Source organism: Plantactinospora sp. B6F1 (assembly GCF_040120695.1).
GTDB lineage: Bacteria > Actinomycetota > Actinomycetes > Mycobacteriales > Micromonosporaceae > Plantactinospora.
In genome coordinates this window covers 1-57,671 of sequence record NZ_JBEEAC010000027.1, presented here as the reverse complement: position 1 = coordinate 57,671, position 57,671 = coordinate 1, and the positions used below count along the sequence as shown (strand labels likewise).

Annotated in this window: 39 protein-coding genes (1 of these 39 running past the window's edge); 13 read left to right on the top strand and 26 right to left on the bottom strand. The window is 72.4% G+C overall.

What is annotated here, in order from left to right; all coding sequences use genetic code 11:
• From ABNF97_RS26420 to ABNF97_RS26380, 9 genes are all read right to left on the bottom strand, one after another.
• Positions 1–51 carry the 5' portion of an ABC transporter permease gene (locus ABNF97_RS26420; RefSeq protein WP_349340165.1) on the bottom strand. The gene continues 807 nt to the left of window position 1, outside the view, so 51 of the gene's 858 nt are visible here — the first part of the coding sequence; its start codon is at positions 49–51; its stop codon lies beyond the left edge, outside the window.
• Positions 51–995 (bottom strand): ABC transporter permease, encoded by a 945-nt coding sequence (locus ABNF97_RS26415; RefSeq protein ID WP_349340164.1) that lies wholly within the window; start codon positions 993–995, stop codon positions 51–53. Before ABNF97_RS26415 ends, ABNF97_RS26420 begins: the two co-directional genes overlap by 1 nt.
• Entirely contained in the window at positions 992–2,086 is a 1,095-nt protein-coding gene (locus ABNF97_RS26410; RefSeq protein WP_130463273.1) for an ATP-binding cassette domain-containing protein, read from the bottom strand. The genes ABNF97_RS26415 and ABNF97_RS26410 overlap by 4 nt, the downstream gene beginning before the upstream one ends.
• Before the next feature lie 116 nt (positions 2,087–2,202).
• On the bottom strand, positions 2,203–3,417 hold the full coding sequence (locus ABNF97_RS26405; protein WP_349340163.1) for an ABC transporter substrate-binding protein: 1,215 nt from the start codon (positions 3,415–3,417) through the stop codon (positions 2,203–2,205).
• 135 nt (positions 3,418–3,552) lie between these two features.
• Positions 3,553–6,708, bottom strand: a complete 3,156-nt coding sequence (locus ABNF97_RS26400; RefSeq protein WP_349340162.1) for a glycosyl hydrolase 115 family protein — start codon at positions 6,706–6,708, stop codon at positions 3,553–3,555.
• 264 nt (positions 6,709–6,972) lie between these two features.
• A complete protein-coding gene (locus tag ABNF97_RS26395) occupies positions 6,973–8,634 on the bottom strand; it encodes an extracellular solute-binding protein (protein ID WP_349340161.1) in 1,662 nt (553 codons plus the stop codon).
• 48 nt (positions 8,635–8,682) lie between these two features.
• Positions 8,683–9,579: a carbohydrate ABC transporter permease gene (locus ABNF97_RS26390; RefSeq protein ID WP_349340160.1), complete on the bottom strand. Its 897-nt coding sequence runs from the start codon at positions 9,577–9,579 to the stop codon at positions 8,683–8,685.
• Positions 9,576–10,484, bottom strand: coding sequence for an ABC transporter permease subunit (locus ABNF97_RS26385; protein ID WP_207230540.1), 909 nt, complete (start codon positions 10,482–10,484; stop codon positions 9,576–9,578). The genes ABNF97_RS26390 and ABNF97_RS26385 overlap by 4 nt, the downstream gene beginning before the upstream one ends.
• A gap of 284 nt (positions 10,485–10,768) precedes the next feature.
• A complete protein-coding gene (locus ABNF97_RS26380; RefSeq protein WP_349340159.1) occupies positions 10,769–11,557 on the bottom strand; it encodes an SDR family NAD(P)-dependent oxidoreductase in 789 nt (262 codons plus the stop codon).
• A gap of 238 nt (positions 11,558–11,795) precedes the next feature.
• Between ABNF97_RS26380 and ABNF97_RS26375 the strand changes: the two genes are divergently transcribed.
• Both ABNF97_RS26375 and ABNF97_RS26370 read left to right on the top strand, forming a co-directional pair.
• On the top strand, positions 11,796–12,629 hold the full coding sequence (locus ABNF97_RS26375) for an AraC family transcriptional regulator (RefSeq protein ID WP_349340158.1): 834 nt from the start codon (positions 11,796–11,798) through the stop codon (positions 12,627–12,629).
• Between the two features lie 273 nt (positions 12,630–12,902).
• The gene (locus ABNF97_RS26370; protein ID WP_349340178.1) at positions 12,903–13,799 is read left to right on the top strand and encodes an alpha/beta hydrolase; all 897 of its coding nucleotides are present in this window, start codon (positions 12,903–12,905) and stop codon (positions 13,797–13,799) included.
• Between the two features lie 75 nt (positions 13,800–13,874).
• On the opposite strand, the gene ABNF97_RS26365 is transcribed toward ABNF97_RS26370, so the two are convergent.
• Positions 13,875–14,834, bottom strand: a complete 960-nt coding sequence (locus ABNF97_RS26365) for a methionyl-tRNA formyltransferase (RefSeq protein WP_349340157.1) — start codon at positions 14,832–14,834, stop codon at positions 13,875–13,877.
• Positions 14,835–15,076: 242 nt separating this feature from the next.
• Between ABNF97_RS26365 and ABNF97_RS26360 the strand changes: the two genes are divergently transcribed.
• On the top strand, positions 15,077–16,429 hold the full coding sequence (locus ABNF97_RS26360; RefSeq protein ID WP_349340156.1) for a lysine N(6)-hydroxylase/L-ornithine N(5)-oxygenase family protein: 1,353 nt from the start codon (positions 15,077–15,079) through the stop codon (positions 16,427–16,429).
• A 39-nt stretch (positions 16,430–16,468) separates the two neighbouring features.
• Here the strand turns inward: ABNF97_RS26360 and ABNF97_RS26355 are convergent, their stop codons facing one another.
• Positions 16,469–16,900: a CU044_2847 family protein gene (locus ABNF97_RS26355; RefSeq protein WP_349340155.1), complete on the bottom strand. Its 432-nt coding sequence runs from the start codon at positions 16,898–16,900 to the stop codon at positions 16,469–16,471.
• Positions 16,901–17,069: 169 nt separating this feature from the next.
• Between ABNF97_RS26355 and ABNF97_RS26350 the strand changes: the two genes are divergently transcribed.
• A complete protein-coding gene (locus ABNF97_RS26350) occupies positions 17,070–17,411 on the top strand; it encodes a DivIVA domain-containing protein (protein WP_349340154.1) in 342 nt (113 codons plus the stop codon).
• A gap of 271 nt (positions 17,412–17,682) precedes the next feature.
• Complete coding sequence (locus ABNF97_RS26345; protein WP_130463263.1) at positions 17,683–17,994, top strand: hypothetical protein; 312 nt, start codon at positions 17,683–17,685, stop codon at positions 17,992–17,994.
• 150 nt (positions 17,995–18,144) lie between these two features.
• Here the strand turns inward: ABNF97_RS26345 and ABNF97_RS26340 are convergent, their stop codons facing one another.
• From ABNF97_RS26340 to ABNF97_RS26330, 3 genes are read right to left on the bottom strand one after another with little or no spacing between them, the layout of a single operon-like run.
• Positions 18,145–19,026, bottom strand: coding sequence for an ABC transporter ATP-binding protein (locus tag ABNF97_RS26340; RefSeq protein WP_349340153.1), 882 nt, complete (start codon positions 19,024–19,026; stop codon positions 18,145–18,147).
• Between the two features lie 2 nt (positions 19,027–19,028).
• Positions 19,029–20,093 (bottom strand): iron chelate uptake ABC transporter family permease subunit, encoded by a 1,065-nt coding sequence (locus tag ABNF97_RS26335; RefSeq protein WP_130463261.1) that lies wholly within the window; start codon positions 20,091–20,093, stop codon positions 19,029–19,031.
• A gap of 5 nt (positions 20,094–20,098) precedes the next feature.
• Positions 20,099–21,169, bottom strand: coding sequence for a FecCD family ABC transporter permease (locus ABNF97_RS26330; protein WP_349340152.1), 1,071 nt, complete (start codon positions 21,167–21,169; stop codon positions 20,099–20,101).
• Between the two features lie 297 nt (positions 21,170–21,466).
• Between ABNF97_RS26330 and ABNF97_RS26325 the strand changes: the two genes are divergently transcribed.
• From ABNF97_RS26325 to ABNF97_RS26315, 3 genes are all read left to right on the top strand, one after another.
• Positions 21,467–22,492, top strand: a complete 1,026-nt coding sequence (locus ABNF97_RS26325; RefSeq protein ID WP_349340151.1) for an iron-siderophore ABC transporter substrate-binding protein — start codon at positions 21,467–21,469, stop codon at positions 22,490–22,492.
• A 136-nt stretch (positions 22,493–22,628) separates the two neighbouring features.
• Positions 22,629–38,783, top strand: coding sequence for a non-ribosomal peptide synthetase (locus tag ABNF97_RS26320; RefSeq protein WP_349340150.1), 16,155 nt, complete (start codon positions 22,629–22,631; stop codon positions 38,781–38,783).
• Positions 38,780–39,022, top strand: a complete 243-nt coding sequence (locus ABNF97_RS26315; protein ID WP_349340149.1) for an MbtH family protein — start codon at positions 38,780–38,782, stop codon at positions 39,020–39,022. The genes ABNF97_RS26320 and ABNF97_RS26315 overlap by 4 nt, the downstream gene beginning before the upstream one ends.
• A 51-nt stretch (positions 39,023–39,073) precedes the next feature.
• Here the strand turns inward: ABNF97_RS26315 and ABNF97_RS26310 are convergent, their stop codons facing one another.
• Complete coding sequence (locus ABNF97_RS26310; protein WP_349340148.1) at positions 39,074–39,361, bottom strand: hypothetical protein; 288 nt, start codon at positions 39,359–39,361, stop codon at positions 39,074–39,076.
• Positions 39,362–39,753: 392 nt separating this feature from the next.
• Here ABNF97_RS26310 and ABNF97_RS26305 point away from each other — a divergent pair, with 392 nt between their 5' ends.
• Complete coding sequence (locus tag ABNF97_RS26305) at positions 39,754–40,596, top strand: helix-turn-helix domain-containing protein (RefSeq protein WP_349340147.1); 843 nt, start codon at positions 39,754–39,756, stop codon at positions 40,594–40,596.
• A 10-nt stretch (positions 40,597–40,606) separates the two neighbouring features.
• Positions 40,607–40,777: a DUF397 domain-containing protein gene (locus ABNF97_RS26300; RefSeq protein WP_349340146.1), complete on the top strand. Its 171-nt coding sequence runs from the start codon at positions 40,607–40,609 to the stop codon at positions 40,775–40,777.
• Between the two features lie 78 nt (positions 40,778–40,855).
• Here ABNF97_RS26300 and arfA read toward each other — a convergent pair whose 3' ends face one another.
• The 9 genes from arfA to ABNF97_RS26255 form a co-directional block, all read right to left on the bottom strand.
• A complete protein-coding gene (gene arfA / locus ABNF97_RS26295) occupies positions 40,856–42,364 on the bottom strand; it encodes an arabinosylfuranosidase ArfA (RefSeq protein WP_349340145.1) in 1,509 nt (502 codons plus the stop codon).
• A 32-nt stretch (positions 42,365–42,396) separates the two neighbouring features.
• A complete protein-coding gene (locus ABNF97_RS26290) occupies positions 42,397–43,296 on the bottom strand; it encodes an ABC transporter permease subunit (protein WP_130463256.1) in 900 nt (299 codons plus the stop codon).
• 2 nt (positions 43,297–43,298) lie between these two features.
• The gene (locus tag ABNF97_RS26285; protein ID WP_130463255.1) at positions 43,299–44,243 is read right to left on the bottom strand and encodes an ABC transporter permease subunit; all 945 of its coding nucleotides are present in this window, start codon (positions 44,241–44,243) and stop codon (positions 43,299–43,301) included.
• Positions 44,244–44,268: 25 nt separating this feature from the next.
• The gene (locus ABNF97_RS26280) at positions 44,269–45,627 is read right to left on the bottom strand and encodes an extracellular solute-binding protein (RefSeq protein WP_130463254.1); all 1,359 of its coding nucleotides are present in this window, start codon (positions 45,625–45,627) and stop codon (positions 44,269–44,271) included.
• A gap of 336 nt (positions 45,628–45,963) precedes the next feature.
• Positions 45,964–47,814 (bottom strand): ABC transporter ATP-binding protein, encoded by a 1,851-nt coding sequence (locus tag ABNF97_RS26275; protein WP_349340144.1) that lies wholly within the window; start codon positions 47,812–47,814, stop codon positions 45,964–45,966.
• On the bottom strand, positions 47,811–49,505 hold the full coding sequence (locus tag ABNF97_RS26270) for an ABC transporter ATP-binding protein (protein WP_349340143.1): 1,695 nt from the start codon (positions 49,503–49,505) through the stop codon (positions 47,811–47,813). Before ABNF97_RS26270 ends, ABNF97_RS26275 begins: the two co-directional genes overlap by 4 nt.
• A gap of 40 nt (positions 49,506–49,545) precedes the next feature.
• Positions 49,546–50,112: a hypothetical protein gene (locus ABNF97_RS26265; RefSeq protein ID WP_349340142.1), complete on the bottom strand. Its 567-nt coding sequence runs from the start codon at positions 50,110–50,112 to the stop codon at positions 49,546–49,548.
• A 130-nt stretch (positions 50,113–50,242) separates the two neighbouring features.
• Complete coding sequence (locus tag ABNF97_RS26260) at positions 50,243–50,599, bottom strand: hypothetical protein (RefSeq protein ID WP_130463252.1); 357 nt, start codon at positions 50,597–50,599, stop codon at positions 50,243–50,245.
• 96 nt (positions 50,600–50,695) lie between these two features.
• Positions 50,696–51,679, bottom strand: a complete 984-nt coding sequence (locus ABNF97_RS26255) for an LLM class flavin-dependent oxidoreductase (RefSeq protein WP_349340141.1) — start codon at positions 51,677–51,679, stop codon at positions 50,696–50,698.
• 320 nt (positions 51,680–51,999) lie between these two features.
• On the opposite strand from ABNF97_RS26255, the gene ABNF97_RS26250 reads away from it, so the two are divergent.
• On the top strand, positions 52,000–53,043 hold the full coding sequence (locus ABNF97_RS26250; protein WP_130463250.1) for a substrate-binding domain-containing protein: 1,044 nt from the start codon (positions 52,000–52,002) through the stop codon (positions 53,041–53,043).
• A 105-nt stretch (positions 53,044–53,148) separates the two neighbouring features.
• Here the strand turns inward: ABNF97_RS26250 and ABNF97_RS26245 are convergent, their stop codons facing one another.
• Complete coding sequence (locus ABNF97_RS26245) at positions 53,149–54,324, bottom strand: low temperature requirement protein A (protein ID WP_349340140.1); 1,176 nt, start codon at positions 54,322–54,324, stop codon at positions 53,149–53,151.
• A gap of 302 nt (positions 54,325–54,626) precedes the next feature.
• Here ABNF97_RS26245 and ABNF97_RS26240 point away from each other — a divergent pair, with 302 nt between their 5' ends.
• Positions 54,627–54,794 carry a hypothetical protein gene (locus tag ABNF97_RS26240; RefSeq protein WP_165436734.1) on the top strand — a complete coding sequence of 56 codons (168 nt, stop codon included), beginning with the start codon at positions 54,627–54,629 and terminating at the stop codon, positions 54,792–54,794.
• A gap of 48 nt (positions 54,795–54,842) precedes the next feature.
• Here ABNF97_RS26240 and ABNF97_RS26235 read toward each other — a convergent pair whose 3' ends face one another.
• Positions 54,843–55,967, bottom strand: coding sequence for an acetate/propionate family kinase (locus ABNF97_RS26235; RefSeq protein WP_349340139.1), 1,125 nt, complete (start codon positions 55,965–55,967; stop codon positions 54,843–54,845).
• Positions 55,968–56,297: 330 nt separating this feature from the next.
• Between ABNF97_RS26235 and ABNF97_RS26230 the strand changes: the two genes are divergently transcribed.
• Complete coding sequence (locus ABNF97_RS26230; protein ID WP_349340138.1) at positions 56,298–57,599, top strand: hypothetical protein; 1,302 nt, start codon at positions 56,298–56,300, stop codon at positions 57,597–57,599.
• The last annotated feature ends 72 nt before the right edge of the window (positions 57,600–57,671 follow it).

Below are 57,671 nucleotides of genomic sequence, written 5' to 3'. Positions count from 1 at the left end.
CCGGGCGACCAGGCGGCGCCGGCGAGGCGCCGGGATCGTCACCGAGCCCATCAGCCCTTCCCTGCCGCCGTCGATCCGGTGTAGAGCAGGGTCCGCCAGCCGAGCACGGCCGCGATCACCAGCAGCTCGACCAGCCCCATCAGCATCGCGATGGCGGCGGCCAGCGGATAGTCGTACCGGACGTACGCGGCCTCGTAAGCGGCGATCGAGATCACCCTGGTGGTACCGGCCGGATCACCGACCAGGATCGCCGACGGGAAGACGCTGAACGCCAGCACGAAGGTGAGGCAGAACGTGGTGGCCAGCCCGGGTGCCAGCAGCGGCAGGGTGATCCGGCGGAACCGCTGCCACCAACCGGCGCCGAGGGTGGCGGCGGCCCGCTCCAGGGTCGGGTCGATGCCCGACAGGTACGACAGCACCAGCAGGAAGGCGAACGGGAAGCCGGTGATGACGATGGAGAAGAACACGCCCCAGTAGTTGTTGGTCAGCCGGACCGGTTCGTCGGCCAGCCCGACGCCCAGCAGGATCCGGTTGAACCATCCGGTGGGGCCGAGGAAGTTGAGCAGCCCCTGCGCGGTGAGCACCGTGCCGAGGGTGATCGGCACCACCAGGACGGTGGTGAGCAGCCGCTTTCCCCGGAACCGCCCCCGCATCCGGTACGCGATCGGCACCGACGCGGCGACGTTGAGCAGGGCCGCCGGCAGGGCCAGCTTCAGCGTCGTCCAGATGGTGTCCCGCTGGTACGGATCGGAGAAGAACTCCTGGTACGCCGCGAACGGACCGCCCTCGGTCGGCTGGAACGACAACCCGGCGCCGTATCCGAAGGGATAGATGAAGAGCACCAGGACGAAGAGCGCGGCCGGGACGAGCAGCAGGAGCTGCTTGTCGATGCCACGCTCGGCCAGCCGGTGCCGCAACGCCACCCGGGTCCCGCCCGGCGGACGCGGCTCGGCCGGCCGCTCGCCGGCCCGGGGTGGACTCGCGGTGGCGCTCACCGGGAGCCTCCGGCGGCCGGTCCGTCCAGCGGGAAGACCAGCAGCCGGGCCGGATCCACCCCGATCCCGATCGGGTCGCCCGGCACCGGACGCTGGTCGGTACGGAGGTTGAACTGCACCCCCTCGGCGGTACGTGCCTCGACCGCCACCTCCCGCCCCTGGTATTCGACCACCTCCACGACGGCCGGTACACCGTCGGTCGGCCCGGTTATCCGCAGGTCCTCCGGGCGCACCCCGGCGACCACCTCGGCACCGGGCGGCACCGGCCCGACCGGGGTGCCGGCCAGCCGCAGGCCCTGGCCGGTCACCACCACCTCGTCCGGGCCGCCGCCCCGCTCGGCCCGCAACCGCAGCAGGTTGCGGTAGCCCATGAAGTCGGCGACGTGCCAGTTCGCCGGTCGGGTGTGCAACTCCTCCGGGGTGCCGACCTGCTGCACCCGGCCCTCGCGGAGCACCACCAACCGGTCGGCCAGGGAGAGCGCCTCCTCCTGGTCGTGGGTGACGTAGACCGTCGTCAGCCCGAGCGACTGGTGCAGCCGGCGGATCTCGGTACGCATCTCCAGCCGCAGCTTCGCGTCCAGGTTGGACAGCGGCTCGTCCATCAGGACCAGCACGGGCTCCAGCACCACCGCCCGGGCGATGGCGACCCGCTGCTGTTGTCCGCCGGAGAGCTGCCCGGGCAGCTTGCCGGCGTGCTCCTCCAGCCGGACCAGCCGGATGGCCTCCTCGGTGCGCCGCCGGATCTCGGCCCGGGGCAACCGGCGCATCTGGAGGCCGAACGCGACGTTGCGGCGTACCGACATGTGCGGGAAGAGGGCGTAGTTCTGGAACACCATGCCGAAGCCGCGCTTCTCGGCCGGTACGGTGTCGAGCCGGCTCTGGTCGGCCCAGATGCTGCCCCGGGTCAGCGGGAGCAGACCGGCGAGGCAGTTCAGCGCGGTGGACTTGCCGCAGCCGGAGGGGCCGAGCAGGGCGATGAACTCTCCGCGCCGGACCGTCAGGTGCAGGTCGGTCAGCGCGTCCTGGCCGGCGAAGCTCCGCGTCACGCCGTCCAGCCGCAACTCGACGAAGCTCCTCGCACTCGCACTCACTGGTACGTCTTCCGTTCGTGACTGCGGGGCTCGCAGACCCGGCTCACTCCTCGCACTCACTGGTACGTCTTCCGTTCGTGACTGCGGGGCTCGCAGACCCGGCTCACTCCTCGCACTCACTTGCGCACCTTGGCGCCGCCGATCTCGCGGTCCCACCGGCTGAACGCCTCGACCAGTGCCTTGGCGTCCAGCGGCACCTCCAGCGGGTTGTTCGCGATCAGTTGCTCGTACTCCGGGCGGCCGTACCTCTCGATCGCGTCCCGGCTGGCCTGCGGCGCCATCGACAGCGGCACGTCCCTGATCGCCGGGCCCGGGTAGAAGTAGCCCTGGTCGTACGCCTTGGCCTGCTGCTCCGGCGTCAGCATGTGGTTCAGCAGGGCCAGGATGGCGGCCTGCTTGTCCGTCGAGACCCCCTTGGGCACGACCGCGTAGTGCGCGTCGGTGACCCAGTGGAAGCCGTCCAGCGTGCCGATCCTGGCCTCCTCGGGCACGGTGCCCAGCACCCTCGGATTGATGTCCCAGCCGGTGGTCGTGACGATGATCTTCGCCGACCCGTTGGCCAGGTTCTTCATCGTCTCGCCGGTTCCGGACGGGTAGAGCCGGACGTACTTGTTCAGCTCGGCCAGGTAGGCCCAGGTCTTCGCCCAGCCGTTGACCGGGTCCTTCGGGTTCGAGTCGCCGAGCAGGTACGGCAATCCCATCAGGAAGGTGCGGCCGGGGCCGGAGTTGGACGGGCGGGCGTACTGCACCGCGCCGGGATTGGCCCTGGCGTAGTCGAGCAGCCCCTGGGCCGTGGTCGGCGGGTTCGGCACCTTCGACGGCAGGTATTCGATCAGCGGCCCGGACGGGTAGTAGGTGATCGTCACCCCGTGGTCGCCGGCGAGTTCCTGCATCGCCGCCGCGCCCGGCAGGTAGTTCGCCATCCCCGGCAGCCGGTCGGCGTGGGTGGGCAGCAGCGGAGTCCAGAGGTCCTGGTCGATGCCGGCGGCGAGCCCGTCCACCCCGGTCAGCACCAGGTCGATCTCGACCCGGTTGGCGTCCTGCTGCGCCTTGACCTTGCCGACCAGTTCCGGCGAGGGCGACTTCGAGTACGTCACCCTGGAGACCGTGTCGGAGTTCTTCGCGACGAAGTCGTCGATCATCGACTGGGTGAGTTGCAGGTTGCCGGCGACGTCGAGGATGTTCAGTACGACCGGCGAGCCGGGTTTGTCCGGCACCGCACCCCCGGTCGGGCCGGGCCCGGCGGCCTCCGGCGCACCGCAGGCGGCGGCGACCAGACTCAGCGCGGTCAGGGCGGTGGCGGCGAACCGTGGGCGTTGGCTTCGGCGCATGGGCATCCCTCTCTGGGTTCGAGCGCGTCCGTCGTGCCGTCGGAGTTGAAAAGTTTCAATATGTCGGCCGGTTCACCCCGACCCGTCCGGGCCGGGGTGAACACCGATGGCGCGGCCTCGCGACCGCCCGCGGTCTCAGCGGCCGGTCCGCCGGCTCTCCGGCGGACCGAGATAGCTGTACGGCAGCTCGGCGGTCTCCACCACCAGGTGCTGCACCACCACGGTCGGGTCGACCATCCAGAACTTCAGGGTGTGCACCCCCGGCCCGTCGACGGGGTGCGTGGTCGTGGTGACGTTGACGTTCTGCGAGGTGTTCCGCTCCCACTGCCGGTTCATCGAGGTGTCGTTCGCGCCGGTGGCGGTGGTGACGTTGACGACCTGCGGAGCGGCGCCGTCGATCGAGACGGCGTAGCGCAGCCCCTCGGTCGGCAGCACGTTGTTGCGCGGCGACAGGTACGCCGACACCTTCACCGGGCCGGCCGAGGTCAGCGTCAGCTCGTACTCCAGGCGCGGGCTGCTGTCGCCGGGTGTCCGGCTGGCCGCGGTGACCGGGAACGGCGTCAGCCCGTCGCCGGTACGGCCGAGGTCCGGAATCCGCTTCCAGTGCACCCCGCCGCCGTGCACCGCCCGGGTGTAGTGCCCGGCCGGGATCGACACGTAACCGTTCGCCTCGACGTGCCCCCTCGGGCGCAGACCCCGCGGATTGTCCACCCTGGCCCGCACCACGACGCTCTCGCCGCCCGGGCCGGTGACCGTGATCGGCACCGTCGTGTCGCCGTGCGGCGCGTGCCGCCAGTCGACCCGGACCTCGATCCGGACCTGGTCGGTGACCCGGCCCGCCGTCCGGCTGAGCCTCAACCAGGGCGCGCCGGCCCGGACCGTGTAGTCGAACGGCACCGAACCCCGGTTGAAGATCTCCAGGTACTGCCCCGGCTGGCTCTGGTACGGGCTGAACGTCGGCAGCACCGCCGGTCCGGACTCGGCCGGCCAGTACTTCTCCGAGCCGTCGATCGCGACGCCCAACTCGGCGGTGGCCGGCAGCTCGATCCGGCGCAGGTGCGGGTAGAAGGCGTCCGGCAGCGCCTGGTGGTTGAGCTCGGGCTGCTGCCACGGCGCGTTCGGGCCGTACCGCTCGACGTCGCCGTACCCGATCTTGGGTTGGGTCTGGAAGCCCCGCCACTTCCCGCCGGCCAGCGTGTTGTTGTAGTAGTCGGACATCGCCTGGTCGGTGTCGAAGTACCGCTGCGCGAGGTCGGCCATCGCGTTGGTGGCGGCCCGGCCCTGCGCGGCGTAGAGCAGGTTGGTGAACTGCGCCTCACGCAGCGCGTAGAGGTTCGCCGTCGCCGCCACCTGGTAGTGGACGAGCTGGTAGTAGGCGTCGTCGTAGCTGTCCGGAAGCCGCGCCCGGACCCGCCCGGCCCGGTCGGCCAGCTCGGCCCACTCCCGCACCACCCGGCGCATCTCCTGGTAGGCGGTCAGGCTGTACGGGTTGTCGTCGGTGTAGACCACCGCCGAGGAGTCGGTCGCCGGGTCCTTCGCCGGGTCCAGGGTGATCCGGCGGTTCAACAGCTCCGGCTTGCGCCGCGCCTGGAGCCGGCCGTACTCGTGCAGGATCTCGCCGATCTCGGCGGCGTACCGGTCGGGGAAGTTCTGCGCCGCGTACGCCCGCTGCCAGTCGTCGAGCCGCTCGATCGGGATGGCGTCCGGATCCCAGGCGTAGTCGAGGAAGAGCTGGAGCGGCAGCTCCTCGTTCTTCATGTCGCCGACGTTGACCACCCAGAGCCGGTCCACTCCGTAGCGGTAGCTCAGGTGGAGCTGCTCCCAGGTACTGGCCAGGTTGATCGTGTCGACCCACTTGTAGTTGCGGCCGCCGCCGACGTAGTCGAAGTGGTAATACATGCCGTACCCGCCGGGGCGGGCCGGCAGGCTCTGGTCCGGCAGCCTCCGCAGGTTGCCCCAGTTGTCGTCGCAGAAGACCACGGTGACGTCGTCCGGCGGGCGCATGCCCCGGTCCCAGTAGCGCTGCACCTCCTTGTAGAGCGTGAAGACCTGCGGGATGTCGGGGAGTTCGCGGCCGCTTTCCTCGGCGAGGATCTGCCGCTGGGCGGCGATGATGCTCTCCATCAGCTCGATGCCGTCGCCGTCGGGCAGGCTCACGTCGCCGTTGCCGCGCATGCCGAGCGTGACCACGCCCTCGAAGTCCTGCTCCGTCATCCGCTCGATGCCGTCCCGCCAGTACTCCTGCAGCGCCGCCGAGTTGCGCCGGAAACTCCACTCGCCGTTGCCGCCGTACGGGTCCGTGCCGCCCCGGGCGTGCCGGTTCCACTCCTCGATGCCGCGCATCATCGGCGCCTCGTGCGAGGTGCCCATCACCACGCCGTACTCCTTCGCGGTGGCGTGGTTGGCCGGGTCGTCCTCGGCGAAGGCGCGGCCCCAGACCGCCGGCCAGAGGTAGTTCGCCTTCAGCCGGAGCATGGTCTCGAAGACCTTGGCGTAGAAGTGCCGGTTGAGGCCGCCCTGATAGCCGGGAGCCAGCCCGGGGCCGAAGAAGTTCGGCGCCCAGGTGCCCAGCGCCGGGTTCTCGTCGTTGATGAAGAAGCCCCGGTACTTCACCGCCGGGGTGCCCTGGCTGTGCCGGCCCGGCAGCAGGTGCAACTCGGCGCTGTGTCGGGCCGGCACGTCGTCCCACCAGTACCAGGGCGAGACGCCGATCTGCTTCGACACCTCGTACGTCCCGAAGATGGTGCCGCGCTGGTCGCTGCCGGCGATCACGAAGGCACGGCGGACCCCGGGCAACGGGTTGGCGACGATCTGCTGGACCGAGGTCTCCCACCGGCCGGCGACGCCGCGTACGTCGAGCTTCCGGGCGGCGATCAGCCCGTCGATCAGCGGGCTCTTCCCGATGGTGCCGACCAGCACGACCTCGCCGCGTCCCGGGACCCGGTCGGTGTGTAGCGCCGGGCGTACCCCGGTGACCCGCTCGACGTCGCCGCGCAGGTCACCGACGGCGCGGACCACGCCGGGGTGGTCGCTGGCGCTGACCACCAGCGTCGCGGCCCGACCGCGTTCGACCAGCGGCAGGCTGCCCGGCTTCGACCGGGGGGAGACGAAGCCCGCCCGATCCTGCCTGGCTTCGCCGCCGTGCCCACCGGCCGTGGCCGAGGAGGGGCCGAGGGCGGGTGCGGCCGCCACGGCGAGGGTGAGCGACAGCAGCGTTCGCCAGGCCTTCGGGCTGGTGCGTCGGCCGTGGACGGAAGCCGGTGGGTCGGGGGGACTGGTGAACCTGCTCATTTCGCGCTCCGGACCGTAAGAGGGTGGGCATGACCGGGTGCCTGCGAAACTCGTCGGAACCGTTCCGGAAAGGAAATCTAGACAGCCATCGATATCCGGTCAAGAGCGCGCGATCCGGAGGCGGGAGACCACCGTGCCGGCCCGCCCGCCTACCGCCCGGGCCGGGGCGGGTCAGTGGACCTTTTTCAACCTCCCCTTGCGGTCCGTCGGAGCGCGAGGTCGGACGCGGTGTGTGAGCGCCGCGCGGTTCAGGTTGAAGAAGGTTCAGTCGCTGCTGTTGGCGATCGCCTCCTCGAACTCGGCCCGGACCCGGTCGCCGCCGGTGCTCCGCCACTGCTTGAGCACCTCGCCCCAGGCCGAGACCGGCTTGCGCCCGCTGAGGATGTCCATCTGGGCGTCGTTGACGATGGTGCCGAGCTGGCCGGAGCGCCGGGACCAGGTGTCGGAGAAGAGCCCGAGGGTGGGATCCTTCACCGCCGTCGGAATGATCGACTTCTGGTACTCGTACGACTTGCGGGTCGCCTCCGCCGCACCGGGCACGAAGATCACGTCGGGCGCGTCCACGATGTAGCGGATCCCGAGCACCGTCTGGGTCACCCCGGCCTGGGTCAGCTCCGGCCCGCCCTGCCGCATCCGGTAGTGCACCCCGGCGACGCCGTACCGGCGCAGCAGCCACTCCTCGGTGCCGAACGGCGCGGCCAGCCAGTTGCAGACCCTCAGCAGTGCCCGGATCCGGCCCTCGTTGGCCTTCCTGAACGCGGTGAAGTTGTTGGTCGCCTGCGCCTGCCAGGTGGCCGCGAACCCGCCACCGCCGTGCCGGGGCGGCCGCATCCCGCCGATGTCGAAGTCCGGCCCGGCGATGTTCTCCGCGAAGAACTGCGGCCACGCGGTGTACCGGTCCGCGATCATCAGGGCGCTGCCCGCGTTGAACCACTTCTTCGTCGGCGCGTTGTTGCTGAAGCTGTCCGGATGCACCACGCCGTCCTTGACCAGCCGGGCGGTGTCGGCGAGCGCCTGGCCGAACTCCTCCCGCTCGTACGCGCTGACCAGCTGGCCGCCCTCCAGCTTCCACCGCCACGGGTTGCCGAGCATCTGCCGGACGAAGTCCAGCGGAGCCTGGGCCAGCGCCCAGCGGTTCGCCCGGGCGTCGGTGACCTGGCGGCAGAGGTCCCGGAACTCGGCGAAGCTGCCCGGCTGGGGGTCGGCGTCGAGCTGCGTGAACAGGTCGTCGCGGCGCATCATCAGGGTGCCGCCGATGCCCCGGGGCACCGGCAGGCCGTAGATGCCGCCGTTGTAGCGGCAGTCCCGCCAGGCGTCGGTCGGCAGGTTCGCCAGGAACGGGTACTCCCGCACCGCGTCGCCGCTCAGGTACGGGCTGAGATCCTGGCACTTGGCGGCGAGCCAGGCCGGCAGGTTCGCCGTACCGGCGGGTAGGCCGTTCGGGGTGTACAGCGCCGGCACGATGATGTCCGGCAGGTCGTCCCCGGCGACCAGGGTGGCGAACTTGGTCGGCATGTCGGCGTTGGGCACGATGGTCAACCGCAGGTTGACGCCGAGCCGGCGGTTCATCTCCTGCCAGAACGGGTTCTGCCCGACCGCCGGCGGTACCGGCGAGTTGGTCAGGACGAAGGCGGAGAGCTCACCGCCGTCGCCGGGCGGGCCGTCGGTGGCCCGCACCGGCGGCTCGGGGTAGCTCAGGAAGGCGTCCAGCAGCCCTTGCCGGTTGCCCTTCAGATCCGGGCTGACCCCGGTGTACGGGAGGTAGCTCGGCAGCGTGGCCGAGTTGCTCGCCCGGTTCCGGTCGTCGCCCGCGGGGGCGCCGCCGTCGCCGCAGCCGGCGAGCAGGGCAGGGGTGGCGATCAAGGCGGCACTGCCGAGCGCACCGGTCAGAAACTGTCGGCGGCCGATCGGCGGATCACTGGTCATCGAGGCTCCATGAGGCGCTGCGGGATTCGGGGGAGGAGGAGCGATTTTTCAGCCCTTGACCGCGCCGATCAGGACGCCCTTCGTGAAGTGTCGCTGCACGAAGGGATAGACGACGAGGACGGGGACGACGGAGAGCACCAGGATGGCCATCTGGATCGCCTCCTGGGGCGGCAGTGCCGCGCCGGCCGAGCCGAGCTGGTCGACGCCGAGCTGGGTCTGGTTGACCACATACGTCCGCAGCACGAGCGGCAAAGGCCACTTCGCGGTGTCGTTCAGGTAGAGCAGGGCGTTGAAGAACGCGTTCCAGTACGCCACCGCGTAGAACAACCCGATGACCGCGAGTACCGCTCTGCTCAGCGGCAGGACGATCCGGAACAGCACGGCGACGTCACCGGCACCGTCGATCCGGGCGCTGTCGATCACCTCCTGGGGCAGGTCCATGAAGAACGCCCGCAGGATGATCACGTTGAACGCGTTGACCGCTACCGGCAGGATCAGCGCCCAGTAGCTGTCGAGCAGCCCGAGGCTCTTCACCACCAGGTAGCTCGGGATGATTCCCGGGGCGAAGAGCAGGGCGAAGAGCACCACCATCAGCAGCGGGCGGTGCGCCACCGACCGGGGGCGGCTCAGTCCGTACGCCAGCAGGATGGTGGTGGCCATGCTCAACGCCGTACCGGCGAGGGTGACGAAGAGGCTGACCAGGGTCGCCCGGGTCACCACGCCACCGGAGAGGATCGCGGCGTACGCGGCGAAGCTGACCTCGTCGGGGACGAGCACGAAGCCGCCGTCCCGGGTGATCTGCTCGCGCGTGGCGAGGCTGGTGGAGACGATCCCGAGGAAGGGTACGACCACCGCCGCGCAGCAGACCGCCAGGATCAGGCCCTTCAACGCGCGTACCGGTCTCGACGCGACGGTGACGCCCGCGATGGTCGGTCGGTTCGTCATCGCCGGTAGACCCCCTGCGCTCCGAAGCGGTGCGCGAGTCGGTTGGCGCCGAGCACCAGCAGCAGCCCGACCAGGCCCTTGACCAGCCCGACCGCGGCGCTGACCCCCCAGTCACCGGCGAGGATGCCGTTGTTGTAGACGTACGTGTCGAGCACCTCGCTGGCGTCCACCCCGACCGCCGGCTGCTGGAGCACGATCTGCTCGAAGCCGACGGTCAGCGCGTCACCGAGTCGCAGGATCAGCAGCAGCACGATCAGGCCGCGCAGCCCCGGCAGGGTGATGTGCCACAGTTGCCGCCACCGGCTGGCGCCGTCCACGGCGGACGCCTCGTAGAGCGTGCCGTCGATCCGGGAGAGCGCGGCCAGGAAGAGGATCGTCGCCCAGCCGGCGTCCTTCCAGAGCACCTGGCCGGTGACCAGGGCGAAGAACGCCTCCGGATTGCTGACGATGCTGACCGTGCCGAGGTCGTGGTCCAGGAGGAACCGGTTGAGCAGACCGCCGTCGCCGAGCAACTGCATGAAGATCGCGACCACGATCACCCAGGAGAGGAAGTGCGGCAGGTAGAGGACGCTCTGCACCACCCGCCTGAGTCGCTGCGACATCAGGCTGTCCAGTAGTAGTGCGAGGGCGATCGGTGCGGGAAAGACGACGAGCACCTGGAGCAGGGTGATGATCAGGGTGTTGGCCAGCGCGTTCAGGAACGCCGGATCGCCGCTGACGATGATCCGGAAGTTTGCCAGCCCGCTCCAGGGACTGTCGACAATCCCGACGTACGGCTGGTAGTCCTTGAACGCGATCACGTTGCCGAGCCACGGTAGATAGTGGAACGTCAGCAGGAGGGCGACGCCGGGAAGTGCGGCGAGCAGCAGGATGTGATCCCGCCGTACCCGGTCCCACCACGACAAGCCGGCCTACTCTCCATCCACTCCCGCCGGATGCGCGCCGTGGACACACGGTGGATCGCGGCAGTTCCGGAGGTCGGCTGTTACATCGGGGTAAACCTAGGGTCACCCCTGATGAGCGTCAAGACACGAATCGATCCCGTCGGGATCCCCTCGGGCGGTCAGTGCGGAAACACCCTCGGCGTACGGCTGGAGACGTCGCACCGGAACGCCTCGATGCGCGACGCACTACTCAGCTCCGCCGGTCAGCACCGAGATCGCGGCGGCCGGCCTCGCCCGGGGGCGGATCAGGCGCGGAGGCCGCCGTCGACCGGCAGGCAGACGCCGGTGACGAAGGAGGCGCGGTCGCTGAGCAGCCAGGCCGCCGCCTCGGCGATCTCGTCCGGCTCGGCGGCCCGGCGCAGCGGGGTCAGCGTGTTGAGCCGCTCGACGGCGGCCGGTTCGTCGTCGGCCCACTGCCGGATCACCCCGGTCATCGTGGTACCCGGGGCGATGGCGTTCACCCGGATGCCCTCCGGGCCGTACTCGACGGCGGCGGTCTCGGTGAGGCTGTTCACGGCCCGCTTCGTCGCCGCGTACGGGCCGAGCCCCGGTGCGCCGCGCAGGCTGCCGACGCTGCTGACGTTGACGATCGCCCCCGACCCGGCGGTGGCCCGGATCGCCCGGATCTCCGCGGTCATCGAGAGGAACAGTCCTCGATAGTTGACCGAGGTGACCAGGTCGAACTTCTGCTCGGTCGCGTTCACCATCGGGGTGTGCGGGATCGAGATGCCGCCGTTGTTGAGGGCCACGTCCAGCCGGGCGTGCAGCCGGATCACGTTCTCCACCGCAGCCTGGATGCTTCCCCCGTCGGTCAGGTCGGCCAGCACGTAGTCGGCGGTCCCGCCGCCGTCGCGGATCTCTCCGACCACGTCGGCGAGTTCGGACTCGGTCCGGGCCGCCAGCACCACGGCGGCACCCTCGCGGGCGAACAGCCGGGCGGCGCTCGCGCCGATGCCGCGACCCGCGCCCATCAGCAGCGCGACCTTGCCGGCGAGCAGGCCGGCTCCGTTGCCCGGGGCCTTCGTTCCGGTCATGCACCCACTCTCCCGTCACGCGTGGCCCCTCGGCCAACGCCAGCCTAGGCAGCCTCGGGGTGGCGCCGATGCCGAACGCGGGAACCGACCTCCGCGACCTGTCCGGTCCGCTACCGGACCGGGGGATTCGCCGGGTCGGCCCGCGTCGTTGCCGTCGACCGCCCGGAACAGCCGGCCCGCCTCCCGGCTGACCGCCTGCGTCGGTCGACGCCGGGCGGGTGGTTCTACCCTGGCAGGCATGCGACCTGTCAGGCCGGTTCGTGTCGCGGGGGCTGAGGTGGACGTGGTGGTCCCGGCAGGTTCGGGCCCGATGGCCGGGGTCAGCATGGCCGGGTTCCGCGCTCGGGCGGAGGGTCGGGTCGAGCTTCAGGCGGTTCCGCACCCGGCACTCACGCTCTTGTTCGACTTCGGCGATGTGCTGCTCGTCGATGGCGCCGGCGGCGAGCGGAAGAGTGGCAGTGTCGTCGTCGGCCTGGCCTCGGGCAGCGTCCGAGGAAGCGGGCGCGAGGTCGACCTGCTGCAGGTACGGCTCTCGCCGGTGGTCGCGCACACGACGCTCGGTGCGGCGTTCGAGTTGGGTGCGACCGTGCTCGGTCTCGAGGATCTCTGGGGGCGGCGGGACACCGAGCGGATCGAGGGGCAACTGCGTGCCGCGGGATCCTGGAACGACCGCTTCGGGGTCGTGGCGGCCGCGCTTGCCGGCCGACGTGCGGCAGGCCGGGCGGTGGATCCGGAGGTCGCCTTCGTCTGGGGGCAGATGGTGACGCGCCGGGGGCGGGTCCGGGTGGAGCGCCTGGCGGACGAGGTGGGCTGGAGCCGCACGCGGCTGTGGTCCCGATTCCGGTCACAGCTGGGTCTCACGCCCAAGCGCGCCGCGATGCTGATCCGGTTCGACCACGCGGCACACCGCCTCGCCGCAGGGCACAGCGCTGCCCGGGTGGCGGCGGAGAGCGGCTTCGTCGACCAGTCCCACCTCTGCCGGGATGTGATGGCCCTTGCCGGGATGACACCCGCGACCGTGGCGGTCGCGCCCTGGCTCGCGGTGGACGACGTCGCGTGGCCCAGACGGTAACGGGCCTGCAGGGTACGCCCCCGACCCGGCGCCCTGGCGCCTGGCCGGCCGGGCTGACCGGCTGACCGGGCTGACCGGGTGGAACATTTCTCCAATACCGGCGGCGCCCGCGTCGACGATGCTGTCAGCCATGCCCGAGAGCGCACGATGGCCATTGAGCCACCTGACGGACGGTCGGACGATGACGACGCACACGCCCGGGACCGGGACGATATGAGCGGCAGGGCGCCACTGGGCACCCGCCTCCTGCGGGACGGCCAGGACTGGGAGGCCATGACCGAGGAGCAGGTGATCGCCGCGGGGGAGAAGGCCAACCGCGCGGCATTGTCCCGGGCCGCACGGATCGTCACCGGCCGGCCTGACCGGCACGCCCGGATCGAGGAGGCCACGATCGAGCTTCCGGGCCGACGCCTGATGCTGCGGGTGCACCGTCCGAAGAAGGCGGACCGGAGACTGCCGCTGGTCGTCTCGTTCCATGGTGGAGGCTTCATCGGCGGCACCGCCGCGCAGAACGACTGGCTCAACAGCCATCTCGCGGCCCGCTGCCCGGCCGTGGTGGTGTCGGTGGAGTACCGCCTCGCACCGCGGCACCCGCTGCCCCGGCCGATCGAGGACGGCTACGACACGCTCGTCCGGCTGGTCGAGGACGCCCCTGGCTGGGGCGTCGACCCCAGCGCGGTCGCGGTACTGGGGGAGAGCGCCGGGGGCATGATCGCCGCCCTCGTCGCGTTGCGGGCCCGCGAGGACGGCCCGCCGCTGCGCGCCCAGGTACTGAACTATCCGACCACGGACTGGACCGAGACGCTGACCGACTACCCCTCGGTCGCCGAGAACGCCGACAACCCCACGCTCTCACCGTCCCGGCTGCGGGTGAGCCGCAGGCTGAGCCTGCCGTCCACGCTCGACCCGCACAGCGTGTCCCCGGTGAAGTTCGAGAATCTCGGCGGCCTGCCACCGGCCCTGGTCGTCACCGCCGCGCTGGACCCGGTGGCCGACCACGGGCGCCGGTACGTGGAGCGGCTCCGTGAGGCGGGCACCGACGCGCGCCTGACGTGTTACCCGAAGGCCACCCACGCCTTCCTCAGCATTCCCGGGTTGGTACCGGCCGCCCGGCCCGCACGCCGGGAGATCCTCGACTTCCTCCGTGGCCACCTGCATCGCGCCGGGTGAGGATGACCAGACCGGACGGCCGGGACCCGGTCGAAGACCAACCGTCTGGAGCCGGCCGTCGCCGAGCCCGGCGGTCTAGAGCCGGCCGTCCGGGTAGCGGGTCAGGTAGCCACCCATGGTCCGGAAATAGTCGGTGGCGGCGTGCTCCTGGCCGTCGTCGGTGCGTACCCGGGTGATGGCCAGGCCCGGCCGGTGCCCCCGGCGCGCGTCGGCGCCGGCCACGATCACCACGCCGTCGCCCTCCCGGTAGAAGATCCGGCCGGGCGTGCCGCCGTAGCGACCCTGTGAGACCCGTGCGGCCAGGATCCGCAGTCGCGCGCCGTCGTGGTGGGTGAAGGCGTTCGGGTACGGATCGGACTGCGCCCGCACCAGCCGTTCGATCTCGTCGGCCGGCCAGTTCCAGTCGATCCGGCTCTCCTCGATGGAGCGCTTGTGGAAGAAGCTCGCCTTCGTGCGGTCCTGCGGGGTCCAGTCGGTGCGGCCGGAGGCGATCAGCGCCAGCCCGTCGACGGTGATCGGGCCGAAGAGTTCCAGCGTGCGGTGGAACAGGTCGGTGGCGCTGTCGGTCGGGCCGACCGGTATCGCGCGTTGCAGCACGATGTCACCGGCGTCGAGGGTCTCGTCCATCAGGTGCGCGGTGACCCCGACCTCGCGCTCGCCGTTGAGCAGCGCCCAGATCAGCGGGCTGAACCCGGCGTACGCGGGCAGCAGCGAGTCGTGCACGTTCAGCGTCCCGTACGGCGGCAGGTTGAAGATCTCCGGCGGGAGCCAGGTACGCCAGTTGGTCGCCACGATCACCTCGGGCGCGGCCTGCCGGAGCCGCTCCATCAGCTCGGGGTCACCGGGACGCTTGCGGAGCAGCACCGGTACGTCGTGCTTCTCGGCCAGTTCGGCCACGGAGTCGTCCCAGATCTTCTCGTACGCGTGTTCACTCTTCGGATGCGTGACGACCAGGGTCACCTCGTGCTCGGAGTCCAGCAGCGCCTGCAGGGTGCGGTGCCCCCAGGTCTGGTAGCCGAACATCACAACCCGCATCGACGGTCTCCTCTACGGTTGGTTCGTCTTGCCCCGGTCGCGCGTTCCGATCAGCCCTTTCGGGCCTGCGTTCCCGTGCGGTTCGCACTGGTCAGGTGGTCCATATTGTCCTTGACCATGGTGTAGGTTAGCCTAACCTAAATGCTGCGGATGGTCGACCGTCCGCGCCAGCCGCACCTCGTCCGCACGGATCCACGTCCTCCACCACGCCGCCGACCGGCCGGCAGACTGATGGGACAGGTATGTCACGAACCAATCGCAGCGACGACTCCCAGGTCCACGATCTCCTCGGCATCGGCTTCGGTCCGTCGAACCTCGCCCTGGCCATCGCCATCCGGGAGGCCGCCGCCGGCCCGGGCCGGATCGACAGCGCGGTCTTCCTGGAGCGCCAGGCCGGCTTCGGCTGGCACCGGGGGATGCTGCTCGACGACGCCACCATGCAGGTGTCGTTCCTGAAGGACCTGGTGACGCTGCGGAACCCGGCCAGCGGGTTCAGCTTCCTCTGCTACCTGCAGAGCCGGGGTCGGCTGATCGACTTCATCAACCACAAGAACCTCTTCCCGTCCCGGGTCGAGTTCCACGACTACCTCGAATGGGCGGCGGCGCAGGTCGACGACATGGTCCGCTACGGGCACGACGTGGTCGACGTACGCCCGGTCTGGCGGGACGGCGAACTCGACCACTTCGAGGTGCTGGCCCAGGCCGGCCCGTGCTCCGCCGCCCCCGTCGGCTACCGGGCCCGCAACCTGGTGCTGGGGGTGGGGCTGCGGCCGTACCTGCCGGAGGGCATCACCCTGGACACCCGGGTCTGGCACAGCCGCGACCTGCTGCCGAACCTACGCGGCCTGGTGCCGGCGGCCCCGTCCCGGTTCGTCGTGGTCGGTGCCGGGCAGAGCGCGGCCGAGGCCGTCGACCACCTGCACCGCGAGTTCCCCGCCGCCGAGGTCTGCGCGGTCTTCTCCCGGTACGGCTACAGTCCGGCAGACGACAGCTCGTTCGCCAACCGGATCTTCGACCCGGCGGCGGTGCAGGAGTACTTCACGGCACCGCCGGAGGTGAAGGAGTCGATGCTCGCCTACCATGGCAACACCAACTACTCGGTGGTCGACGCCGAACTCATCGACGAGCTGTACCGACGCGTCTACCAGGAGAAGGTCCGGGGCATCGAACGGCTCCGGGTGCTGAACCTGTCGCGGCCGGTCGAGACGGTCCGCACCCCGACGGGGGTGCGGATGGTGCTGGAGTCGCTGGTGACCGGCGAGCGGAGGGTGCTCGACGCCGACGTGGTGGTCTTCGCCACCGGATACCGGCCGGTCGACCCCTTCGAGCTGCTCGGCGAGGCGGCGCAGGTGTGCCTGCGGGACGACGCCGGGCGGCCCCGGGTGGACCGCGACTACCGGCTGCGGACCCGACCGGAGGTACGGGCCGGCATCTACCTCCAGGGCGGTACCGAGCACAGCCACGGCATCTCCTCCTCGCTGCTCTCCAACACCGCCGTGCGGGCCGCCGAGATCCTCGACTCGATCTGCGTCCGCTCCGCCGTGTCGACACCCGACCGCGAACCCGAGTACGCCGGTGCCTCCGGCCCCGCCTGACCCGGTACGGCTTACCCCTCGCCGGCTGACCGGGCCCGGTCAGCCGGCGAGGGCCGACGGGTCCGGGCCCGCCGATGGGTCCGGCGAGTGGTCCGGCTCTGCGGTCGACCCGTCCGGGGCGCCCTCGTCCGGCTCGGCCGTGCCGGGTCTTGGTCCGGTGTGGCGGTTCCACTCGAAGGTGACCTTCATGTGAGCCTCGCCGGTAGTCTCGGCGACCACGAAACCGCCCTTCGCGGCGACCTTGAGACCGAATTCGATCGCCACCCGGTCGGCCCCGCCAGCGTCGCGGGCCCGTGCGGCGGCGCTCTGGGCCAGCCGGTGGAACCGGTCGAACGCCTCACCGAACGTCTCCGACAGCCGGGCCACCACCTCGCGGGGGCGACCGGCCGGAGCGACCCCGGTGACCTGGTGGGTCACCTCGACGAGCACGCTGCTGTCGTCGTCGACCGGAATCTCCACGTAGTAGGTCATCGCCGTCCTCCCCGTCGACGAACCGCGGCCGGCCCAGTCTAATGGCGGATCATCAGCATTCCGGACCGTCGTCCGGTCATCGGTGCCCGCCGTCTGCCCGCCCCTTGTCCGACGTCGATACCTTCGAGGTCCACTACAAAATCGTCAGTTCAGACCGGGAGGCTCGCACATGCCCCACCTCACTCCGTCGGACATCCGCAGCGTCGCCTTCCGGAAGCCACCGCTCGGTCGACGCGGCTACGACGAGCAGGAGGTCGACGAGTTCCTGGACCAGGTCGAGAGCACCATCTCCGCACTGACGGAGGAGTTGGCGGCACTGCGTGGGCACCGGGCCCCCGCAGCCGCGCCGCCCGCAGCTGCGGCCGGTACCGCGTCCAGTGCGGTGGCCGAGCCGCAGGTGGCGATCCTCGCCCAACTCGAAGAGATCCGGGCCCGGCTCGACTGCATCGAGGCCGCGGTCGCCGGTGGTGGCCCGAGGTCGTCCTTCGGCGATCCGATGTTCCGAAGTTGACCCCGTGAGTGACGCGTCGCGCCGGGCCACTGGCCCCGCTTGGCCGGAGTGCGGGGTGTAGGGCGGAGCCCGGTAGGCCATCCACCGCGCTGGTCGCCCCGGAGGTCATGCGGGCCATTCGCACCCGCGACCGGCCCGCGTGCTATGCCTTCCCGTCCAGGGGCGGCTTTCCACCTGGACATCGAGGGATCTTATTGTGCTGAGCCGCCCCGAGTTTGTTTAATTACCCAACGATCCCGTCATCGATGGGAGTGCGGAAGGGGAGGATCCCATGAGGAAGTTCGCCACCCGGATCGCGGTGGTCGCGATCGTCGGGGCCGGCGCGGCGGTCGGGCTCACCGTCGTACCGGCCCAGGCCGCACAGGCCCAACCGTGCAGCGCCGACGGTCTTAAAATGTACGGCCGCTACCCGATCGAGCACGACCAGCGGATTTACCACTGCGCGCCGGATCCGTTCACCCCGCGCTGGGTCTTCTCCGAGACCTGCCCGGCGGGTACCCGGCCGGCGACCACGCTCGCGCTGTACTACCCGCACAGCAACACCGGGCCCTACCTCGCGACGACGACCTGCGCCAGCGCCTGAACCTGTTTCAACCTGAACCGCGCGGCGCTCACACACCGCGTCCGAGCTTGCGCTCCGACGGACCGCAACGGGAGGTTGAAAAAGTTCACTGATCACCGCCGGTGCGGGGACGGTGGCCGCCGGGTCGTCTGCGGGGTCCTGACCGGACCATCAGACGCCGACGGCCACCGGCACCAGCGGCCGGGGGTGGTGCCGGCTGGTCGGGATCACCAGCGGAGTGCCGGTCAGCGGGTCGGTGCTCACCTCGCACCGCAGGCCGAAGACCTCGTCGACCACCTCGGCGGTGACCACCCTCGACGGTTCGCCCTGCGCGACGATCCGGCCGCTCTTCATCGCGATCACGTGGTCGGCGTACCGGCACGCCTGGTTGAGGTCGTGCAACACCATCACCACGGTGCGGCCGTCCCGCCGGTTCAGGTCCACCACCAGATCGAGTACGTCGACCTGGTGCGCCAGGTCCAGGAACGTGGTCGGCTCGTCCAGCAGCAGCACCGGGGTCTGCTGGGCCACCGCCATGGCGATCCAGGCCCGTTGCCGCTGCCCACCGGAGAGCTCGTCCACCGGCCGGCCGGCCAGCTCGGTGACCCCGGTCGCGGCTAGCGCATCGGAGACCGCCCGCTCGTCGTCCAGCGACCACTGCCGCCACCACGTCTGGTGCGGCGAGCGGCCCCGACCGACCAGGTCGATCACGGTCAGACCGTCCGGGGCGATCGGGGACTGCGGCAGGATCCCCACCTGCCGAGCCACCTGCCGGGTGGGCAGGGAGTGGATCGCCCGGCCGTCGAGCTGGACGCTGCCGGCCGTCGGGTTGAGCAGCCGGGCCAGCGCCCGCAGCAGGGTCGACTTGCCGCAGGCGTTGGCGCCGACGATCACACTGATCCGGCCCGCCGGTATCACCAGGTCGAGATCGTCGACGACCACCCGGTCGCCGTACGCCAGGCGCAGCCGTTCGGCCCGCAGCTCGGGTTGCCCGGCGGCGCTCGACGGCGGGGCGTCGAGGGTGGCGTCGGCGATGGTCAGGTCCACGGTCATCTTCAGCCTCCAGAACCGGCGCGGTTGGTCCGGACGAGTAGCCAGAGCAGGAACGCCGCGCCGAGCGCCCCGGTGACCACGCCGACCGGGAGGTCGACGTCGGGGATGAGCCAGCGGGCCACCAGGTCGCTGGCGGAGACCATCAACGCCCCGGTGAGCGCCGACGTCAGCAGCGGTGGCGCGGGGAGCCCCGCCAACCGCTGGGCGACCTGTGGTGCGGCCAGTGCCACGAACAGCACCGGCCCGGTGGCGGCGGTGGCGAACGCGACCATCGCGACGCCGACCAGCACCAGGCAGAGTCGAGCCCGTTGCACCGGGATGCCCAGGCCCTGCGCCACGTCGTCGCCGAGGTGCAGGGTCCGGCTCCACCGCCCGAGCAGCATCCCGGCGGGCAGCAGTACCAGCACCGCGGCGGAGAGCGGGCGGACCGTCTCCCAGCCGCGGCCGCTGAGGTTGCCGACCAGCCAGCCGAGCGCCGCCTGTGCCTCGGCCAACTGGGCCCGGGTCAGCAGGTAGTCGGTGGCGCTGGTGCACATCCAGGAGACGGCGATGCCGACCAGGACGATCCGGTAGCCGGTGGCGCCGCGCCGCCAGGCCAGCAGGTAGATCAGCGCGGCGGTGGCCAGCCCGCCGATCAGGCCCAGCGCCGGCAGGCTCAGTCCGGCGCCGCCGAGCACGATGGCGGCCACCACGGCGGTGGTGGCACCGGCGTTGATGCCGATCATGTCGGGGCTGGCCAGTGGGTTGCGGGTGATGGTCTGGAAGATCGCCCCCGAGACGGCGAACGCGGCACCGGCGAGTACGGCGGTCAGCGCCCGGGGCAGCCGCAGCTCCCGCACGATGAAGACCTGGCCCGCATCGCCGGAACCCCAGAGCGCGGGGACCACCTCCAGCGGGCTGACCGGGTAGTCGCCGGTGGCGATGCCGACGCAGAAGACCACGAACGTCAGCACGACGAGCCCGAGGCAGCAGAGCAGCAACCGGACCAGGAGCACGCCGGAGACCGGTGGCCGGTTGATCCGGAACGCGGTACGCCCGCCGGTGCGGCGCAGGTCGAGGAGGGTCACCCCGATCAGAGCTCCGCGAGCCGGCGGCGCCGGACCAGCATGATGAAGAACGGGCCGCCGATGAACGCGGCGATGATGCCGACACCGACCTCGCTCGGTCGGGCGACGACCCGACCGACGATGTCGGCCAGCAGCAGCAGGCTCGGCGCGAGCACCATGGTGAACGGCAGCAGCCAGCGGTGGTTGGGGCCGGTGATCAGGCGGGCCACGTGCGGCACCACCAGGCCGATGAAGACGATCGACCCGGCGACCGCGACCGCGGCCCCGGCGAGCAGGGTCACCGCCAGGGTGCCCTGCAGACGTACCAGTCCGACCCGGCGGCCCAGCGCGGCCGCGACGTCGTCGCCGAGTGCGAGGCTGTTCAGCGCCGGTGCGGCGGCCAGCGCGAGGATGGCGCCGACGGCCAGGAACGGCAGCAGTTGGGTGATGGTGCCGAAGCCCGGCCCGTTGAGCGAGCCGGCCGCCCAGAACCGGTAGCGGTTCAACGCCTCCGGGTCGCGCAGCACGACGGCGCTGGTCACCGAGTTGAGCAGGAAGGTGATCGCGATGCCGGCCAGCGCCACCTTGACCGGGGTCGAGCCGCCCCGGCCGAGTCCGCCGAGCAGGTAGACCACCACGCTGGCCAGCAGGGCACCGGCGAAGGCGAACCAGATGTAGCCGTAGAGCGTGGCGATGCCGAACCAGGCGATCGCGACGACGATGCCGAGCGCGGCACCGGCGCTGACGCCGAGCAGGCCGGGATCGGCGAGCGGGTTGCGGGTCAGCCCCTGCATCAGGGCACCGGAGAGGCCCAGGGCCATCCCGACCAGCAGGCCGAGCACGGTGCGCGGCAGGCGTACGCCCCAGACGATCGCCTCGATCTGCGGGGCGCCGACCCGCGCGCCGGCCCGGTCGACGAGGGTCTGCACCACCTGGTCCAGCGGGATCTGCCGGCTGCCCACCGCCACGGAGAGCAGGGAGAGGGCGATCAGGACGATCGTGGCGACCAGGAAGTACCCGACCGGGCGAGCGGGTCGGTGACCCGCCGTCCGGGCGGGCGCGGGTCGGCGCACCGGTGGCGCCTGGTCGATTGTCACACGGTCCTCGGGATTCGTTCGGCGCAACGTGCAGGGCGTTCGCTTCTTAGGGTAGGTATACCTTAGTTCACGGCTTCGATGGTTGGGGAGGTCCATTCCGGCGAAGCTGTTGAGGTTAGGTAAGGATTACCTTACTATCACCGTCATCGGAACCAGGCGCCGATGCCGTTCCCTGACCATCCGGCAACCGTCGTGCGACCCCGCATTCCGAGCCGGCCCGGCGCGCCCGGTCCGTCGACCGTACTTCCACCCGTTCGCCGAGGGCGCGACGGGACCCGAGAGACCGAAGAGGAGCCGATGTCCACGACACCTGCCCGCCCGATGGGCCCACGCCCGGTCGTCCGACTGGTGGCGGCGCTGGCCGTCCTCGTACTCGGCCTGGCCGGCTGCGGCGGTGGCGACGACGGCGCCGACCCGACGTCCTCGGCGAACGCCGGTGGCACCTTCCCGGTGACGGTCGAGCACAAGTACGGCAGCACCGAGGTCACCAAGGCGCCCACCCGGGTGGTGACGCTCGGACTCAGCGACCAGGACCCGGTGCTCGCCCTCGGTGTCGTGCCGGTCGGTGCGATCGACTGGTTCCTGGAGCGGCCGTACGGCAAGTGGCCGTGGGCGCAGCCGCTGTGGGGCAGCAGCCCGCCGGAAATCGTCGGTGAGCGGGACGACTACAACCTCGAGAAGATCGCCGCGCTGCGTCCGGATCTGATCATCGGGCTCTACTCCGGGATGACCAAGGAGCAGTACCAGAAGCTCTCCCAGCTCGCCCCGACCGTCGCCCAGCCGAAGGGCTTCGACGACTACGCCGCACCGTGGCAGGAGATGACCCGGCAGGCCGGCCGCGCGCTGGGCAAGTCCGAGCAGGCCGAGAAGCTGATCGCCGACGTCGACGCCCGGTTCGCCAGGGCCCGGCAGGAACACCCCGGCTTCGCCGGCAGGACGGTCGCGGTGGTCGACCCGTACGAGGCCGGCAAGTACGCCGTCTTCGCACCGAGTGATCCGAAGGTGGTCTTCATGACCCAGCTCGGCTTCACGGTGCCGGAGAACATCGTGCAGGCGATCGGCAAGGAGTACGCCGCCGAGATCGGCTCCGAGCGGCTGGACCTGGTCGACGTCGACAGGCTGCTCTTCCTCACCTCGGACGCCAGCGCCGAACCGCGGGTGAAGGCGGACCGGGTCTACGCCACTCTCGACGTGGCGAAGCAGAACCGGGCGGTCTTCCTGCCGTACGAGGACCCGCCGCTCGGTGCCGCGCTCTCGTTCAGCACCGTGCTCAGCGTCCCGTACGCGCTGGACCAGATTCTGCCGCTGCTCGGCGACGGCTGACCGCGCACGGCGCACGACCGACCGGCGCACGACTGACCGACTGACCGACTGACCGGCTTACGGCTGACCGCCGCGGCGAGCCCTGACACCTCCACCCGGACCGTTTCCACCCGCTCGCGAGAGGCGGTATCTCGTCGTGCCCAGAAGTGACCTGAACCGCGCCGCGGCCGGTTCGGCGCCGGCGGCCGGTTCGGCGACCCAGGCCGGGCCCACGGCGGCGGACCGGCACCGGATCCTCGTCGAGTGGAACTCCACGGTCCGGCCGGAGCCCTCGGCGACCTGGCCGGAGCTCTTCGCCGAGCAGGTCCGCCGTGCTCCCGGGGCGGTCGCGGTGGTCTGCGAGGACGTCGAACTGAGCTACGCGGAGCTGGACGCCCGGGCCGACCGGCTGGCGCACGCGTTGCGGGCCCGGGGGGTCGGGCCGGAGCGGGTGGTCGCGCTCTGCCTGCCCCGCTCGGTGGACATGATCGTGGCCGAGGTGGCGGTGCTCAAGGCCGGCGGCGCCTACCTGCCGGTGGACCGGGACTACCCGGCCGAGCGGATCGGCTTCATGCTCGCCGACGCCCGGCCGGTTTGCCTGGTCAGCACGGCCGCGCTCGCCGACGACCTGCCGGACACCCCGGACCTGCCGAGGCTGCTGCTCGACGAGCTGACCGACATCGGTCAGATCGGACCGGGCCCGGCCGGGTTCCCGGCGCTGGCCCCGGAGAACGCCGCCTACGTCATCTACACCTCGGGCTCCACCGGCCGGCCCAAGGGGGTCGTGGTCTCGCACGCCGGGGTGACCAAGCTGGTCGCCACCCAGCGCGCCCGGCTCGGCGTCGGGCCGCACAGCCGGGTACTCCAGTTCGCCTCGCCCAGCTTCGACGTGGCGTTCTGGGACCTCTGCCTCGGGCTGCTCTCCGGCGGCCGGCTGGTGGTGGTGCCGGCCGAGCGGCGGGTGCCCGGCCCGGCGCTGACCGAGTACGCCCACCGGCACGGCGTGACCTTCATGATCCTGCCGCCCGCGCTGCTCGCCGCGATGCCCCGGGAGCTGACCCTGCCGGCCGGGGCGACCCTGCTGGCCGGTACCGAGCGGGTCTCCCCGGAGCTGGTCGCCCGGTGGGCCCGGGACCGGCCGATGTTCAACGCGTACGGGCCGACCGAGGCGACGGTCAACTCCACGCTGGGGGAGTGCGATCCGGCCACCCCGCCCGGTGGCGTGGTGCCGATCGGCCGCCCCGACCCCGGCACCCGGTGCTACGTGCTGGGCGCCGCCCTCCAGCCGGTGCCGGTCGGCGTCACCGGCGAGCTGTACCTCGGCGGCACCGGCCTGGCCCGGGGCTATCTCGGCCAGCCGGGGCTGACCGCGCAGCGCTTCGTCGCCGACCCGTACGGGCCGGCCGGCGGGCGGCTCTACCGCACCGGTGACCTGGTGCGCTGGCTGCCGGACGGGCGGCTGGAGTTCCTCGGCCGCGCCGACGACCAGGTGAAGATCCGGGGGTACCGGATCGAGCCGGGTGAGATCGAGTCGGTGCTCGCCCAGCATCCAGCGGTCAACCAGGTCGTCGTGCTGGCCCGCCCGGGACGCGCGGGTGAGCAGCGGCTCGTCGCGTACGTCGTACCGGCGCTGGACCGGCCGGCGCCGTTTCGGGACGTCACCGCTCTCCTGGCCGAGCTGCGCGGGTACACCCGCGGCTGGCTGCCCGACCACATGGTGCCGGCCGCCTTCGTACCGCTGCACGAGCTGCCGGTGCTGCCCAGCGGCAAGCTGGACCGGGCCGCCCTGCCGGCGCCGGACTTCGCGGCGCCGAGCACCGGAGCCCGGCCCCGGGACGCCCGCGAGGAGGTGCTCTGCGCCCTCTACGCCGAGGTGCTCGGGCTGCCGCAGGTCGGGGTGGAGGACGACTTCTTCGCCCTCGGCGGGGACAGCATCGTCTCGATCCAGCTGGTGATCCGGGCCCGGCAGGCGGGGCTGGTCGTCACGCCGCGCCAGGTCTTCCAGCGCCGTACCGTCGCCGAGCTGGCGCAGGTGGCCGAGTCGCTGTCCCGGGGAGTCGAGGACGACCCCGCGGCCGGGGTCGGGGAGTTCCCGCTCACCCCGATCATGCGCTGGCTGGACGAATGCGGCGGGTCGATCGACGCGTTCGCGCAGTGGCTGGCGGTCCGGGTACCGGCCGAGGCGACCGCCGAGCGGCTGGCCGCCACCCTCCAGGCGGTGCTGGACCGGCACGACGTACTCCGGTCCCGGCTGCACCGGGCCACCCCGCAGCGTCCGGGCCGGCTGGTGGTGCCGGCCCCCGGCACGGTGCCGGCGGCAGACCGGCTGCGCCGGATCGACGTCGCCGGGCTGACCGACGAGGCGATCCGGGACCGGATCACCGGCGCCGCCGACGTCGCGGGCGGCCGCCTCGCCCCGGAGGCCGGCGTGATGCTCCAGGCGGTCTGGCTGGATGCCGGCCCGGACCGGGCCGGCCGGCTGGTCGTGGTGGTGCACCACGCGGTGGTCGACGGCGTCTCCTGGCGGATCCTGCTGCCCGACCTCGCCGCCGCCTGGACCGACGTGCTGGCCGGCCGGACGCCCCGGCTGGAGCCGGTCGGCACCCCGCTGCGACGCTGGGCCGAGTTGCTGCACGCCGACGCCGAGTCGGCAGAGCGGACCGCCGAACTGCCGCTCTGGACGGAGCTGCTGCGCGGCGGCGACCCGGCACTGGCGGACCGCCCGCTGGACCCGGTCGGCGACCTCGGCACCGTCCGCCGGCTCACCCTGCGGCTGCCGGCCGAGCAGACCGTACCGCTGCTCACCAGCATCCCGGCGGCCTTCTCCGCCGGGGTGAACGACGTGCTGCTCACCGCGCTCGGTCTGGCGCTCGCCGACTGGCGCCGGCGGAGGGGGACCGGCGCACCCGGCCCCGCGCTGGTCGCGCTGGAGGGGCACGGCCGGGAGGAGCAGCTCGCCGACGGCGTCGACCTGTCCCGCACCCTCGGCTGGTTCACCAGCATCTTCCCGGTCCGGCTCGACCCGGGACCGATCGACCTCGACGAGGCGCTGGCCGGCGGCGAGGACGCCGGCCGGGCCCTGAAACGGATCAAGGAGGGGCTGCGGGCCATCCCCGACCACGGCCTCGGGTACGGGCTGCTGCGGCACCTCAACCCGGAGACCGCCGCCGTACTCGCCGGACTGCCGCAGCCGCAGATCAGTTTCAACTACCTCGGCCGGTTCGGCGTGGAGTCCTCAGTCGACGGCTGCTGGACCGCGCTGCCCGGACTCGGCCTGCTCGCCGGTGGCTTCGACGCGGGCATGCCGGTGGCGCCGTACACGCTGGAGGTGAACGCCTTCACCGAGGACCGGCCGGACTGCCCCGGGCTCGGCGTGACCTGGGCCTGGCCGGCGGCGCTGCTCACCGAGGCGGACGTGACGGAACTGGCGCAGGGCTGGTTCACCGCGCTGGACGCACTGCTCCGGCACGCCGCCCGACCGGGGGCCGGCGGACCGAGCCCGTCCGACTTCCCGCTGCTGGCACTGCGGCAGGAGGACGTGGACGCCGTCGCCGCCGCCGTACCGGCCGTCGCCGACGTGCTGCCGCTGACCCCGCTGCAGGAGGGGTTCTACTTCCACGCGGTCGCCGCCGGGGCGCGGCGGGACCCGTACCGGGTGCAGCAGGTGATCGAGCTGCGTGGACCGCTGGACGCCGCCGCGCTGCGCCGGGCCGGACAGGACGTGCTCGACCGGCACGCCCCGCTGCGGGCCGCCTTCCCGCAGCTTGCGGACGGGCGGCCGGCACAACTGGTCGCGGACGGGATCGCGCTGCCGTGGCGCGAGGTGGACCTGACCGGGTACCCCGAACCGGAGCGGACGGCCGAGTTCGAGGCGCTGGCCGAGGCGGAACGGGCCGCACCGTTCGACCTGACCCGGCCGCCGCTGCTGCGCTGCGTACTGGTCCGGTTGACCGCCGAGCGGCACCGCCTGCTGCTCACCCACCACCACATCGTCACCGACGGCTGGTCGGCCGGGGTGACCCTGCGGGACCTGCTCGCCCGGTACGCACCCGGTGGCGAGCCGGACCGGCTACCGCCGGTCACCCCGTACCGGCGGTACCTCGAGTGGCTCGCCGGTCGGGACCGGGCGGCGGCCGGTGACGCCTGGCGGGCGGCGCTGGCCGGACTCGACGGTCCGACCCGGCTCGCCGCCGAGGTCGCGGAGGGACACGCCGGGATGTTCGACCCCGAGCGGACCCGGGTGGTGCTGCCGCCCGAGGTGGCCGCCGGACTGGCCGGCCGGGTCCGGGCGGCCGGGCTGACCGTGGGCAGCGTGCTGCACGCCGCCTGGGCGGTGCTGCTGGGCCGGCAGCTCGGCCGGCGTGACGTCGTCTTCGGCAGTACCGTCTCCGGCCGGCCCGCCGAACTGGACGGCGTCGAGGCGATGGTCGGGCTCTTCATCAACACCCTGCCGGTCCGGCTGCGTTGGAGTCCGGCGGAACCGCTGGTCGAACTCGCCGGTCGGCTCCAGCGGCAGCAGGCCGAGCTGCTCGACGCGCAGCACCTCGGGCTGCCGGCGATCCAGCGGCTGGCCGGCGGCGGAGAGCTGTTCGACACCCTGGTGGTGCTGGAGAACCATCCCGTCGACCCGGTCCCGACCGGGCGGTCCGGCGGGCTCACCCTGGCCGGCGTCGAGTTCCGGGAGGCGACCCACTATCCGGTCACCCTCCTGGTGTCCCCGGCCGGCGGGTCGCTGGATCTCACCGTGGAGTACGACCCGGAGCGGATCGACGCCGCTACCGTACGCCGGCTCCGGACCGGCCTGGCCGAGCTGCTCGGCACGTTCGTCGCCGAGCCGGACCGGCCGGTCGGCCGGATCGACCTGCTGCCGGCGGCCGACCGGGACACCGCGCTGACCCGGCTCACCGGTCCGGTCGCCCCGGTGCCGTCGGAGACCCTGCACGGACTGGTCGCCGCCCAGGCCGGCCGGACGCCGGACGCGGTCGCGCTGATCGACGGCGAACGGTGGCTCGACTACGCCGGGCTGGAACGCCGGGCGAGCGCGCTGGCCCGGCGGCTGGCCGCCCGGGGGATCCGGCCGGGCGACGTCGTCGCGGTGGCGGTACCCCGGTCGGCCGAGCTGGTGGTGGCGCTGCTCGGCGCCCTGAAGGCCGGCGCCGCGTACCTGCCGCTGGACGTCACGCACCCCGGAGAGCGGCTCTCCGCCGTGCTCGCGGACTCCGGCGCCCGGGCCGTGGTCTGCACGGTCGACGTGATGGGCCGGTTACCCCGGCCGGCCGGGGTGGCGCAGCTGCTGGTCTCCGCGACGGCGGAACCGATGGCGCCGGCGGGCGGCGGCGGTGACCCGATCGGCGGCGACGACCCGATCGGCGGCGGTGACCCGTCGGGTGCCGACGTCGGACCCGACCTCCCGGCCTACCTCATCTACACCTCGGGTTCCACCGGCCGCCCGAAGGGGGTACTCGTCGGCCACCGGGCGATCGTCAGCCAGCTCGCCTGGTCGCAGCGGCGGTTCGGGCTCGGCACCGACGACCGGATGCTGCAACTCGCGCCGGCCGGCTTCGACACCTCGGTCTGGGAGATCTTCTGGCCGCTGTCGGCCGGTGCCGCCGTGGTGCTGCCCGGCGAGGACGAGGCCGGTGACCCGGGCCGGCTCGCCGGGCTGGTCCGCCGGCACCGGGTCACCGCGGTCACCTTCGTACCGTCGCTGGTCGAGGCGTTCCTGCTCGCCGACGAACTGACCGCCGACCCCGGCTGGGCGGCCAGCCTGCGCTGGGTCTCCTGCGGCGGCGAGGCACTCTCGCCGGAACTGGCCCGGCGCTGGCACGCGCACACCGGCACCGCGCTGGACAACTTCTACGGGCCGACCGAGACCGCGGTGCAGGTCACCTGGTGGGCCAATGACGGCGGCGCGGAGCGTACGGTGCCGATCGGCCGCCCGGTGGCCAACACCCGGCTGTACGTGCTCGACGACTGCCTCCGGCCGGTGCCGCCCGGCGTACCCGGCGAACTGTACGTCGCCGGCACCCAACTCGGGTACGGCTACCACGCCCGGTACGGGCTGACCGCGCAGCGTTTCGTCGCCGACCCGTACGGGCCGGCGGGGCAGCGCATGTACCGCACCGGCGACCTGGTGCGGTGGCGCACCGACGGTGTACTCGAGTACGTCGGGCGCGACGACGACCAGGTCAAGATCCGGGGGCACCGGGTCGACCTCGGCGAGGTGGAGACGGTGCTCCGGTCCGTGCCGGGGGTGGCGCAGGCGGTCGCGGCCGCCCGGGTCGACGGCCGGGGCCGGACCGGGCTGGTCGGTTACCTGGTGCCGGTCGTTGGGCACCGGCTCGACGTCGAGGCGGTCCGGGCGGCGGTCCGGGCCAGGCTGCCCGAGTCGATGGTGCCGGGCCGGTTCGTGTTGCTCGACGCCCTGCCGCTGACCCCGAGCGGCAAGCTCGACCGGGCCGCCCTGCCTGCCCCACAGGCCGCGGTGACGACGGCTCCCGCCGCGGCGGCACCGGCTGTGCTGTCCGATCCGGACCCGGCGGTGCGCCCCGACGGGGGCAGGACGGCCGAGCGGCTGCTCCGGGAGATCTTCGCCGAGCTGCTCGGGCTGCCGGAGGTCGGTGCGGACGGAGACTTCTTCGCCCTCGGCGGCGACAGCATCCTCTCCATCGCGGTCTCCAGCCGGGCCCGCCGGCACGGCCTGGCGATCGCACCCCGCGACGTCTTCCGGCACCGGACCCCACGGGCGCTGGCCGGGGCCGGCGGTGGCGACGCGGCCCTGTCCCCGGGCGACCCCCCGACGGCGACGGGCCCGGCGACCGCCGCCGGGACGTCGCAGCGGACCACCGTGTCAGCCGGGGCGGCCGTCGCCCCGGTCGAGCCGGTCGCGGATCCGGACGAGACGGGTGAGGTACCGCTGCTGCCGATCGTGCACTGGCTCCGGGACACGGGCCTGCCGATCGACCGGTTCACCCTGAGCACGCTGCTGGTCGTACCGGCCGAACTGGACCTCGGGTCGCTGGCCGCCGTCCTGCAGGCGGTGCTGGACCGGCACGCCGGCCTGCGGCTCCGGCTGCACCGGATCGCCTCGGTGCTCTGGTCGCTCCAGACGCGACCGGCCGGCACGGTGCGGGCGATCGACCTGGTACGCCGGGTCGACGTGACCGGGCTCGACGACGCCGGGCTGCGTGCCGTGCTGGCCGCCGAGTCCGCCGCCGCCACCGACCGGCTCGACCCGGACGACGGGAGCATGCTCCGGGCGGTCTGGTTCGACTGCGGCGACCGGCCCGGCCGGCTGCTGCTCGCCGCCCACCACCTGGTGGTCGACGGGGTCTCCTGGCGGATCCTCCTGGCGGACCTGGCCAGCGCCTGGGCCTCGGTGCGGGCCGGTCGGCCGGCCCGGCTCGCCCCGGTCGGCACCCCGCTGCGGCGGTACGCCCGGGTGCTCGGCGAGCACGCGCACCGCCCCGAACGGCTGGCGGAACTGGCGCACTGGGTCGAGACGCTCGCCCCGGGCGCGGAGCTGCTGCCGGCGCGGTCCCGACCGCCGACGGGACCGGCCCGCCAGCACGTCGTACGCCTCGATCCGGCCGAGACGCTGCCGCTGCTCACCGCCGTACCGGCGGCGGTCGGCGGCGAGGTCACCGGGGTACTGCTCGCGGCGCTCCGGCTCGCGGTGACCCGGTGGCAGCACCGGCACGGCCGAGACGGTGCCGCCGACCTGCTGGTCGACCTCGAACGGCACGGCCGGGAGGAGGTCGAGCCCGACCTCGACCTGTCCCGTACCGTCGGCTGGTTCACCAGCGTCGCACCGGTACGCCTGCCGGCCGGCACCGACCCGGTCGAGGTGCTGGCCACGGTCGGTGAGCGGATCCGGGCGGTCCCGGACGGGGGCCTCGGCTACGGGCTGCTGCGCCACCTGAACCCCCAGGCGGCACCGGTGCTGGCCGGACTCTCCTCGGCGCAGGTGCTGTTCCACTACTACGGCCGGTTCCCCGGCGGCACCGGGCAGGACTGGACGCCGGCGGCGGAGTCCGACGCGATCGCCGTCGTCAACGGCGGGCTGGGCCTGTCCCACCTGGTCCAGGTCGACGTGGTCGCCACCGAGACCCCGGCCGGGCCGGCGTTGGCCGCGACCTGGACGTGGCCGGACGGCGTGCTCGACGAGCCGGACGTGACCGGGCTGGCCGCCGAGTGGCGCGCCGCGCTCCACCAGCTCACCGCCGCCACCACCGTCACCGTCACCGCCGCCGCCCCCGCAACCGCTGCCATCACCGCCGCTGCCGCCGTCACCGCCGCTGCCGCCGTCACCGCCGCCACCACTGCCCCTGGTCGGGTCGGGGACGGGCCCGTGGTCGCGGCCGGGCTGACGCTGGGCCGGGACGAGATCGAGCGGATCGAGCGGACCAGCCCGGTGCCGGTGGCGGAGATCTGGCCACTCTCACCGTTGCAGGAGGGGCTGTACTTCCACGCCAGCTACGACACCTCGGCCCTGGACGTCTACACCGCACAGGACGCCTTCGACCTCGGGTACCGGTTGGACCTGGACCGGCTGCGCCGGGCCGGCGCCGCGCTGCTGGCCCGCAACCCCGGCATGCGGGCCGGGTTCGCGAGTGTCGGGCTGCCCCAGCCGGTGCAGTTCGTCGGAGTGGGTCCGGAACTGCCGGTGACCGAGGTGGACCTGACCGACCTCGACCCGCAGGCCCAGCGGGCCCGGATGGCCGAGCTGATGGCCGAGGACCGGCGTACCCGGTTCGACCTGACCCGGCCACCGCTGTGCCGGCTGCTCCTGCTCCGGCTCGGCGCCGACCGGGACCGGCTGGTCGTCGGTCACCACCTGGTGCTCTGGGACGGCTGGTCCGAGGAGCTCTTCGTCGAGCAGCTCTTCACCCTCTACGAGCGCGACGGCGACGACCGGGACCTGCCACCGGCCGGCTCCTACCGGCACCATCTGGAATGGCTGGCCAGCCAGGACACCGAGCGGGCCGCCCGGGCCTGGCGGGATGCCCTCGCCGGACTCGCCGAACCGACCCTGGTCGCCCCGGAGGCGAACCTGGCGCCGGTCGTCCCGCACCGGGTCCGGGCCGAGCTGCCGGCCGCGCTGGGCGACCGGCTGCGCGGGCTGGCCCGCCGGCACGGGCTGACCCTCAACACCGTGCTCACCGCCGCCTGGGGGCTGGTCCTCGGCGGTCACCTCGGCCGCACCGACGTGGTCTTCGGGATGACCGTCGCCGGCCGGCACGCGGACGTGCCGCACGTGGAGAACACGATCGGGCTCTTCCTCAACACCGTGCCGGTACGCGTCACCGCCGAGCCCGCCGAGCCGGTGCTCCGGCTGCTGCGCCGGCTGGGGGAGCAGCGGATCGACCTGATGCCGCACGACCACCTTGGGCTCGGCGCGGTGCAGCGGGCCAGTGGGCACGCCCGGCTCTTCGACACGCTCTACGTGTTGCAGAACTTCGTCGACGAGGGGGAGTCGGCCCGGCTTCGGGACCGGCACGGGATCGCCGCCGTGGCCGGGGTGGACGCCACCCACTATCCGCTGACCCTGGTGGTGACCCCGGCGCAGCGGCTCCGGGTCGCCCTGGACCACCGCCCGGACGTCGTACCCGCCCCGGTGGCCGGGGCACTGCTCGACCGGTTCGTCGCGCTGCTGGCCCGGCTGGTCGCCGAGCCGGATCTCCCGGTCGGCCGGCTCGACCTGCTCACCGGGGCGGAACGGGCCGAACTGGCCGCCGAGTGGAGCGCCACCCGGCACCCGATCGGCACCGAGTCCGTCGCCGACCTGCTCGCCGAGCAGGCCGCCCGCACACCGGACGAGATCGCCCTGGTGTTCGCCGGCCGCACCCTGACCTACGCCGAGTTCGACGCCCGGATCAACCGGCTGGCCCGGCGGCTGGTCGCCAGGGGCGCCGGCCCCGAACGGGTGGTCGCGCTGGCGCTGCCCCGGTCGATCGAGATGGTGGTGGCGCTCTTCGCGGTGCTGCGCACCGGAGCCGCGTACCTGCCGCTGGAACTCGACCATCCGGCCGAGCGGCTGGCCTTCGTCCTCGCCGACACCGCGCCGATGTGCCTGCTGACGGTGACACCCGCCCGGTCCGGGCTGCCGGCGACCGACATCCCGGCGGTGCCGCTCGACGATCCGGCGGTACTGGCCGAGCTGGCCGGAGTGCCCGGTACGCCGCTCACCGACGCCGAACTGCCGGCCGGGTTCGCCCGTACCGATCCGCACCGGTTGGAACACCCGGCGTACCTGATCTACACCTCCGGCTCCACCGGGCGGCCGAAGGGAGTGGTGACGCCGTACCGGGGGTTGACGAACATGCAGCTCAACCACCGGGAGGCGATCTTCGACCCGACGGTGGCGGCGGCCGGCGGCCGGCGGCTGCGGATCGCGCACACCGTCTCGTTCGCCTTCGACATGTCCTGGGAGGAACTGCTCTGGCTGGTCGAGGGGCACGAGGTGCACGTCTGCGACGAGGAGCTGCGCCGGGACGCGCAGGCGCTGGTCGGCTACTGCGACCGGCACCGGATCGACGTCGTCAACGTCACCCCGAGCTACGCCCACCACCTCATCGAGGAGGGCCTGCTCGACCGGTCCGGTCCGGCCGAGGACGGAACTGGCCGGCACCGGCCGGTGCTGGTGCTGCTCGGTGGCGAGGCGGTCTCCGAGGCGGTCTGGAACCGGTTGCGGGACACCGAGGGTACGGCCGGCTACAACCTGTACGGGCCGACCGAGTACACCATCAACACCCTGGGCGGCGGGACCGCAGACAGCGCCACCCCGACCGTCGGCCGGGCGATCTGGAACACCCGGGCGTACGTGCTCGACGCGTACCTGCGACTCGTCCCGCCCGGTGCCCCCGGTGAGCTGTACATCGGCGGAATCGGGCTGGCCCGGGGCTACCACCGGCGGCTCGGGCTGACCGCGCAGCGGTTCGTCGCCGACCCGTACGGCGCGCCGGGGGAGCGGATGTACCGCACCGGTGACCTGGTCCGGCGCCGGCCGGACGGGAACCTCGACTTCCTCGGGCGCACCGACGACCAGGTGAAGATCCGTGGGTACCGGATCGAGCTGGGTGAGGTCGAGACCGCGCTCGCCGATCACCCGCTGGTGGCGCACGCCGCCGTGCTGGTCGACTCCACGAGCGGTCCCGGGGTGCGCCGGCTCGCCGGCTACCTGGTTCGCGCTGCACAGTGGACGGTGGCCGACGACGACACCGTGCTGGCCACCCTCCGGGCCGACCTGAAGCGGCGGCTGCCGGACTACATGGTGCCGGCCGCGCTGGTGCCGCTGGAACGGCTGCCGCTGACCGTGAACGGCAAGCTCGACACGGCGGCCCTGCCGGCGCCGGCGGTCCGGGCCGGTGTTGCATCCCGCCCGCCGGCCACCGCCGTCGAGGAGGCAATCCGTGCCCTCTTCGCCGAACTGCTCGGCGTGCCGGAGGTCGGTGTCGACGACAACTTCTTCGACCTCGGCGGTCACTCCCTGCTGGCGATCCGGCTGGTCAGCCGGGCCCGGGTGGCGCTCGGCGCCGAGTTGGCGATCCGGGACCTGTTCGAGGCGCCGACGGTCGCCGAACTGGCCGCCCGGGTCGACGCTGCCTGGACCGGCGGCGTCCGGACTGACGCCGCTCGACTCGGCGCCGCCGGGTCCGACGGCGCGGCCGGCGGAAGGGCTGCGCGGAGCCCGCTGGTCCGGGCAGCTGAACGCCCCGCCGTCCTGCCGCTCTCCTTCGCGCAGCAGCGGCTCTGGATGCTCCAGCAGCTCGCTCCGGAGTCGGCGGCCTACAACTTCCCGATCGCGGTACGGCTGCGCGGAACCCTGGACGTCGCGGCGCTGCGTACCGCGTTGGCCGACCTGACCGGCCGGCACGAGACGCTGCGCACCCTGCTCGCCGAGCACGACGGCCGGCCCTACCAGCGGGTACTGCCGGCGGCCGAGGCCGTGCCGGTGCTGGCCACGCTCACCGCTGCCCCGGCAGAGGTGGCCGGGATCGTCCGGGAGGCGGTACGCCGCCCCTTCGACCTGACCACCGAACCGCCGCTGCGGGCCACCCTCGTCGCCGTCCACCCGGCTCCGGGCGGGAAGCCGGAGCACGTCCTGGTGCTGGTGTTGCACCACATCGCCACCGACGAGTGGTCGGACGGGCCGTTCCTGCGCGACATCGGCACCGCGTACGCGGCCCGGCGGGCGGGACGGGCGCCGGACTGGGCGCCGCTGCCGGTCCAGTACGCCGACTACACGCTCTGGCAGCGCCGGCTGCTCGGCGACCCGGCGGACCCGGGCAGTCTCGCCGCCCGGCAGCTCGACCACTGGCGTACCACGCTGGCCGGCATGCCCGAGGAGCTGGTGCTGCCCACCGACCGGGCCCGCTCGGGGCGGCCGGACCCGGCCGGGGCCGAACTCTCCGTGCCGCTGCCCGCCGAGGTCGGCGCCGGGCTGCGCCGGCTCGCCTCCCGCACCGGCACCAGCCTGTTCATGGTGGCGCACGCGCTGGTCGCGGCGCTGCTGCACCGGCTCGGTGCCGGCACCGACATCCCGCTCGGCGCGCCGATCGCCGGCCGGGACGACGCGGCCCTCGACGACCTGGTCGGGTTCTTCGTCAACACCCTGGTACTCCGGACCGACCTGTCCGGCGATCCGAGCTTCACCGAGCTGCTGTCCCGGGTACGCCGGACCGACCTGGCCGCCTTCTCCGCCCAGGACGTGCCGTTCGAGGCCGTGGTGGAGGCGGTCAACCCGGCCCGTTCGGTCTCCCGGAACCCGCTGTTCCAGGTGATGGTGGTGCACCGCAACCGCACCGCCGGGTGGGAGGGTCTCGCCGGGCTGACCGTCACCGACGAGCCGGTCGACGCCTCGGCGGCAAAGTTCGACCTGGTCTTCGACTTCGCCGAGTCCGCCGGCGACCCGGCCGGGACCGTCGAGGAGGCGCTGAGCTGCCTGCTGAAGTACCGGACCGACCTGTTCGACCGGGAGACCGTGGCGCTGCTCGGTGCGCGGCTGCTCCGGCTGGCCCGGGCGGTCGTCGCCGACCCTGACGCGTCGCTGGGCCGGATCGACGTCTTCGTCGGCGACGAGCGGGACCGGGTGCTGCGCGAGTTCAACGCCACCGGCCGGGCGGTGCCGGAGGAGACCCTGCCGGCGATGTTCGCCGGGCGGGTGGCGCGGACCCCGGAGGCGGTCGCCGTCGTCGACCGGCAGCGGATCCTGTCGTACGCGCAACTGGACGCCGAGGCGGCCCGGATCGCCCGGCTGCTCGCCGGGTATGGCGTCGGCCCGGAAACCGTGGTCGGGGTGGCGGTGCCGCGCTCGCTGGAGACCGTGGCGGTGGTGCTCGGGGTGCTGCGGCTCGGCGCCGCGTTCCTGCCGCTGGACCTCGGCCACCCGGCCGACCGACTGGGGTACATGGTCGACGACTCCGGCACCCGGATCCTGGTGACGACCCCGGAGGCGGCGCAGCGGCTGCCGGGACTGCCCGGCGTGCACCGGCTGCTGGTCGGGCCGCTCCAGCCCGAGCCGGTGCCGGTGGCGGCGGACGGGACCGGGCCGGCGGTGCCGGACGGACTGGACCATTGCGCGTACGTCATCTACACCTCGGGCAGCACCGGCAGGCCCAAGGGGGTGGTGGTGCCGCACGAGGGGCTCGGCAGCCTGGTCGCGACCGCCGTCGACCGGATGGGGGTGGACGACTCCTCCCGGGTACTCCAGTTCGCCTCGACCGGCTTCGACGTCTTCGTCTTCGAGTTGGCCATGGCGCTCTGTGCCGGTGGCCGGCTGGTGATCGCCCCGGACGAGGTCCGGGCACCGGGCCGACCCCTGGTGGACCTGCTGGAGCGGGAGCGGGTCAGTCACGCGATCCTGCCGCCGTCGCTGGTGTCGGCGCTGCCGCCGGACTGCCAACTGCCGGCCGGACTGACCGTGCTGGTCGGCACCGAGACGGTACCGCCGGACGTGATCGGCCGGTGGGCGCGCCGGCTGCGGCTGCACGCCGCGTACGGGCTGACCGAGGCGACGGTGAACTCGACGCTCTGGCGGGCCGCGCCGGACTGGTCGGCCGCGGTGCCGATCGGCCGGCCCGACCCGAACACCCGGGCGTACGTGCTGGACGAGCGGCTTCGCCCGGTGCCGCCCGGGGTGGCCGGCGAGCTGTACGTCGGCGGGCGCGGGCTGGCCCGGGGCTACCTCGGGCGTCCCGGGCTGACCTCGGAGCGCTTCGTCGCCGACCCGTACGGCCCGGCCGGGGCCCGGATGTACCGCACCGGTGACCGGGCGCGGTGGCGGGCCGACGGCATCCTGGACTTCCTCGGCCGGGTCGACGACCAGGTGAAGATTAGGGGCTTCCGGATCGAGCTGGGCGAGGTCGAGGCGGTGCTGGCCCGACACCCGGGGGTACGCCAGGCGGCGGTGGTGGTGCACCGCGACGCCGACCTGACCCGACTGGCCGGGTACGTCGTGCCGGCCGCCGGCCCGCTCGACCCCGCCGAGGTACGCGCGCACGCCGCCGAACTCCTGCCCGACTACATGGTCCCGGCCGCCGTGCTGGTGCTCGACGGGCCGCTGCCGCTGACCGCCAACGGCAAACTGGACCGGCGTGCCCTGCCGGCGCCGGACTGGGCGGCGCTGACCGGCGACGAGGTGCCGGTCACTCCGGCACAGCGGACTCTCGCCGACCTGGTCGCGGAGGTGCTCCGGCTGCCGGAGGTGGGGATCTCGGACAACTTCTTCGCCCTCGGCGGGCACTCGATGGCGGCGATGCGGCTGCTCGGCCGGGTCCGGGCGGTGCTCGGCGTCGACCTCGCGGTCCGGGACATCTTCGAGGCGCCGACCGTGGCCGGGCTGGCGGACCGGCTCGCCGGGGCGGTGGCGGAGCGTCCGGCGCTGCTCCCGGCGCTGGAGAGCGCCGCGCCGGTCGTGGCCCCGGTGCAACGGATCTGGTGGGACCGGCACCGCGGCGGCGCCGAGCGGAACCTGTCCGGCCGGACCGGCTGGGACCTCGCCCTGCTGGTCCGGGCTGCCAATGGGTCGGGTGGTGCGGCGATGCTGGACCTGCCGGCGCTGGCGGCGGCACTGGCCGACGTGATCGAGCGACACGAGCCGCTGCGTACCGCGCTCGCGGCGGGTGCGGCCGGCGAACCCGTGCCGGTGCCGGTGACCGCCCGGGCACCGCTGGAGGTGCTGCCGGCGAGCGGGCTGCCGCTCGACGACCGGATCGCCGAACTGGTCGGCGACGGCGTGGACCCGACCCGGGAACCGCCGCTGCGAGCCCGGTTGCTGACCGGGTTGGACGACGATTCGGTACTGCTGCTGACCATGCACTATCTCGGCGTGGACGAGTGGTCGGTGGTGCCCCTGGTCCGGGATCTCGGCACCGCCTACGCGGCCCGGGTCGCCGGCCGGGCACCGGAGTGGTCGCCGCTGCCGGTCGGCTATCCGGACTACGCCCGCTGGGCGGGTACCCTGCTCGGCGATCCGGCCGACCCCGGCAGCCGGCACGCGCGGCAACTCGACTGGTGGCGGGGAGCGCTTGCCGGCGTACCCGATCGGCTGGCCCTGCCGACCGACCGGCCGCGACCGGCGGCGCTCTCCGGGCGCGGCGGCCGGGTCGAGTTCGTGCTCGACGCGGTGTCGCACCGGGCCGTCGACGAGCTGGCCGGGCAGACCGGGACCAGCATGTTCATGGTGTTCCAGACCGCGCTGGCCGCGCTGCTGCACCGGATCGGCGCCGGCCCGGACGTTCCGATCGGCACCCTGGTCGCCGGCCGGACCGAGCCGGCCCTCGGCGACCTGGTCGGCTGCTTCGTCAACCCGTTGTTGCTGCGGATCGACACCGGCGGCGACCCGACCTTCACCGAACTGCTCGGCCGGATCCGGGAGGCGGACCTGAGTGCCTTCGACCGCCAGGACGTTCCGTTCGACGCGGTACGCCGCATCCTGCCGGACGGTGCCACAATGCCGCAGGTGATGCTGGTGCACCACGAGGAGGCCGGGTTGGACGGTCCGGACGGCAGGGCGGCGTTGCGGTTCGCGTCGGTGCCGACCGGGACGACCCGGGCCGAACTGACGGTCAGCTTCTACGAGCCGGTCGGCGACGGCCCGGTGCACGGCGAACTGGAGTACGCGGTCGAGCTCTTCGACCCGGCGACCGCGCGCCGGCTCACCGACGACCTGCTCGGGCTGCTCGCCTCGGCCCTCGCTCGGCCCGACCTGCCGCTCTCGGCGCTCGGAGCCGATGCCGCCGACCAGCCGGCACCCCTGCCCACCCAGTCGAACGGCGCCGCCGCCGACGACCCGGAAAGGAACGACGCATGACCACGAATCCGTTCGAGGACCCGGACGGGCAGTACCTGGTGCTCGTCAACGACGAGGACCAGCACTCGCTCTGGCCGTCTTTTGTGGACGTACCGGCCGGCTGGACGGTGGCGTTCGGCGCGGACGGCCCGCAGTCCCGAGACGACTGCCTGGCGTACGTTGAGGCCAACTGGACCGACCTGCGCCCCCGCAGCCTGCGGGAGCGGATGGACGCCGCCACCGCCGAGCCGGATCGCTGACCGGCAGCCGCCCGGCCGGCTGGTACCTATCGAACCCCGGCCGGCTGGTACCTATCGGACCCCGGCCGATCGTGCACCGCCGGGCAGAGGTGCCGCCGACCGGGTACGGCGGGCAGGTTGCAGCAGAACCAGCCCGGCTACCTGGACGTAGACCTCCCGCTTGTCGGTGGCGACACCTGCCCGGTCGACCACGTAGCCGGTGATCCAGGCGAAGCCGTAGTAGGTCGGTCGGGAGTCCACGGCCACCACCCGCAGCGTCAGCTTCCGCTCGCCCCTGAACTGGACACTGGCCGCCGAGCCGACTCCGATCACATCCCCTGGGACTGGTGTGAAATTCACCGGACTCGCAACCAGCGGCCCTCATGCCACCGGTAGTCCTTGACACCCGACCGGCGCAGCCGGCGACGGTACCACGCCTCCCCGTACCGCCGGCACGGCCAGTCGTCCCCGCACCGGCAGAACCCTCGGTCGTGAAGGTGGGACCACCTCGGCCCGTGCCGCCTCCCCGCCCACAGCCAGAATTCGCGCAGGTACCACCAGACCAGGAACATGCCTCTGACCTCCTATCGGTCGGGAGCGCGGTGGCCGAGCCGTGGGGTTGGCCGTCCGAGCCATGACACCTACCATCCATATTGCGCGCGCATTTTCACGAGGTCAATGACTGGACGTCATTCACGTACTACGGCGTGTGGGCAGTTCAGACTGCGGCGCAGGGGAGCACAATGACCGCCATGGACAGCCCGACGTTCCTCCGCTTCCAGCTCGGCGCGCAGATCAAGCGGATTCGCGAGGAAGCCAACGTGACCGCCGAGCAAGCAGCCGAGATCATCGAGGTCTCCCCAAGCACGATGCGCCGGATTGAGCAGGGCCGGGTGGGCATCAAGGGTCCGGCGCTCAACGCCCTGCTCGACCGCTATGGCGTAACCGACCCTGAGCTGCGCGAGACCTTGCTGACGATGGCCCGGTCAGGGAAGCAACGCGGCTGGTGGGCCAAGTACGGCGACCTGCCGCCCACGTACCGCCAGTACATCGGGCTGGAATCCGCAGCCCACGAGGTGCAGAACTTCGAGACGCTGGTCGTGCCTGGTCTTCTCCAGACGGAGGACTACGCCCGTGCCATGACGAGCGAAGACGCGTTCCAGCCCACACCGGAAGCGATCGAGCGCCGAGTAGCGGTCCGGATGGAGCGGCAGAAGCTCATCAAGGACGGCACTCTGCGCCTGGTCGCCGTCATGGACGAGGCGGTTCTACACCGGCAGATCGGCGGACCGCAGGTGATGCACGCTCAGCTCACGGCGATGCTCGACGCAGCGAAGCTGTGGAACGTCACGCTCCAGGTCATCCCGTTCCGCGAAGGAGCGTACGCGTCGATGTTGTCGAGCTTCCACATCCTGACCTTCACCGACGGACCCGGGGTGGTCTACATCGAGGGCTTGACCGGCGACCTCTACGCTGAGGGCGAGGACGTGCGGCGCTGTACGGTGGTCTTCAACGCTCTGCGCGCCTCGGCATTGTCTGCGAGCGACTCGGCTGCGATGATCAAGAGAATCCGCGATACCGTGCACCAGGATTGAGGGAGGCGCCATGCTCGACAACCAGTGGCGCAAGAGCACCCGCAGCGGCAGCAATGGCGCGTGTGTGGAAGCTCGGCACACCGGCCAGGCCACCGAGGTCCGTGACAACAAGGACAAGGCTGGGCCGGTGCTGACGTTCACCCCGGCCGCGTGGCGTGCATTCGTCCGGCACATCCGCTGACTGCTGTAGTGCCGGCCGCCGAAGCCTGATTACCGCAGACGTCGGCGGCCCAAAACGGGCCGCCGACGTCTGCGTGGTTCAGCCGGTGGCGGTCAGCCGGATCATGTTCCAGGAGAGTGCCGGCAGGACCACGCTGACCCGCCCGTTGTCGACCTTGACGTCGCCGAGCCGGCTCGGCGACACCCGCTCGGGTGCCTCGGCGCTGTTCGTCGCCTCCGGGTCCGCGTCGTGCAGCGCGACGTGCTCCCCGACCGCGAGGTCGCCGCAGGCCCGCAGGTCGACGTCGAGGGCGAGCGGTTCCCGCTGGTCCCGGTTGACCGCGAACAGCGTGACCGCACCGGACTCGTCGTCCCGGACGGCGGTCGCGGTGAGCGTCGACACCTCGCCGTGCCGGGCGGTGTCGTGCCGGGGGCCGGTCGGCTCGACCCGCAGCACGGTGCCGCGACCGTGCCGGGAGGTGAGCGCGAACGGATGGTACGTCGGCTGCACCCAGGCCGGTCCGCCCGGTTCGCTGCGGATCGGGGCGATGACGTTGACGAGCTGCGCCAGACAGGCGATCTTGACCCGGTCCGCCCGCCGGAGCAGCGAGATCAGCAGGTCACCGACGACCACCGCGTCGACCACCGAGTAGACGTCCTCGATCAGCCGGGGCGCCTCCGCCCAGTCGAGCTTCTCCTCGCCGACGAACCGGCTCTGGTACCAGACGTTCCACTCGTCGACCGAGAGGTTGATCCGCTTCTGGTGCTTGCCGACCGCCCGGACATGGTCGCAGGTGGCCACCACGGACTCCATGAACCGGTCCAGGTCGACCGCGCTGGCCAGGAAGCTGTCCCGGTCGCCGTCGTGCTCCTGGTAGTAGCTGTGTACCGAGACGTAGTCGACCAGGTCGTAGGTCTCCTCCAGTACGGTCGCCTCCCAGGTGCCGAAGGTCGGCATCCCGCTGCCGGAGCTGCCGCAGGCGACGAGCTCGATGGAGGGGTCGACCCGGCGCATCGCCTGGGCGGTCTGCGCCGCCAGCCGGCCGTACTCCCGGGCCGTGGCGAACCCGGTCTGCCACGGGCCGTCCATCTCGTTGCCGAGACACCACAGCTTGATGTCGTGCGGCTCCGGGCTGCCGTGCTGCCGCCGCAGGTCGGACCAGTACGTCCCGCCCGGGTGGTTGGTGTATTCCAGCAGGTTCCGGGCGGCGTCCACCCCCCGGGTACCGAGGTTGACCGCCATCATCGGCTCACTGCCGACCCGGCGGGTCCAGCCGACGAACTCATCGACGCCGACCTCGTTGGTTTCGATCGACCGCCAGGCCAGGTCGAGCCGGCGGGGCCGGGACTCGCGCGGGCCGATCCCGTCCTCCCAGTTGTAGCCCGAGACGAAGTTGCCGCCCGGATAGCGCAGTACGGGCACGCCGAGCGCCCGGACCAGTTCCGCCACGTCCCGGCGGAACCCGTGCTCGTCGGCGGTCGGATGTCCCGGCTCGTAGATCCCGGTGTAGACGCAGCGCCCGAGGTGCTCCACGAACGAGCCGTAGATCCTCGGGTCGACCTCGGCGATCCTGAACGCGGGATCGACGGTCAACGCGGCCTGGTGCACGAAACCTCCAACGGTTGTTTCTCGGTACGGTGTCAGCCTTTCAGACCGGTGCCGGCGATGCCCTCGACGATCCGTCTCTGGAAGAGCAGGAAGACCAGGACAAGTGGCAGCGCGCCGAGGATCGCCGACGCCATGGTGTCGGCGTAGCGGATGCCGTAGGTGCCCTGGATCGCGGCGAGGCCGACCGGGATGGTCATCAGTTCCGGGTCGGTGACGGCGAGCAGCGGCCAGAGCAGGTTGTTCCAGCTCCAGACGAAGGTGAAGATCGTCACGGCGGAGACCGCGGGCCGGGACAGCGGCATGACGACCCGACGGTACGTCCGGAGGAAGCCGGCGCCGTCCATCCGGGCGGCCTCGTCGAGGTCCCGGGGGATCCCGTCGAAGAACTGCTTGAAGATGAAGATCGCGATGGCGGTGGGGATCTGTGGCAGCAGCACCGCCCACCAGGTGTTGAGCAGGTGCATGCCGCTCATTTCCCGGAACTGCGGCACGATCAGCACCTGGCTCGGGATCAGCAGGCCGCAGAGCAGGAACCAGTAGACCAGCCGGCGGTACCGGAACCGCAGCCGGGACAGCGCGTACGCCGCCATGCTGGCGGTGAGCACGGTACCGGCCGCGGCCAGCGTCGAGGTGACGAAGCTGGCGAGGTACCAGTTGAGGATGTCGCTCTCGGTCAGCACGGTGCGGTAGGCGGCCAACGTCGGATTCTCGATCCACCAGGTCGGGTCGGTGGTCTCCCCGTTCGGCTTGAGCGAGGTGTCCAGTGCCCAGGCCAGCGGTACCAGCCAGAGCAGCGCGAACGCGACCAGGATCCCGATGCAGCAGCGGTTGAACAGCCGGATCCGTCGGTCCACCGAGTTCGCCAGGGCCGCGCCACCCGCCTCGGTGCGGCGGTCCCGGTCGGTGTCGCGGGTCGATTCGAGCAGCGCCATCGTCACACCTCCGATTCCTGGCGACGGGTCATGACCAGCCATATCACCGAGACCGCCAGCACCAGCAGGAAGAACAGGGTGGACGCGGCGGCGGCGTAGCCGGTCCGGTAGTCGGTGAAGCCGACCTCGTAGACGTACTGCAGCGCCGAGCGGGTGCTGAAGTTCGGGCCGCCATTGGTCATCAGGTACATCTGGTCGAAGACCTTCAGCGAGGCGATCACCTGGAGCACCACCACCAGCGTGGTGGTGCGGGCCAGCAGCGGCAGGGTGATCCGGCGGATCTGCTGCCACGGCCCGGCGCCGTCGATCGCGGACGCCTCGTACAGGTCCCGGGGTACGTCCTGCAGGCCGGCGAGGTACAGCACGAAGTTGAACCCGAGCGTCCACCAGACGGTGCTGATCGCCAGCGAGCCCATTGCCCAGGCCGGGTCGCCGAGCCAGTTTGGCGCGGTGAGGCCCACCGCGTCGACGGTCCGGCTCAGCAGGCCGAGTTCCGGCGTGTAGATCCACAGCCAGATCAGCGCCACCACGGCGGAGGGCAGCACGTACGGCAGGAAGAAGGCCAGCCGGAAGAACCAGCGTCCCCGGCGGGCGCGTTCGGCCAGCAGCGCGAAGACCAGCGCCAGGACGACCAGTGGCGGGGTGGTCAGCAGGGTGAACCAGGCGGTGTGCCAGAGCGCCCACCAGAAGTCGGAGCTGCCCAGCGCCTCGGCGTAGTTGCTCAGGCCGGCGAAGTCGCCGAGCCCGGGCCGGACCATGCTGGTGTGGAAGAAGCTCATCACCAGCCCGTACAGCGCGGGTCCGATGATGAAGAGCAGGTAGAGCGCGAGGAACGGGGCCAGGAAGAACAGCGCCGGCCGGCCGTTCCCGCGCCGCGGGTGCGCTGCCGGTGGTGAACCGGATCCGGCGCCGGTCCGGTCGGGGGAGTGGGTGGTAGTGGTGGCCACGGCATACCTCCTCGATGAGGTCGGGTCACACCGGTGACGGAGTCTGGGCGAGGATGGTCAGCTGTGACCGGATCTGCGCTATCGCGGCCTCGGGGGTGAGCTGGCCGCCCTCCACCGCGCCCACCGCCGCGCCGATCACCCTCTCGAAGTTGGAACCGGAGCCGGAGTACCAGGCGGGCGGGTCGTAGACGGCGGTGTCCGCCGCCGCGGCGTAGCTCGACTGCGGACTGAGCCGGCGGTAGGCGTCGCTCTCGGCGAACGGCAGCCAGGTCGGGACGTGGCCGCCCTCCGCCCAGGTGAGGCTCTGGTCGAGCACGAACCGGACGAAGTGCAGCGCCCGGTCCAGCCGGGCCCGGTCCAGGTCGGGGCGGACCGGCAGTACCAGGGTGTGCGAGTCGGCCTGCACGGCGTGCGGCCCGCCGAAGACGTTCGGTATCAGCGTCATCCCGAACGGCATCTTGGCGGTCTGGAAGGTGCTGATCTCCCATTCGCCGTTCAGGTGGAAGCCGGCCTGCCCGGTGGCGAACATCGCGATCGCGCCCGGGTAGTCGGCGCCGCCCGGGATCAGCCCTTCTTCGACGGTGAGCGCGCGCAGGTAGTCGAGCACCCGGCCCGCCTTGGCATCGTCGAGCACCACCCGGGTGCCGTCGTCGGCCAGGATCTCGCCCTCGAGCTGTGAGTAGAGGGTCTGGAAGAGCCGGAACGGCGAGGCCGGGTCGGAGTTGATGCCGTGCGTGGCGCCGTACCGGCCGGTCACCTGCTTGGCCCGGGCGAGCGCGTCGGCAAACGCCGCCTCGCCGACGATCGGCTTGAGCTGTCCGTCGGAGTCGAGCAGTCCGGCCTGCTGGCAGATGTCGGTGTTGTAGAAGAGGACGAACGGGTGGGTGTCCAGCGGGATCGCGTACGCCCGGCCGTCGACCAGCCCGGCCTGCCAGGCCCGCTGGTTGAACTTCTCCGGTGTCATGCCGTGCCGGGCCAGGTCCTCGGGGCGCAGTTCCTGGAGCAGCCCCGCGTCGACCAGGGTCTTCATCCGGGTGAGGTGCGAGATCGCCACGTCCGGCGGTTCCTCCCCGACCGTGGCCAGGGAGAGCTTGGTGTAGTAGGGGTCGCCCCAGGCCAGGATGATGGCCTTGAGCGGGGTGGCGGGGTGCGCCCGGCGGAAGGCGTCCTGGATCTGCTGCATCCGGACGCCGTCGCCGCCACCGAACAGGTTCCAGTACTCGACGGCGCCCGGCGCCGCCTCGGTCTTCAGCAACCCGGCGCCGAGCGGGGTGGCGCAGCCGGTGAGGGTCGCGGCACCGGCACCGGCGAGCGCGCCGAGCAGTACGCCGCGGCGGCTCAGTGCCGGCCCGGCAGGTCGGTGGGTGGGCGGTGGATCGTGCATGGTTCCCCTCCTGACCGGTGTAGTTCATGAACCGTTTCAGGTATCAATACCGGGGCCGGCGGCACTGGCGGCGCGGGGCTGCGCCGGTGGTGGCTGCCGGAGCGGCCCTATGTTAACGATCACACTGGTCCAGATTGTTGCCGGTCGGGTGGGGGCCGTCAATCCATAGCCGCTGTTTTCCTGACGAAAAACCCGGGTAGCTGTCCCGCCGTCGGTCACCCCGCCGACACCGCCGCGCCGCGGGACGAGCTGACAGATTCTTATCGTTTCAACCGGTACTCGGCCGATGACGACGGCAGCGGCGGCGGCGAGTGGCAGCCCCTCAGCCCTCAGCCCTCAGCGCTCGGCGTCGGCCGTCGGCCCCTGCTGCTCCGGCTGCCGCTGCTCCGGCACCGGGTCTGGGTCTGGGGCTGGCCGGGGCGTCTCCCGGGTGCCGGCCCAGGCGGACCAGAGCGCCGCGTACCGGCCGCCAGCGGCGACCAACTCGTCGTGGGCGCCGACCTCCGCCACCCGGCCGGCGTCCAGCAGGATGACCCGGTCCGCGGCGGCCGCCTGGGTGAGCCGGTGCGCCACCACCAGTCCGGTACGCCCGTCCAGCGCCCGCGCCGCCGCCGTCTCCAACTCCCGTGCGCCGGCACTGCCGGCCTCGGCGGTCGCCTCGTCCAGGATCGCCACCGGCGGGGCCACCAGCACCAGCCGGGCCAGGGCCAACTGCTGGGCCTGCGCCGCCGTCAGCCGGTGCCCGCCGTCGCCGACCACCGTGGCCAGCCCGTCCGGCAGCGCGCGTACCCAGCCCAGCGCGCCGACCCGGTCCAGCGCGGCGAGCAACTCCTCGTCGGTGGCGTCCGGCCCGGCCAGCCGCAGGTCCTCGGCGAGCGGCCCGGCGAAGACGTGCACCTCCTGGCTGATCAGCGCCACCGTCCGCCCGGCCACGGCGGCACCGAGATCCTCGATCGGTACGCCGCCGAGCCGGATGCCGCCGCCGCTGGGCCGGTGGATCCCGGCGATCAGCTTGGCCAGCGTCGTCTTGCCTGCACCGCTCGCCCCGACCAGCGCGACCCGCTCGTTCGGCGCCACGCTGAACGTGACGTCGTGCAGTACGTCGTGCCCCGGCACGTAGGCGTGCCGCAGTTCCTTCGCCTCGATCCCGCCGTCCACCGGCACCGGACGGTGCTCCGCCGGCCGGTGCGCCGGCAACCGGGTGACGCCGACCAGCCGGACCAGGCTGGCGGCGGCCGACTGCGCGTCGTCGACCAGGCTCAGCGCGGAGTTGAGCGGACCGAAGAGGTTGTGGAAGTAGAGGGCGGCGGCGGATGCCGTGCCGACGCTGACCGCGTCCGCCCGCACCAGCAGGAAACCGGTCACCAGTACGGCGGTCAGCCCGACGAACTCGGCGAGGTTGAGTCGGCCGAAGAACCTGGTCATCAACCGGATCCCGCGCAGCGTCAGGTCGACCGCCGCGACGGAACTGCCGGAGACCCGCCGCAGGTGCGGCTCGGTGAGCCGGAACGCGCGTACCGTCCGGGCACCGCCGACGGTGTCCAGCAACCGTTGCTGCTGGGCGCCGTGCGCCACCCGCTGACTGGCGTAGAGCGGCTGCGCCCGGCGGGCGTACCACCGGGCGGTGTGCAGTTGGATCGGCGCCGCGAGCAGCGCGGCGAGCAGGAACCGCCAGTCGAGTACGGCGAGCCCGACCAGGGTCAGGCCGATGGTCAGGCCGGAGCGGGCGAGCTGCGGCAGGGCGGTCCGGACGGCCTCGGCGATCACCGTCACGTCCCCGGTGACCCGCGCGGTCAGGTCGCCGGAACCGGCCCGCTCGACCTGCTCCAGCGGCAGGTCCAGTACCCGTTCGATGAACCGTTCCCGCAGCTCGGCGAGGATGCCCTCGCCGAGCCGGGCGACCTGGGACAGCCCCAGCGCCAGTGAGATCCCCTGGACGACCGCGACCAGCCCGAGTAGCACCGTCGGGGTGGTGATCGCCCCCGGTGGCCGTCCGTCGACGACCAGGTCCACGATCTGCCCGAGCAGCGGCGCGGTGAGCAGCCCGACCGCGGTGGAGCCGACGAGCAGGGCGAGGGCGCGGATGGCGAGGAACCGGCGGGGCCGCAGCAGTTCGGCGAGGGTCTGGCGGACCTGCCGCCCGGTCGCGGTCGGCAGCAGCTCCCGGGCCGGTCGGTTGGTGCTCACCGCAGCACCGACGCCTGATAGGTGCCGTCCCGGCGGACCAGGTCGGGATGACTGCCCTCGGCCCGCACCGCGCCGCCGTCGAGCAACACCACCCGGTCGGTGACCGCGAGCAGCGCCGGACTGGTGGTGACCAGCACGGTGGTCCGGCCCTGCCGGAGTTCCCGCAGCCCGGCCGCGATCCGGGCCTCGGTGGCCGAGTCGACCGCGGTGGTGGGGTCGTGCAGGACCAGCACCGGCGGCTCGGCGGCGAGTGTCCGGGCCAGGGCCACCCGCTGGCGCTGCCCGCCGGAGAGCGACCGTCCGCGCTCGGTCAGCAGCGTGTCGACCCCCTGCGGCAGGGTGCGGGCCACCTCGTCCACGTCGGCGGCGGCCAGCGCCCGGCGTACGTCGGACCCGGCCGGAGCCGACGCGGCCACGTTCTCCCGCAGGGTCCCCTCGAACAGGTCGGCGTCGTGCGGCGCGACCAGGATCGCCGCGCGTAACCGTTCGGGGTCCAGGGTGTGCAGCCCGACTCCGTCCAGTTCGACCGTGCCGGCGTCCGGGTCGACGTCCCGACCGAGGCAGCGCAGCAGGTCGTCGGCGACCGCCGGCTCGGTCGCCACGATGCCGACCAGCTCGCCCGGGGCGGCGTGCAGACTGACGCCGCGCAGCGTGCCGTGCCGGACGTCCCGCAGGTCGAGACGGCCGAGTACCGGGGTGTCGGGGGAGCCGTCGCCGGTGGGTGTGGCCGGAGCCGCGCCGAGGACCGAGGCGATCCGGTCGGCGGAGGCGCGACCCTGGGCGAACTCGGCGTTCACCCAGCCGAAGACGGAGAGCGGTCCGAGCAGGAACAGCGCCAGGCCGACCGCCGCGACGAGTTGCCCGACGGTGAGCGCGCCCTGCGCCGCCAGCCGGCCGCCGAGCAGGCCGACGGCGGCCACGAAGAGTCCGGTGATGATCAGCAGGGTGCCGTCGTACCATGCCTGGGCCTGGGCCGCCCGGACCGTGGCGGCCAGGGACTCCCGGCTGGTCCGCCGGTAGCGTCCGGCCGCGGCCGGTGCCGCACCGAGACCCTTGAGTACGCGCAGCCCGGCGACCAGGTCGGCGGCCACCCCGGAGGCGTACGCGGCCCGCTCCTGCTCGGCGTGGCTGCGCCGCTCCAGCGGGCGGCCGAGCCGGTGGGCCAGCCAGAGCAGCAGCGGTGCGCCGACCAGCACCAGCAGTCCGAGGGGCACCGAGACCAGCAGCAGGGCCACGCCGCCGACCAGCAGGCCGGTGGATGCCCCGATCGCGGTGGCGAGGGCCCGGTTGACCGCCCCGACCCGGTCGGCGTCACCGGTGGCGGTGGCGACCAGCGCACCGGGCAGCCGGCCGGTCTCCGCTCCGCCCCGGTGGTCCAGGATCCGCCGGGTGAGCGAGAGCCGGAGCTGGTGCGCGGCCTGCTCGACCGCGCGTTCGCCGGTACGGGCGCCCAGCCGGAAGCTCGTCGACAGCACCGCGAAGACCACGGCCAGTACGCCGATCCAGCCGACCAGGTCGACGACCCCGCCCCGGCCGACGGCCCGGTCGATGACGACGCCGATCAGCACCGGTACGAGTGCCTCGCCGGCCTGGTGACTGGCGCTGAGCCCCGCACTGGCCAGTACGTGCCGGAGCTGGCCGGTGATCGCACCGGTCAGCACCGTACGTGCCGTGAGGCTACCGGTCGGCACGCTCAGGCTCCTCCGCTGGTGAACTGAAGGTTAGGCTAACCTAGCATCCGTCGTCTGGGCCTCGTCGGAGTGCCGGCGTACCCGGATGACCGCTGTATTCGTCCACCCGGCGGAGCATCGCCAGCACCATCGCCGGCAGCATCAGCACATGCCCGGCCATCATCAGGAACTCCCCGCTGACCGCCCCCATCCAGTACGGCGGCAGGAAGAGCAGGAACGGCAGGTACATCGCCGCGCCCATCTCGGCGACCGGAGCCCAGCCGTGTGCGCGGTACCGCATCCAGACGGTCATTGCCAGCGTCATGTTGGTGGCCATCACCAGCGCGCCGATGTCGGGGTGGTCGAGTAGGGGGTTCAGGTCGAGCCCGCTGGCGGCGTCGAGGGCGGTGGCCAGCACCCTCCAGACCGGGCCGAAGAGCAGCATCCCGATGACCATCGCGATGGTCATCTCGGCGAAGTGCCGCAGGAAGTGCCGGACGGGTCGGTGCCGGGGCGTACCGGAGACGTGCGATCGGGTGTCCGCACTGTCGGTGGATTGGCTGTCCGGGACCGCGGCGTCCGGGTCCGTGGTATCCGGGACCGTACTGTCCGGTGTCGTGGATGTCATGGTGCAAGGCTCTCGGTGTTGCCGCTCAACCGGCAGACGCGCGACGCACGGTTCGACCATGCGGATCGCGTGGCTGGACCGTGCGTCGCGGAGAGCAAGCCGGCGCGAACGCGACCCGACGGCGTCCGTGTCAGTCGAGCCGGTTTCCGTCCGGATCGGGGTCGACGCCGGAGTCCAGATAGGAGTCGAGGAGATTCGTCGGCGCGCCGGCCTCGATCAGCAGGTCGACGGCGGTGATCGCATACCAGTTGTCGGCGACGGCGTGCATGGCGGCAGCCTGGGCGAGCAGGTCGGGATCGGTGGCGAGATCGGCGAGCTCGGCGAGGGCGGTGTCCCGGCTCAGACCCTCGCGATAGCCACCGGCGTAGTCCGTGGCGAGCCGGTGCACTCGGGCGAGGACGAGTCGGCGGTCGGTGGGCTGGTGGGCTGCGGTGCAGGCGTGGGCGGCGAGGGTGCGGCCGCCGGCCTGGTCTCGGCTGTCGTACACCTCGATATTCTATCGTACATGTGTTCGAATTGTGCTCTCGGCGGGGTGCGACGCAAGTGCCGTCCACAGTGTCTGGATGGGCTATGTATCTGCAGGTCAGCCGTGTCGACGCAGCCGGTCGGCCAGTTCGGCGAAGCGTTCGAGCGCAGCCACGCCGTCCGTCGCGGCCACCTGGAGGGCCAGCACATCCGGGCGGAGCCGGTCGAGCAACCGTGCGCAGAAGTCGAGGAGTTGCCGGGGCTCGCCGACCCGGCGATACCGGGCGAGGATCGCGTCCCGGCCGAGCCGGTCGGCCCGCCGACGCAGCCGGGTCGGGCTCGACGCCACGAGCCGGCCGGGCGTGCGCAGTCCGCGCCAGGGCCGCAGTGCCCGCATCGCCTCGTCGTCGCTGTCGGCGAGCACCACGAAGCTGCTCAGCACCACCCTCGGTGGCGTACGCCCCGCCGCTACCGCGGCCGCCCGCGCCACGTCCACCACCTCCCGGCCGGTTCGTTCGGGGTCCTTGACCGAGCTGACCACCCCGTCGGCGAGCCGACCGGCGGTGGCCGCCGAGCGGGGACCGGCCGCCGCCAGGTGCACCGGTACGCCGGTCAGCGGAGGACTGTGCAGCCGGATCGACGAGACCGGATAGAACGCCGCATCGGGCTGCCGGACGGTCTCGCCGGCGAGCAGCGGCCGGAGCAGCCCGAGCGCCTCGGTGATCCTGGCCAGCCGCTCCGGGTACGGCGGAAACCGGCCCAGCGGCGCCTCGTTGATGCCCTCCCCGGTGCCGACCCCGAGTTCGAACCGGCCGCCGGAGAGCCGGTCGAGCGTGGCGGCGGCCTGCGCGACCAGCACCGGATGCTGGCGGAACAGCGGGCAGGCCACCGCGGAGACCAGCGTGGCGCGTCGGGTCGCCGTGGCGATCGCGCCCAGCGTGGCCCAACCGTGGCCCGCCGACCCGGCGTCGTCCACCCACGGCTGGAGGTGGTCGGAGACGAGTACGCCGTCGAAGCCGGCCTGCTCGGCCCGGCGGGCCTGGGCCACCAGCCGTTCGGGCTGCCACTCCTCGTGACCGAGGAACCAACCGAACCGGGTCAACGGGCTCCTTCGGAATCGGCGGCACCGTCCCGCGGAGCGGGCGGCAGCGGCGAGGCGGGCAGCATTGGCGGAACCGATGGCGTCGGCGGAGCGGATGGCGCCGGCGGAGCGGGCGGCACCGGAACCGTCGATGGTCGAACCGGTGGCGGTACCGACCGGACGGACGGGGCCGAAAGCGGATCGGCAACCATATCATCATCGATGTAACAGCCTCGGTGAGCGGCGTGTCGGCGTGGTGTACCGGCCGGCGCACGAGGGTCGGTTCGGCAGCCGCCTACCCTGACGTCACCGTTGATCGACGCAAGCCCCGGGAGCAGATCATGAGATCCCAGCGCCGCGACCCCGGAAGGCCCACATTGAGCGAGGTCGCGGCCCGGGCGGGCGTCGGACGCGGCACCGCCTCCCGGGTGGTCAACAACTCCTCACAGGTCAGCCCGACGGTCCGGGCCGCGGTGTGGGCGGCGGTCCGGGAACTCGGGTACGTGCCCAACCGTGCCGCGCGGGCGCTGGTCACCCAGCGGACCGACTCGGTCGCGCTGGTCATCTCCGAGTCCGGCGAGCGGGCGTTCGGCGAGCCGTTCTTCGCCGGCATCGCCCGCGGGGTCAGCGCCGGGCTGGCCGACACCCCGCTGCAGCTCTGGCTCTCCTGGATCCAGTCGCCGGGCGGACGGGAGAAGATGGAGCAGCAGCTCACCGACCAGCACGTCGACGGGGTGATGCTCATTTCGCTGCATGACGCGGATCCGCTGCCGGGACTGCTGATGGAGCGCGGGCTACCAACCGTCCTCGGTGGACGGCCGGCCCGGATGCTCGGCCCCGGTACCCAGCCGGCGTACTTCGTCGACGTGGACAATGCGGGCGGCGCCCGGCAGGCGGTCGAGTACCTGATCGGGATCGGTCGCCGGGTGGTCGCCACCGTGGCCGGACCCCAGGACATGGGTGCCGGGGTGACCCGGCTGATCGGCTACCGCGAGGCGCTCGACGCGCACGGCCGGCCGGTCTCCGAGGACCTGATCGAGTACGGCGACTTCAGCGCGAACAGCGGCCGGGCGGCGATGCGCCGGCTGCTGGACCGGCGCGGCGACCTGGACGCGGTCTTCGCCGCCTCGGACCTGATGGCGTTGGGGGCGATGCAGGCGCTGCACGAGGCCGGCCGGCGCATTCCGGCGGACGTGGCGGTGGTCGGCTACGAGGACTCGTCGTTGGCGCTGCACGCCAACCCGCCGCTGACCTCGGTGCACCAACCCGTGATCAGGATGGGCACGGAGATGGCCCGGTTGCTGGTCGCGCAGATCCGGGGCGACGAGATCCCCTCGCCGGCCGTCTTCCTGGACACCCACCTGGTCCGCCGGCGGTCGGCCTGACCGGCCGCGTCCAGGATTGACGCCACGTTGGACCAGCCGGTCGTGCCCGGGATCGACACCGGCCGGCCGTGCGGTGGGGGACACCGGTGCCGCCGGGGGAGCGGCTCAACCGGGGTTCTTCGCCGTGCGGGCCACCAGCAGTGTGCTGCGGGCCGCCGCCGTCGCCACCACCAGGGTCGCCAGGGCGGACAGCGTCAGTGGGTTCAGTACCAGCCCGAGTGGGCCGAGCGCGACGAGCGCGAGGAGGGCGGTGAGGTAGGTCCGGGAGCGTACGCCGAGGACCGCGTTCTTGAACAGCAGGAACCCGGCCAGGAAGAGCACCGGGCCACCGAGCACGCCGACGATCACCGCCGGCCTGCTCTCACCGGTCGGGTGGCGCAGCGTGAGGTCGTCCCCGACCGCGGTGACGATGACACCGGCGACCATCGGGATGTGCAGATAGGTGTACGCCGACCGGCCGAGCCGGCCCGGCTCCTCGGCCTCGGCGAGCACCCGCCGGGCCGCGTCGGAGCTGCGGTCGAAGTAGATCCACCACAGTGCCACGCTGCCGAGAAAGGCGCTGGACAATGCCGCGAGGGTGGTCCAGCCGTGTCCCAGGGCGTCGAAGACCGTGCCGGTGACCAGGATGGACTTCCCGAGCGCGATGATCACGAAGAGTCGGGCCCGTTCGGCCAGATGTGCCCCGTTGATCGTCCACTCCGCCGGCGTCGACCGGCCCCATTTCGGCACGTAGAAGCCGCCGGCCGCCGCGGTCGTGTCGACGGCCACCGCCGCGACCCAGAGGCCGAGCCTGAGCGGGCCGGCGGCGAACCCGCCGGCCAGCCAGAGCGGCGCGGAGACCGTCCGCCAGACCAGCAGGCGCTGGAAGTTGCGGTGCAGCTCGGACCGACGGGCCAGGGCGGAGGCGACGAAGAGCGACCGCCCCACCGACAGTGCCACGTACGCCGCCGCGAACCAGAGCCCTCGATCCCCGTACGCCTCGGGCAGCGCCGAGGACATCACCAGGCTGATCCCCATCAGCGCGATGAGCAGCACCCGTACCCTGGGTTGGTCCGGATCGAACCAGTTGGTGATCCAGGCCGTGTCCACCCAGGCCCACCAGATGGCGAGCAGCAGCACCGCGGCCCCGGCGACGCCGGCCGGGTGTAGCCGGTGCAGCAGCAACTCGGTCAACTGGGTCACGGCCAGCACGTAGACCACATCGAAGAAGAGTTCGATGGTGGTGACCCGGGCGTCCTCCGGCCCGCGCAGGACGTCCGGTCGGCCGGCCGGGCTGGTCAAACCTGCCTCCACCGAGGGTCGTCCGGCCCGTCGTTCGCGGGCGCTGAACGGTCAATGAGGGGCAATCGCCATATTACCGGCGTTCAGCCTGTAATACTGCTGTATCCGGCGAGCGGCGTGATCCGGAGAAGTGGCGCGTCGCCGGTCGGGCCGGCCGGTGGCACCGGGTGCGGACCGGTGGGGTCGTTTGCGGGCCGGTCCGGACGGGGATGCGAAGCACTCGATCGCCGGACCGTTGCCAGTTCTCGTGACACCAGGCTCCCGAGGCCGTACGAGACGGGGGATGCCCCAGCGGAGGAGACATGCCCGTACTTGCCAAGAAGGTCCTCACCTGGCTATTCGTGGGTTTCCTGATCTTCTTCATCGCGTTCCGGCCGGATGGTGCCGCCGAGTTGGTCGAGACGATCGGGGCGGTGTTGATGGCGATCGCCCAGGGGATCGGTGACTTCCTGACCCGGCTGATGGCCTGACCGACCCCGGAGCGCGAGGGAGTCCGGGGCAGCCAGGGGAGTCCCGGGTCAGCGCAGCGCCGCGAGTGTCTCGGCGGCGACCTGGAGGTCCTCCCGGGGCTCGACGACCAGCACCGGTACCCGGGCGCCGGCTGCCGAGACCACGGCGTCGGTTTCCTGGTTGCCGCCCTGCGGCGGGGTGACGCCGAGCAGGCCGAGCCCGGCGCAGACGTCGTGCCGCACCTCGGGCTGGTCCCAGCCGATCTCGCCGGTGAAGACCACGGCGTCCAGCCGGTCCAGGCTGGTGGCGGCGGCCGCCAACTCGCGGCGTACCCGGTGGGCGTAGACCTGCAGCGCCAGCGCCGCCACCGGATCGTCCGGGGCGGCGGCGACCAGGTCGCGGGTGTCGTCGGAGCGGCCGCCGGAGAGGCCGAGCAGTCCGGACCGCGAGTTGAGCCCCTCGGAAAGTTCGGCCAGGCTGAGCCGGTCGTCTTCGAGCAGCCAGAGCAGCATTCCCGGGTCGACCGCCCCGGAACGTTTCGACATCGGGATGCCGTCCAGCGGGGTGAAGCCCATCGAGGTGTCGACGCTGCGGCCGTCCCGGACGGCGCAGACCGAGGCGCCCCCGCCGAGGTGGGCCAGCAGGAGCTGGAGGTCGTCGGCCGGCCGGCCGAGCAGTTCGGCGGTACGGCGCAGCGCGTAGGCGTACGACAGGCCGTGGAAGCCGTACCGGCGCAGCCCCCAGCGCCGGCGCCACGGCGCGGGCAGCGGATAGGTGGCGGCGGCGGCCGGCAGGTGGGCGTGGAAGGCCGTGTCCGGGCAGAGCACCTGGGGTACCTCGGGCAGCCGCTCCCGGATCCGGTCCAGCAGGCGTAACGCGGGCGGCAGGTGCAGCGGGGCCAGCGTGCCCAGCCGGTCGAGTTCGGCCCGGAGCGCGTCGTCCACCCGGGTCGGGGTGCGGACCAGGTCACCGCCGTGCACCAGCCGGTGGCCGACGGCGTCGGGCGGGTCGTGGGCGGCGAGGAAGTCGCGTACCGCCCGGTCCGCCTCAGCCGATCCGGGCGGCTCGGTCCGGGCCAGGCCGTCGGTGACCTCGCCCGCCCGGACGTAGTCGAGCCGGAGACTGGACGAACCCGCGTTGACGGTCAGTACGACCGGGGGGCCGGGTGGCGGTCCGCTCGTCCGGGTCGGCATCCGTGCCTCCTTCGGCCATCCGTCCCGTCGTCTGTCCAGGTGGGGGTGTGTTACCCAGCCCGTCCGGGTCCACGCACCGACAACCTGCCGGTTACGGGCTTCCGAAAACATTCGACAACCTTTTCGAAACAACACCAAAGATCAAACCGCGATTCTTGCGGTACACGCTGTCTGGCGTTACCTCCTCGCGATGTGCGGAACATCTTGCCGAAAACCTTTTCGTGCGCCATCGTGTGCAGAACGCCGAAACCCACCACCCCGCCGAACCTCCGGCGGACCCGGCGCCAAGGAATTGATCTTCATCAATCGCTTGAGCCAAGGAGGAGTCCGATGAGGCGATGGTGGCCGGCCCTCGCGCCGTTGCTGGCGCTGGGCCTGGTGTTCACCGGGATGGGAGTGGCCAAGGCCGCGCCCGGGGACAACCTGGCCTGGACCGCGACCGCGAGCGCGTCCTACACCTCACCCTGGGAGAGCGTGGAGGCGATCCGCGACGGGATCGACCCGACCACCTCGAACGACACCCAGAACCCGCGCTGGGGCACCTGGCCCAACACGGGGGAGCAGTGGGTGCTGCTCACCTGGACCCAGCCGCAGGCCATCCGGGCCGCCGAGGTCTACTTCTTCGACGACAACGGCGGCGTACGCCTGCCGGCGTCCTGGCGGGTGCAGAGCTGGAACGGCAGCGGCTACGTCGACGTCGCCGGAGCCAGCGGCTATCCGATCGCGGCCAACCGCTACAACCTGGTCACCTTCAACCAGGTCAGCACCACCCGGCTGCGGGTGCTGCTGCAAAGTGGCGCTGCCTCGGTCGGCCTGCTGGAGGTCAAGGCGCACGCCCAGCCGCCCGGCACCGGCCCGACCAACCCGCCGACCACCCCGCCGTCCTCCGGCTGGAACCCGCCGTCCAACCTGGTCACCCCGTTGGACGAGGTCTGGCGGCACCAGGAGCAGACCTACAACAACGGCAACCTGTACGGCTTCCGCAACTACGGCTGGGACCAGCTCTTCGCCAACCGGGGCTACATCAACTACTGCGTCCGCTGGGACTCCTCGGCCACCGTCACCGCCGCCCAGCGCGACCAGATCCACGCCGCCCTGGCCCGGCAGTACAAGAAGTGGATGGACGTGATGGTCGGGCACAACGCGTTCCCGTACACCGACGTCCCGGTCCGGGTGGTCGGCTGGGCGGTCCGCGACCGCTCCCAGCTCCAGTGGTCGGACTCCTCGGTCGACATCTACGTGGGCGACATCCGGGAGAACGCCCCGCAGTGCGCCGCGCCGTGCGGCCGGTTCTTCAACCAGAACGGCCAGTACCCGAACTGTCCCGGCGGCGCGGCCCGGCACTACGACCACTCGCTCTGGCTCACCGACGGCTTCGGCGGCGGTGCCGGCGGCGACTGGGGGCAGCGGATGGGCCGGGAGTACTTCATGAACAACCTCAACACGGAGAACATGACGATCCTGCTGCACGAGATCGGCCATACCTACGGGTTGGACGACTTCTACGACTGGACCCCCACCGGTCAGTGCTGCTTCATCATGAAGGCCGGCAGCGCCAGCTCGATCACCGAGTTCGACCGCTGGATGTTCCGGGACTGGTGGCGGCACCTGAAGAACCGCTACGGCTACTGATCTGGTCGCGCGAACCCTCGGGTCGCCCGGCCGTGCCCGCCGGGCGACCCCCCCCCCCGAGGTGTCCCAACA

Coding starts and splice junctions, on each gene's coding strand:
- ABNF97_RS26300 (WP_349340146.1), top strand. CDS start 40,607: ATGCTCGACAACCAGTGGCGCAAGAGCACCCGCAGCGGCAGCAATGGC.
- ABNF97_RS26390 (WP_349340160.1), bottom strand. CDS start 9,579: ATGACGAACCGACCGACCATCGCGGGCGTCACCGTCGCGTCGAGACCG.
- ABNF97_RS26340 (WP_349340153.1), bottom strand. CDS start 19,026: ATGACCGTGGACCTGACCATCGCCGACGCCACCCTCGACGCCCCGCCG.
- ABNF97_RS26250 (WP_130463250.1), top strand. CDS start 52,000: ATGAGATCCCAGCGCCGCGACCCCGGAAGGCCCACATTGAGCGAGGTC.
- ABNF97_RS26345 (WP_130463263.1), top strand. CDS start 17,683: ATGAGGAAGTTCGCCACCCGGATCGCGGTGGTCGCGATCGTCGGGGCC.
- ABNF97_RS26365 (WP_349340157.1), bottom strand. CDS start 14,834: ATGCGGGTTGTGATGTTCGGCTACCAGACCTGGGGGCACCGCACCCTG.
- ABNF97_RS26380 (WP_349340159.1), bottom strand. CDS start 11,557: ATGACCGGAACGAAGGCCCCGGGCAACGGAGCCGGCCTGCTCGCCGGC.
- ABNF97_RS26315 (WP_349340149.1), top strand. CDS start 38,780: ATGACCACGAATCCGTTCGAGGACCCGGACGGGCAGTACCTGGTGCTC.
- ABNF97_RS26280 (WP_130463254.1), bottom strand. CDS start 45,627: ATGCACGATCCACCGCCCACCCACCGACCTGCCGGGCCGGCACTGAGC.
- ABNF97_RS26325 (WP_349340151.1), top strand. CDS start 21,467: ATGTCCACGACACCTGCCCGCCCGATGGGCCCACGCCCGGTCGTCCGA.
- ABNF97_RS26265 (WP_349340142.1), bottom strand. CDS start 50,112: ATGACATCCACGACACCGGACAGTACGGTCCCGGATACCACGGACCCG.
- ABNF97_RS26375 (WP_349340158.1), top strand. CDS start 11,796: ATGCGACCTGTCAGGCCGGTTCGTGTCGCGGGGGCTGAGGTGGACGTG.
- ABNF97_RS26360 (WP_349340156.1), top strand. CDS start 15,077: ATGTCACGAACCAATCGCAGCGACGACTCCCAGGTCCACGATCTCCTC.
- ABNF97_RS26235 (WP_349340139.1), bottom strand. CDS start 55,967: ATGCCGACCCGGACGAGCGGACCGCCACCCGGCCCCCCGGTCGTACTG.
- ABNF97_RS26240 (WP_165436734.1), top strand. CDS start 54,627: ATGCCCGTACTTGCCAAGAAGGTCCTCACCTGGCTATTCGTGGGTTTC.
- ABNF97_RS26355 (WP_349340155.1), bottom strand. CDS start 16,900: ATGACCTACTACGTGGAGATTCCGGTCGACGACGACAGCAGCGTGCTC.
- ABNF97_RS26230 (WP_349340138.1), top strand. CDS start 56,298: ATGAGGCGATGGTGGCCGGCCCTCGCGCCGTTGCTGGCGCTGGGCCTG.
- ABNF97_RS26305 (WP_349340147.1), top strand. CDS start 39,754: ATGGACAGCCCGACGTTCCTCCGCTTCCAGCTCGGCGCGCAGATCAAG.
- ABNF97_RS26370 (WP_349340178.1), top strand. CDS start 12,903: ATGACCGAGGAGCAGGTGATCGCCGCGGGGGAGAAGGCCAACCGCGCG.
- ABNF97_RS26350 (WP_349340154.1), top strand. CDS start 17,070: ATGCCCCACCTCACTCCGTCGGACATCCGCAGCGTCGCCTTCCGGAAG.
- ABNF97_RS26395 (WP_349340161.1), bottom strand. CDS start 8,634: ATGACCAGTGATCCGCCGATCGGCCGCCGACAGTTTCTGACCGGTGCG.
- ABNF97_RS26400 (WP_349340162.1), bottom strand. CDS start 6,708: ATGAGCAGGTTCACCAGTCCCCCCGACCCACCGGCTTCCGTCCACGGC.
- ABNF97_RS26405 (WP_349340163.1), bottom strand. CDS start 3,417: ATGCGCCGAAGCCAACGCCCACGGTTCGCCGCCACCGCCCTGACCGCG.
- ABNF97_RS26290 (WP_130463256.1), bottom strand. CDS start 43,296: ATGGCGCTGCTCGAATCGACCCGCGACACCGACCGGGACCGCCGCACC.